Source organism: Bradyrhizobium sp. LB14.3, from assembly GCF_040547985.1.
Lineage (GTDB): Bacteria > Pseudomonadota > Alphaproteobacteria > Rhizobiales > Xanthobacteraceae > Bradyrhizobium.
Window position 1 is genome coordinate 1 of the sequence record NZ_JBEPQT010000027.1, and the last position, 55,057, is coordinate 55,057.

Annotated in this window: 58 protein-coding genes, 1 tRNA gene and 1 pseudogene (1 of these 60 cut by a window edge); 23 read left to right on the top strand and 37 right to left on the bottom strand. The window is 64.5% G+C overall.

Features of this window, described 5'->3' with window-relative positions:
- Positions 1-90: 90 nt before the first annotated feature.
- The 5 genes from ABIB00_RS31895 to ABIB00_RS31915 all read right to left on the bottom strand — a co-directional run bounded on the left by ABIB00_RS31895 (position 91) and on the right by ABIB00_RS31915 (position 3,204).
- Positions 91-531, bottom strand: coding sequence for a DUF1489 family protein (locus ABIB00_RS31895; RefSeq protein WP_247340702.1), 441 nt, complete (start codon positions 529-531; stop codon positions 91-93).
- Positions 532-573: 42 nt separating this feature from the next.
- A complete protein-coding gene (locus tag ABIB00_RS31900) occupies positions 574-1,545 on the bottom strand; it encodes a hypothetical protein (protein ID WP_354107089.1) in 972 nt (323 codons plus the stop codon).
- Positions 1,546-1,702: 157 nt separating this feature from the next.
- Positions 1,703-1,906, bottom strand: a complete 204-nt coding sequence (locus tag ABIB00_RS31905; protein WP_007603227.1) for a hypothetical protein — start codon at positions 1,904-1,906, stop codon at positions 1,703-1,705.
- Between the two features lie 178 nt (positions 1,907-2,084).
- Positions 2,085-2,453: a YidB family protein gene (locus ABIB00_RS31910; protein WP_247340704.1), complete on the bottom strand. Its 369-nt coding sequence runs from the start codon at positions 2,451-2,453 to the stop codon at positions 2,085-2,087.
- 88 nt (positions 2,454-2,541) lie between these two features.
- Complete coding sequence (locus ABIB00_RS31915; RefSeq protein WP_354107090.1) at positions 2,542-3,204, bottom strand: glutathione S-transferase family protein; 663 nt, start codon at positions 3,202-3,204, stop codon at positions 2,542-2,544.
- Positions 3,205-3,328: 124 nt separating this feature from the next.
- On the opposite strand from ABIB00_RS31915, the gene ABIB00_RS31920 reads away from it, so the two are divergent.
- Complete coding sequence (locus ABIB00_RS31920; protein WP_247340708.1) at positions 3,329-4,042, top strand: DUF599 domain-containing protein; 714 nt, start codon at positions 3,329-3,331, stop codon at positions 4,040-4,042.
- Positions 4,043-4,057: 15 nt separating this feature from the next.
- On the opposite strand, the gene tolA is transcribed toward ABIB00_RS31920, so the two are convergent.
- The 4 genes from tolA to mgtE form a co-directional block, all read right to left on the bottom strand.
- Positions 4,058-4,999: a cell envelope integrity protein TolA gene (tolA, locus tag ABIB00_RS31925; RefSeq protein WP_354107091.1), complete on the bottom strand. Its 942-nt coding sequence runs from the start codon at positions 4,997-4,999 to the stop codon at positions 4,058-4,060.
- A gap of 49 nt (positions 5,000-5,048) precedes the next feature.
- The gene (locus ABIB00_RS31930) at positions 5,049-5,867 is read right to left on the bottom strand and encodes an aldo/keto reductase (RefSeq protein WP_354107092.1); all 819 of its coding nucleotides are present in this window, start codon (positions 5,865-5,867) and stop codon (positions 5,049-5,051) included.
- A 157-nt stretch (positions 5,868-6,024) separates the two neighbouring features.
- Positions 6,025-6,357 (bottom strand): helix-turn-helix domain-containing protein, encoded by a 333-nt coding sequence (locus ABIB00_RS31935; protein WP_354107093.1) that lies wholly within the window; start codon positions 6,355-6,357, stop codon positions 6,025-6,027.
- A 248-nt stretch (positions 6,358-6,605) separates the two neighbouring features.
- Entirely contained in the window at positions 6,606-8,027 is a 1,422-nt protein-coding gene (mgtE, locus tag ABIB00_RS31940) for a magnesium transporter (protein ID WP_354107094.1), read from the bottom strand.
- 116 nt (positions 8,028-8,143) lie between these two features.
- Between mgtE and ABIB00_RS31945 the strand changes: the two genes are divergently transcribed.
- On the top strand, positions 8,144-8,917 hold the full coding sequence (locus ABIB00_RS31945) for a polysaccharide deacetylase family protein (protein WP_354107095.1): 774 nt from the start codon (positions 8,144-8,146) through the stop codon (positions 8,915-8,917).
- Positions 8,918-9,096: 179 nt separating this feature from the next.
- Positions 9,097-10,365: a polysaccharide deacetylase family protein gene (locus ABIB00_RS31950; protein ID WP_354107096.1), complete on the top strand. Its 1,269-nt coding sequence runs from the start codon at positions 9,097-9,099 to the stop codon at positions 10,363-10,365.
- Between the two features lie 5 nt (positions 10,366-10,370).
- Here the strand turns inward: ABIB00_RS31950 and ABIB00_RS31955 are convergent, their stop codons facing one another.
- Entirely contained in the window at positions 10,371-10,745 is a 375-nt protein-coding gene (locus tag ABIB00_RS31955; RefSeq protein WP_354107097.1) for a hypothetical protein, read from the bottom strand.
- 293 nt (positions 10,746-11,038) lie between these two features.
- Between ABIB00_RS31955 and ABIB00_RS31960 the strand changes: the two genes are divergently transcribed.
- Positions 11,039-11,296: a hypothetical protein gene (locus ABIB00_RS31960; protein WP_247340716.1), complete on the top strand. Its 258-nt coding sequence runs from the start codon at positions 11,039-11,041 to the stop codon at positions 11,294-11,296.
- A gap of 21 nt (positions 11,297-11,317) precedes the next feature.
- Here the strand turns inward: ABIB00_RS31960 and ABIB00_RS31965 are convergent, their stop codons facing one another.
- The 13 genes from ABIB00_RS31965 to ABIB00_RS32025 all read right to left on the bottom strand — a co-directional run bounded on the left by ABIB00_RS31965 (position 11,318) and on the right by ABIB00_RS32025 (position 21,900).
- Positions 11,318-11,506: a hypothetical protein gene (locus tag ABIB00_RS31965; protein WP_354107098.1), complete on the bottom strand. Its 189-nt coding sequence runs from the start codon at positions 11,504-11,506 to the stop codon at positions 11,318-11,320.
- A gap of 11 nt (positions 11,507-11,517) precedes the next feature.
- Positions 11,518-11,847 (bottom strand): four-helix bundle copper-binding protein, encoded by a 330-nt coding sequence (locus tag ABIB00_RS31970; protein ID WP_247340719.1) that lies wholly within the window; start codon positions 11,845-11,847, stop codon positions 11,518-11,520.
- 101 nt (positions 11,848-11,948) lie between these two features.
- Positions 11,949-12,893: a cation diffusion facilitator family transporter gene (locus ABIB00_RS31975; RefSeq protein ID WP_354107099.1), complete on the bottom strand. Its 945-nt coding sequence runs from the start codon at positions 12,891-12,893 to the stop codon at positions 11,949-11,951.
- 18 nt (positions 12,894-12,911) lie between these two features.
- Positions 12,912-13,817 carry an NAD(P)/FAD-dependent oxidoreductase gene (locus ABIB00_RS31980; protein WP_354107100.1) on the bottom strand — a complete coding sequence of 302 codons (906 nt, stop codon included), beginning with the start codon at positions 13,815-13,817 and terminating at the stop codon, positions 12,912-12,914.
- On the bottom strand, positions 13,814-14,890 hold the full coding sequence (locus tag ABIB00_RS31985) for a flavodoxin family protein (RefSeq protein WP_354107101.1): 1,077 nt from the start codon (positions 14,888-14,890) through the stop codon (positions 13,814-13,816). The genes ABIB00_RS31980 and ABIB00_RS31985 overlap by 4 nt, the downstream gene beginning before the upstream one ends.
- A gap of 66 nt (positions 14,891-14,956) precedes the next feature.
- Complete coding sequence (locus tag ABIB00_RS31990; RefSeq protein WP_354107102.1) at positions 14,957-15,163, bottom strand: hypothetical protein; 207 nt, start codon at positions 15,161-15,163, stop codon at positions 14,957-14,959.
- Entirely contained in the window at positions 15,160-15,366 is a 207-nt protein-coding gene (locus ABIB00_RS31995) for a hypothetical protein (protein ID WP_247340727.1), read from the bottom strand. The genes ABIB00_RS31990 and ABIB00_RS31995 overlap by 4 nt, the downstream gene beginning before the upstream one ends.
- 297 nt (positions 15,367-15,663) lie before the next feature.
- Entirely contained in the window at positions 15,664-15,864 is a 201-nt protein-coding gene (locus ABIB00_RS32000) for a hypothetical protein (protein WP_247340728.1), read from the bottom strand.
- A 134-nt stretch (positions 15,865-15,998) separates the two neighbouring features.
- Positions 15,999-16,181 (bottom strand): hypothetical protein, encoded by a 183-nt coding sequence (locus ABIB00_RS32005; protein WP_249803826.1) that lies wholly within the window; start codon positions 16,179-16,181, stop codon positions 15,999-16,001.
- 174 nt (positions 16,182-16,355) lie between these two features.
- The gene (locus ABIB00_RS32010; RefSeq protein ID WP_247445865.1) at positions 16,356-17,102 is read right to left on the bottom strand and encodes a Crp/Fnr family transcriptional regulator; all 747 of its coding nucleotides are present in this window, start codon (positions 17,100-17,102) and stop codon (positions 16,356-16,358) included.
- Positions 17,102-20,263, bottom strand: a complete 3,162-nt coding sequence (locus tag ABIB00_RS32015) for a CheR family methyltransferase (protein WP_354107103.1) — start codon at positions 20,261-20,263, stop codon at positions 17,102-17,104. The genes ABIB00_RS32010 and ABIB00_RS32015 overlap by 1 nt, the downstream gene beginning before the upstream one ends.
- Before the next feature lie 351 nt (positions 20,264-20,614).
- Positions 20,615-20,881: a hypothetical protein gene (locus ABIB00_RS32020; protein WP_354053080.1), complete on the bottom strand. Its 267-nt coding sequence runs from the start codon at positions 20,879-20,881 to the stop codon at positions 20,615-20,617.
- Positions 20,878-21,900: a chemotaxis protein CheB gene (locus ABIB00_RS32025; RefSeq protein WP_247340734.1), complete on the bottom strand. Its 1,023-nt coding sequence runs from the start codon at positions 21,898-21,900 to the stop codon at positions 20,878-20,880. The genes ABIB00_RS32020 and ABIB00_RS32025 overlap by 4 nt, the downstream gene beginning before the upstream one ends.
- Before the next feature lie 87 nt (positions 21,901-21,987).
- Here ABIB00_RS32025 and ABIB00_RS32030 point away from each other — a divergent pair, with 87 nt between their 5' ends.
- Complete coding sequence (locus ABIB00_RS32030; RefSeq protein WP_354053082.1) at positions 21,988-22,392, top strand: response regulator; 405 nt, start codon at positions 21,988-21,990, stop codon at positions 22,390-22,392.
- Between the two features lie 341 nt (positions 22,393-22,733).
- Here the strand turns inward: ABIB00_RS32030 and ABIB00_RS32035 are convergent, their stop codons facing one another.
- The gene (locus tag ABIB00_RS32035) at positions 22,734-23,516 is read right to left on the bottom strand and encodes an SDR family NAD(P)-dependent oxidoreductase (protein WP_354107104.1); all 783 of its coding nucleotides are present in this window, start codon (positions 23,514-23,516) and stop codon (positions 22,734-22,736) included.
- 173 nt (positions 23,517-23,689) lie between these two features.
- On the opposite strand from ABIB00_RS32035, the gene ABIB00_RS32040 reads away from it, so the two are divergent.
- From ABIB00_RS32040 to ABIB00_RS32060, 5 genes are all read left to right on the top strand, one after another.
- Positions 23,690-24,865 carry a zinc-dependent alcohol dehydrogenase gene (locus ABIB00_RS32040; RefSeq protein ID WP_354107105.1) on the top strand — a complete coding sequence of 392 codons (1,176 nt, stop codon included), beginning with the start codon at positions 23,690-23,692 and terminating at the stop codon, positions 24,863-24,865.
- A 12-nt stretch (positions 24,866-24,877) separates the two neighbouring features.
- Positions 24,878-25,417, top strand: a complete 540-nt coding sequence (locus ABIB00_RS32045) for a hypothetical protein (RefSeq protein WP_354107106.1) — start codon at positions 24,878-24,880, stop codon at positions 25,415-25,417.
- Positions 25,418-25,444: 27 nt separating this feature from the next.
- Complete coding sequence (locus ABIB00_RS32050; RefSeq protein WP_354107107.1) at positions 25,445-27,049, top strand: alpha-amylase family glycosyl hydrolase; 1,605 nt, start codon at positions 25,445-25,447, stop codon at positions 27,047-27,049.
- 156 nt (positions 27,050-27,205) lie between these two features.
- A complete protein-coding gene (locus tag ABIB00_RS32055; protein WP_354107108.1) occupies positions 27,206-27,385 on the top strand; it encodes a CsbD family protein in 180 nt (59 codons plus the stop codon).
- Between the two features lie 53 nt (positions 27,386-27,438).
- A complete protein-coding gene (locus tag ABIB00_RS32060) occupies positions 27,439-28,557 on the top strand; it encodes a DUF305 domain-containing protein (protein ID WP_354107109.1) in 1,119 nt (372 codons plus the stop codon).
- A 12-nt stretch (positions 28,558-28,569) separates the two neighbouring features.
- Here ABIB00_RS32060 and ABIB00_RS32065 read toward each other — a convergent pair whose 3' ends face one another.
- Positions 28,570-29,178 carry a cysteine hydrolase family protein gene (locus ABIB00_RS32065; protein WP_354107110.1) on the bottom strand — a complete coding sequence of 203 codons (609 nt, stop codon included), beginning with the start codon at positions 29,176-29,178 and terminating at the stop codon, positions 28,570-28,572.
- A gap of 285 nt (positions 29,179-29,463) precedes the next feature.
- Between ABIB00_RS32065 and ABIB00_RS32070 the strand changes: the two genes are divergently transcribed.
- A complete protein-coding gene (locus tag ABIB00_RS32070) occupies positions 29,464-29,838 on the top strand; it encodes a hypothetical protein (RefSeq protein WP_247445876.1) in 375 nt (124 codons plus the stop codon).
- A 1-nt stretch (position 29,839) separates the two neighbouring features.
- Positions 29,840-30,406 carry a type II toxin-antitoxin system VapC family toxin gene (locus ABIB00_RS32075; RefSeq protein WP_354107111.1) on the top strand — a complete coding sequence of 189 codons (567 nt, stop codon included), beginning with the start codon at positions 29,840-29,842 and terminating at the stop codon, positions 30,404-30,406.
- A 353-nt stretch (positions 30,407-30,759) separates the two neighbouring features.
- Here ABIB00_RS32075 and ABIB00_RS32080 read toward each other — a convergent pair.
- Together ABIB00_RS32080 and ABIB00_RS32085 are read right to left on the bottom strand one after the other, a co-directional pair.
- Positions 30,760-30,844: transfer RNA gene (locus tag ABIB00_RS32080), tRNA-Leu, on the bottom strand.
- 185 nt (positions 30,845-31,029) lie between these two features.
- The gene (locus ABIB00_RS32085; RefSeq protein ID WP_011088012.1) at positions 31,030-31,272 is read right to left on the bottom strand and encodes a FliM/FliN family flagellar motor switch protein; all 243 of its coding nucleotides are present in this window, start codon (positions 31,270-31,272) and stop codon (positions 31,030-31,032) included.
- An 80-nt stretch (positions 31,273-31,352) separates the two neighbouring features.
- Between ABIB00_RS32085 and lipB the strand changes: the two genes are divergently transcribed.
- A complete protein-coding gene (gene lipB / locus ABIB00_RS32090; RefSeq protein ID WP_354107112.1) occupies positions 31,353-32,099 on the top strand; it encodes a lipoyl(octanoyl) transferase LipB in 747 nt (248 codons plus the stop codon).
- 198 nt (positions 32,100-32,297) lie between these two features.
- A complete protein-coding gene (locus ABIB00_RS32095; RefSeq protein WP_354107113.1) occupies positions 32,298-33,011 on the top strand; it encodes a DNA helicase in 714 nt (237 codons plus the stop codon).
- A gap of 43 nt (positions 33,012-33,054) precedes the next feature.
- Here ABIB00_RS32095 and ABIB00_RS32100 read toward each other — a convergent pair.
- Positions 33,055-33,476: pseudogene (locus ABIB00_RS32100) on the bottom strand (tautomerase family protein).
- A gap of 112 nt (positions 33,477-33,588) precedes the next feature.
- Here ABIB00_RS32100 and ABIB00_RS32105 point away from each other — a divergent pair.
- Complete coding sequence (locus ABIB00_RS32105; RefSeq protein ID WP_354107114.1) at positions 33,589-34,443, top strand: LysR family transcriptional regulator; 855 nt, start codon at positions 33,589-33,591, stop codon at positions 34,441-34,443.
- 148 nt (positions 34,444-34,591) lie between these two features.
- Positions 34,592-36,112 (top strand): PAS domain-containing hybrid sensor histidine kinase/response regulator family protein, encoded by a 1,521-nt coding sequence (locus tag ABIB00_RS32110; protein WP_354107115.1) that lies wholly within the window; start codon positions 34,592-34,594, stop codon positions 36,110-36,112.
- Positions 36,113-36,157: 45 nt separating this feature from the next.
- Here ABIB00_RS32110 and ABIB00_RS32115 read toward each other — a convergent pair whose 3' ends face one another.
- The 4 genes from ABIB00_RS32115 to ABIB00_RS32130 form a co-directional block, all read right to left on the bottom strand.
- Positions 36,158-36,457 (bottom strand): acylphosphatase, encoded by a 300-nt coding sequence (locus tag ABIB00_RS32115; RefSeq protein WP_247340762.1) that lies wholly within the window; start codon positions 36,455-36,457, stop codon positions 36,158-36,160.
- Positions 36,454-37,320, bottom strand: coding sequence for an isocitrate lyase/PEP mutase family protein (locus ABIB00_RS32120; RefSeq protein ID WP_354107116.1), 867 nt, complete (start codon positions 37,318-37,320; stop codon positions 36,454-36,456). Before ABIB00_RS32120 ends, ABIB00_RS32115 begins: the two co-directional genes overlap by 4 nt.
- Positions 37,321-37,466: 146 nt before the next feature.
- Positions 37,467-39,482, bottom strand: a complete 2,016-nt coding sequence (locus ABIB00_RS32125) for an acetyl-CoA carboxylase biotin carboxylase subunit (protein WP_354107117.1) — start codon at positions 39,480-39,482, stop codon at positions 37,467-37,469.
- A 173-nt stretch (positions 39,483-39,655) separates the two neighbouring features.
- Positions 39,656-40,780: a zinc-binding metallopeptidase family protein gene (locus ABIB00_RS32130; RefSeq protein WP_354107118.1), complete on the bottom strand. Its 1,125-nt coding sequence runs from the start codon at positions 40,778-40,780 to the stop codon at positions 39,656-39,658.
- A 214-nt stretch (positions 40,781-40,994) separates the two neighbouring features.
- On the opposite strand from ABIB00_RS32130, the gene ABIB00_RS32135 reads away from it, so the two are divergent.
- Together ABIB00_RS32135 and ABIB00_RS32140 are read left to right on the top strand one after the other, a co-directional pair.
- Complete coding sequence (locus ABIB00_RS32135) at positions 40,995-43,472, top strand: PAS domain-containing hybrid sensor histidine kinase/response regulator (RefSeq protein WP_354107119.1); 2,478 nt, start codon at positions 40,995-40,997, stop codon at positions 43,470-43,472.
- Positions 43,473-43,577: 105 nt separating this feature from the next.
- Positions 43,578-44,828 carry an arsenic transporter gene (locus tag ABIB00_RS32140; RefSeq protein ID WP_354107149.1) on the top strand — a complete coding sequence of 417 codons (1,251 nt, stop codon included), beginning with the start codon at positions 43,578-43,580 and terminating at the stop codon, positions 44,826-44,828.
- 93 nt (positions 44,829-44,921) lie between these two features.
- Here ABIB00_RS32140 and ABIB00_RS32145 read toward each other — a convergent pair whose 3' ends face one another.
- Together ABIB00_RS32145 and ABIB00_RS32150 are read right to left on the bottom strand one after the other, a co-directional pair.
- Complete coding sequence (locus ABIB00_RS32145; protein WP_354107120.1) at positions 44,922-46,286, bottom strand: MFS transporter; 1,365 nt, start codon at positions 46,284-46,286, stop codon at positions 44,922-44,924.
- A 19-nt stretch (positions 46,287-46,305) separates the two neighbouring features.
- Positions 46,306-47,070, bottom strand: coding sequence for a GntR family transcriptional regulator (locus ABIB00_RS32150; RefSeq protein WP_354107121.1), 765 nt, complete (start codon positions 47,068-47,070; stop codon positions 46,306-46,308).
- Between the two features lie 181 nt (positions 47,071-47,251).
- Between ABIB00_RS32150 and ABIB00_RS32155 the strand changes: the two genes are divergently transcribed.
- Genes ABIB00_RS32155 through ABIB00_RS32165 form a run of 3 tightly spaced genes read left to right on the top strand, consistent with a single transcriptional unit; the run spans position 47,252 to position 50,287 of the window.
- Positions 47,252-48,451 (top strand): mandelate racemase/muconate lactonizing enzyme family protein, encoded by a 1,200-nt coding sequence (locus ABIB00_RS32155; RefSeq protein ID WP_354107122.1) that lies wholly within the window; start codon positions 47,252-47,254, stop codon positions 48,449-48,451.
- A gap of 11 nt (positions 48,452-48,462) precedes the next feature.
- Entirely contained in the window at positions 48,463-49,230 is a 768-nt protein-coding gene (locus ABIB00_RS32160) for an SDR family oxidoreductase (protein ID WP_354107123.1), read from the top strand.
- A gap of 25 nt (positions 49,231-49,255) precedes the next feature.
- Entirely contained in the window at positions 49,256-50,287 is a 1,032-nt protein-coding gene (locus tag ABIB00_RS32165; RefSeq protein WP_354107124.1) for an L-idonate 5-dehydrogenase, read from the top strand.
- 13 nt (positions 50,288-50,300) lie between these two features.
- Here ABIB00_RS32165 and ABIB00_RS32170 read toward each other — a convergent pair whose 3' ends face one another.
- Entirely contained in the window at positions 50,301-51,185 is an 885-nt protein-coding gene (locus tag ABIB00_RS32170) for a DUF3280 domain-containing protein (RefSeq protein WP_354107125.1), read from the bottom strand.
- A 192-nt stretch (positions 51,186-51,377) separates the two neighbouring features.
- Here ABIB00_RS32170 and ABIB00_RS32175 point away from each other — a divergent pair, with 192 nt between their 5' ends.
- Together ABIB00_RS32175 and ABIB00_RS32180 are read left to right on the top strand one after the other, a co-directional pair.
- Positions 51,378-52,763, top strand: coding sequence for a HAMP domain-containing sensor histidine kinase (locus tag ABIB00_RS32175; RefSeq protein WP_247340781.1), 1,386 nt, complete (start codon positions 51,378-51,380; stop codon positions 52,761-52,763).
- Positions 52,760-53,422: a response regulator gene (locus ABIB00_RS32180; RefSeq protein WP_354107126.1), complete on the top strand. Its 663-nt coding sequence runs from the start codon at positions 52,760-52,762 to the stop codon at positions 53,420-53,422. The genes ABIB00_RS32175 and ABIB00_RS32180 overlap by 4 nt, the downstream gene beginning before the upstream one ends.
- A 12-nt stretch (positions 53,423-53,434) precedes the next feature.
- Here the strand turns inward: ABIB00_RS32180 and ABIB00_RS32185 are convergent, their stop codons facing one another.
- Together ABIB00_RS32185 and ABIB00_RS32190 are read right to left on the bottom strand one after the other, a co-directional pair.
- A complete protein-coding gene (locus ABIB00_RS32185) occupies positions 53,435-54,397 on the bottom strand; it encodes an MBL fold metallo-hydrolase (RefSeq protein WP_354107127.1) in 963 nt (320 codons plus the stop codon).
- 44 nt (positions 54,398-54,441) lie between these two features.
- On the bottom strand, positions 54,442-55,057 hold the 3' portion of the coding sequence (locus ABIB00_RS32190) for a VOC family protein (RefSeq protein WP_354107128.1). The gene runs 368 nt beyond the window's last position; the window shows 616 of its 984 coding nt (coding positions 369-984); the start codon falls outside the window, past its right edge; the stop codon is at positions 54,442-54,444.

A 55,057-nucleotide genomic window follows, 5' to 3' on the forward strand; every position in this document is an offset into this window, starting at 1 on the left:
CAATGCGCGCCGACAAGACCGACCAGAGCTTCACTTCAATGATCTATCTGGCCGCGGCCGCGATAAACTCCAGATGAATCCCAACAGACCCTAGAGCAATCCGAGATTGCGCAGCTCGCGCCGCATCGGCTCCGGCATCGCGGCGATCGAGCCGGCTGCGGACTTGCCAAGATCAGGCGGCACGGAATCGTCGGCGAGATAGCGCCAGCCCTGGAACGGGCGCATCGGCCGCGGCGACACCGAGATCACCTTCGGCTGCATCACGATCCGGCAGCGGCCGATGCCGTCCTTGTCGCGGAACGGCTCGATGCCGATGATTTTTTCGCGCGCGGCGACTTCGCCCTTGATCACCCAATAGAGCGACCCGCCCGACAGGATCTCGGCGTCGCGCTTGGGCACCATGCGGGTGATGTGGATGTGATGTTGCGGCAGACCCTTCTTCTTGGCGGTCCGCATCCGTTCGGCGGTCCACTCCTTCAATTCCTTGACGGAGTCGCAACCGACCGCGAGCTTGATCAGATGTAGTGGCATGCCCCAGCATTAGCCGGGCAGCCACGCATTTGGAATGCCGATCTACTCGTTATCCGCAGCCGCGGGCGCCGCGGCCGGCGGCGCCAGCGGAACCGGCGGTGCCACCGGCGCACGCGCAGCCTTCGGCGCAGACGGTTTCTTTGCGGCGGGCGCGGCGGCCTGTGCCGAAGCCGCTGCCGGCGCGCGCGGAGCCGGCGAGGCCCCAGCGTTTGCGGCGGGCGCCGCCTGGCGCGTTGGCGGCTCCGGATTCATGATGCTGATCGGCGGCGTCGACGAGGCGCTCGGGAACTCCGCATTGGTCGGCTTGCCCGTCGGCATCGACGGCGGCAGTCCGGCAAGCGCGGCAGTGGCCGGCAACTGCGACGTTGCAGGCGCATTCCAGGTCGGCGCGTAGCGCGCGACCAGCGTGTCGTAGAGATGGGAATCCATGTTGGCGGCGACCTGCTGCTGATCGGTCAGCGAACGGAAGGCCGCGCAGTCGAACTGTGTGCAGCCGTCGCGCGCAACCAGCACCTGCGCGACCAGGCCGTAGCGATCACGCTCCAGCGATTTGCGCAGCACCCTCACGTCGAGCGTCAGGCTCTTCTCGGCGGTCGCGGCATCGCCGAGCGCCATCAGCCGGTCGATCCTGGCGGCGGTGTAGGAGATCGCCGCGGCGGCTGCGTCAGGCGCGCCGAACAGCGACTTCTCGCAGCCAATGGCCACGGCATCGCCGGCGAGATCGTCGAGACAGGACAGCGCCGGCAGGCTCGCGATGACCGCGGCCTGCGCACGCGCCTCGGTCGGCGTGACCTGCCCCGCCGGTCCAGAGACGTGCACATTGGCAGCCAATGCGACGGCAATGGCGAGCAGTGCGATGACGGTCAGCGCGCCGTTGGCAACCGATCTTTCGGCACGCAGCAGCGTGATCAGGAGGATCAGTCCGAAGAAGCCGGCAGCCGCCAGCGTCATCCACATCGGAAAGACCGGCGAGCGCCAGATTTGGTCGAGCGGCGAGGCCCATGCCCAGTTCATGCGCGACGTCCCCTCACGCGAGCAGAGAGCGAATGGTCAAAGCGAGCACCGAGAGTCGGCAACTGCCCCCGGCCCACCTTTTGAAGGTGAAGCGGGCCTTTTGACGGCGGCAGGATGGAATTCCCCGGTACGCGCCAACGCGCGGATAGCGTCGGCTTCAGGACAGCGCGAGCTGGCTTTCCTTGGCGACGCGTTCGAAGGCTTCGGTCGAGCTCTTGATCCGGTACTGGCAGTCGTCACCATCCGTCGGCAGCAGGCGGATGATCTCATACGATCCGCTGGCAGCGGGGCGTGCGACATTGCTGGCCGTGAACAACACGCGCGATCCAATAGGGAATTTGTGCTTCAACACCCTCTCCATCACTCAAACAACGCCTGCCACGCCCATGGTCCCACTGCGTCGGCCGGCCGGAAACCCGGCCGTCATATAGCATGCGGCCGGCCTTTTTGGCCAGCAGTATGCGACATGGCAAACCTGCCAATTTTGCAGTTATTTCAGAGTGATGCCCCCGGCCGCTGATACCGCTGGAACCGGTTCTTCAGGCGGTATGGGGCAAATGGCCGTCGGGGCTGGCGTGATCCACGGCCTTGGGCAGTTCCTGGGCCAGAATCTGGCCCAACTGGTCGACCGGGATGTTGTAGCGCGCAGCCAATTGGCGGACGGTGTCGCTGCCGAGCACGGCGCGGAGCTGGTCGGCCGAGATCGGCAGGTTCTGGCCGTTGCCGAGCCAGGATTTGACCTGGTCACCGAACCCCGCCTGCTGGAGTTTTGCGACGATCGCGCCGAGGCCGCCCTGATTGTTGCTACCGATCACCTCGTTCAGCACGGCCGGCAACACGGCTGCGCCGAGCTGGCCGAGCGCGCTACGGAGCGCCGGGTTGTTCTCCAGCGAGTCCAGGATTCCCATGACTGTGCCCTCTCCTAAGCCGTAGCTCCGCCGCGATTGAGCGCCGCCATGCGCCGTGCCGTCAAGCCGCGCTCAATCACATTCGCGACTACACGTTCTCGAACTTTTCGATGACGAGCGTTTCGGCGAGCCCGTCCCGGGTCCATTCCTGGAACGCCGGCAGCGCCAGCATCGTGTCCATGTAAGCCTTGGTCTCCGGCGTGATTGCGATCGCGTAGGTGCGAAAGCGGTGCACGACCGGGGCATACATCGCATCCGCCGCGCCGAAGCGCCCGAACAGGAACGGACCGTTGGCGCCATACCGGGCCCGGCACTCGCGCCAGATCTCCTGCACGCGCTCGATATTGGCCTGCGCGTCCGCCGACAACGTCACGGGCCGCACCGGGCGGTGCAGGTTCATGCCGCATTCGTTGCGCAGGGCCATGAAGCCGGAATGCATCTCGGCGCACACCGAACGGGCATGGGCGCGGGCGGCGGCGTCGTCGGGCCACAGCTTCACGTCCGGGAAGCGCTCTGCGAGGTATTCGATGATGCTGAGCGAATCCCACACCGTGATGTCGCCATCGACCAGCACCGGCACCTTGCCGGCGCGGCTGAACGAGATGATCTGCTCCTTGTCCGCGGGATTGTCGGTGTAGAGCGGGATGACGGTCTCGACGAACGGGATGTCATTGGCGCGAAGTGCGAGCCAGGGCCGCATCGACCATGACGAGTAGTTCTTGTTGCCGATAGCGAGTTTCAGCGCAGCCATGTCATCAGTCCTTCCCGAGACGTCTTGAAGCGAGCTGCTTTTAACGCCATCGCCTGCCGCCAATCAATCGTTGCTGCACCTCGCCATGCGTGGCAAGCGTTGCGATCCTCGCCAGGAGACAGACATGAGCAGGCACTGGGTCGACATCACCGCCGTCGGCTTCTTCATCATCGAATGGCTGGTCTACGCGCTGACGCTGGAGCATTCGGCCTATGGCCGCGACAGCCTGTCGGCACGCATGAACCGCTACCGCGAGGTCTGGGTGCGCCGGCTGCTCGACCGCGACGCGCGCATGGTCGACATGCAGATCATGGCCTCGCTGCAGAACGGCACCGCCTTCTTCGCCTCCACCAGCCTGATCGCGCTTGGGGGCGCGCTGGCGCTGCTGCACGCGACCAACGACGCCATTGCGATTCTCGGCAAGCTGCCGATCGACCTCAGCCCCTCGCCCGCGCTGTGGGAGCTGAAATGCGTCGGCCTCGTCCTGATCTGCGTCTACGCCTTCTTCAAATTCGCGTGGTCGTATCGCCTGTTCAACTATGTCGCGATCCTGTTCGGCGGCATGCCGCCGGTCTCGCAGCGCGGCACGCCGGAGGCGGAAGCCCATGTCATCCGCACCTCGCGCCTGTTTGAATCCGCCGGCCGCCATTTCAACCGCGGCCAACGCTCCTTCTTCTTCGCGCTCGGATATCTCGGCTGGTTCGTCAGCCCCTGGGTGCTGTTCGTGACCACGGCAGCCGTGGTGATCGTGACCTGGCGGCGGCAATTCGCCTCGAGTGCGTGGGAGGCGATGGCGCCGGAGGTTGTGGACGGCGATGAGATGAAGCGCGGTCGTTGATGGGCTACGCGAGAGCTACCCGCCGAAATCCCGCGGGCTGAACGGAAGGTCCATCACCTTCCATTCCCCGTATTTATCGGACGGCAGCATCTTGTAGGGCTGGCAGGCTTGGAGTGCGCTTATTGCGGACTTCACGAGGGCCACGCCCTTCGCGGACGGCGGGGCTTCGATCAGGATCGGCTCGCGCGCCAGCGTGCCGTCGGTGGCGAGCACCGTGCGCAGCTTGATGTTGACGTTGTCGGTCGGCGCGACCCCGGCCGGCAGTTTGGCGCAGCTTCGCAAGTGACGACGCAGCTCGGCGATGATTTCGGCCGGCAGCTTGGCTGCGATTGAATCCTTGGCGTCGCCGCCATCGTCCTTGGGGGCGTCTTTCGGCAGCTCCAGCGGCAATTCCGGCGGCAGGCCCAGCATGACGCCGTACTTGACGGTGACGTCAGGCTCCGGCGCCTGATAGGCCGGCGGCGGTGCGGCCTCTGGCTGCTGCATCGCTTGCGGCGGCGGCGGTTGCGGCTGTGCGTTGGCCTCGCTCGGCTTTGGCAAGGGCGGCTGCTGTGGCTGTTGTTGCTGCTGCGCAGGACGTTGCGGCTCGGGCGAGGCCTGCGGCGCCGGCGATGGCGATGGTGATGGCGCGGCCTGTTGCTTGGCCGCAGACTTCGTCGCCGCGGCGGGCTTGTCTTTGTCGTTGTCGGTGAAATCCAGCTTCGGCAGTTTGAAGTCGGGGATCGGCTCCGGCGGTTTCTGCTTGAGCTCGTCCTTGAGCTCGTCCTTGGCCTTCTCCTCGGCTTTGGCCTCCTCCTGCTTCATCTGCTCCGGCGTCACGATGCTGACGGAAACCGATTCGGGCGGGCTGCCGTGAAACGGATGGACTTCGCTGATCACGATGATCAGCGCGACCAGCGTCAGATGGGCGATCGCCGACGCTGCAATGTCCGTCCGTATGATCTTCCGCAGTTCCATTGCCTGACTTCGGGTTGCCAAGCTGGTCCTAGCATACGGCAGCCCCCTCTCAATCCCATTTTGGCGCGAAGCCGAAATCGGTCAGGCGACCCCTGGGACTGGCCAGCGCGGCGATCTGGGCCATCTCGTCGTCCGAAAGCTCGAAATCGAAGATATCGATGTTTTCCGACAGACGTTCGACGCGCGAAGTGCGCGGGATTGCAGCGACATTCTGTTGCACCAGCCAGCGCAGGCAGATCTGCGCCGGCGTCTTGCGATGCAGACGCCCGATCTCCGCGAGCGTCTGGTCGGTCTTGATCCGCCCCTTGGCGATCGGGCTGTAGGCGACCAGCGCTAGCGCGTGCTGGTCGCAGGCCGCCCTCACCTTCGCCTGGTCCAGATAAGGGTGGTATTCGACCTGGTTGCAGACCAGCGGCTCCGGCGACAGTGCGACCGCCTGCTCGATCAGCGCCACCGTGAAATTGGAGACGCCGATGTGGCGGGTCAGGCCCATGCGCTTGGCATGCGACAGCGCGCCCAGCGTCTCCTCGATAGGCACGTGCGAATTGGGCCAGTGCAACAGCAGGAGATCGACGGAGGGAAGCCGCATGCGCGCCAGGCTCTCCTTGACCGAGCGCTCGAGATCGTGGGGCGCGAAATGGTTGGTCCAGACTTTTGTCGTCAGGAAGATGTCGTCGCGGCGCACGCCGGAGGCGCGCAAGCCGTCGCCGACCTCGCGCTCATTGTCGTAGACCTGTGCGGTGTCGATGTGGCGATAGCCGAGCCGCAGCGCCTGCTCAATCACACGCGCGCACATGCGCCCGCTCAGCTCCCACGTTCCCAGCCCGATCGCCGGTATCCTTGCGCCATTGGCCTCGACGAACAGCATGAGGAATCCTCTCTGTCGCGGTCGCCCCAAATCATCATCCAGGCGTCATTATGAACCCGGCTGGTGACACTGCCAACGGACGACGCCGGCTGCCAGGCCGGATATTCGGCGCAATGCTAACGGGAGGTTCGCACCAGCTTTACGTCAGGTCTGGAGTTCAGGCTTTGGCGAGCGCCTGGAACACGGTATCGGGCGCATGCGCGATCACGGCAAGCAGCGCGCGGGCCGGTCCCCGCGGGGCGCGCTTGCCCTGCTCCCAATTGCGGATGGTTTCGACGGGAACGCCCAGTTTGGCCGCGAACTCCATCTGGGTCAGGCAGGCGCGGCGGCGCAAATCGCGCACCGCGAGCGAGCCGGCTTCGGCCGGCGCTGCGCTGGCCGCAGGCTGGATTGGAAAGGGCTGGATCGGTAGCGGCTGGACAGGAAACTCTTGCCCGTCCCGCAACTCGACGATCCGTCCGTCCGCCTTCAGCCGCACACGCATGCTCATTCCCCCAAGCAAGGGCGATGATGCGGCAGGCCGCTTAAGTTCGGATTAAAGATAGCGGCATCGTCTACGGTCTCGTGCCCCCGGACGCAGCGCAGCGCTTCTTCAGCGGCGCGCTGCAGAGCCGGGGCCCATGTCGCCGCAATATCGTGTCGCTTCCGGGTCCCGGTTCTGCGCAGCAGCGCCATAAGCGCGTTTACGCGCGTCTTCGACGCGCTACGGCGCCGCAGCGCGCCCGGGACACGAGAAACCTATCTCAGCCCGAACCACAACGTCGCGATACCTAGGAAGGAGAAGAACCCGACGACGTCGGTGACCGTAGTCACGAACGTGCCGGAGGCCACGGCCGGATCGGCCCTGACACGTTCGAGCGCCATCGGGATCAGGATGCCGCCGAGCGCCCCGGCGAAGAGGTTCACGATGATGGCGAGCCCGATGACGATGCCAAGGCCCGGGATATTGAACCAGGCCACCGCCGCGATTCCCGTGATCACGGCGAAGGCGAGGCCGTTGACGAGGCCGACCAAGCCTTCGCGCATCACCACGCGCCAGGCATTGGAGGAGCCGAGCTCGCGCGTCGCCAGCGCGCGCACCGCGACCGTCATGGTCTGGGTCGCGGCATTGCCGCCCTGGCTCGCGACGATCGGCGCCAGCACGGCGAGCGCCACCATCTTTTCGAGCTGGCCCTCGAACAGGCCGAGCACAGAGGACGCGAGGAAGGCGGTGGCGAGATTGACCAGCAGCCAGTTGAACCGCGCGCGCGCAATGGTGAACACGGTGTCGGAGAGCTCTTCGTCGCTGTTGACGCCGCCGAGCGCCTTGAGGTCCTCGTCCGCCTCTTCCTCGATCACGTCGACCACGTCGTCGACGGTGATGACGCCGACGAGGCGATCCTGGGTGTCGAGCACCGGCGCTGCGACGAGATTGTATTTGCCGAACATGCGCGCCACCTCCTCCTGGTCCTCCAGGACGGAGACGCGGCGGCGATCCTCGTCGGTCAGTTCAACGAGCGCCACCGGGCGGCGGGCGCGCAGCAGCACGTCGAGCGAGACCGCGCCCTGCCAGTGCTGCTCCTTGTCGACGACGTAAATCTCGTAGAAGCGCTCGGGCAGATCCGGCGTCTCGCGCATGTAGTCGATCGCCTGGCCCACGGTGAAATCCTGGGGCACTGCGATGAACTCGGTCTGCATCCGGCGGCCGGCGGAATTTTCCGGATAAAGCAGGCTGCGCTCGAGCACGACGCGTTCCTTGAGCGGCAGCTTCTCGAGGATCTCCTCCTGATCGGCCTGGTCGAGGGTTTCCAGCAGCTCGACGGCGTCGTCGGATTCAAGCTCGCGGACACCTTCCGCGACGGTCTCCGGCGGCAGTTCCTCGAGGATCTCCTCGCGCACGCCCTCGTCGAGCTCGTTCAGCGCGGAGAAGTCGAAATCGCGCCCCGTCAGCTCGACCAGGCGGACGCGGTCGTGGGGCTCGAGAGCCCCGATCAGATCGCCGAGATCGGCCTCGTGCAACTCGGCAACGCAGGCGCGCAGCGCGGCGCTGTTGCCGGCCTCGATCGCATGGGCAATTTCCTCGACGAATTCGTGACGAATTTCGCCGTCTTCATTGCGCATCGGCACGTGGTCGAGTACCGACTCCGCGGCAGATGCGGCACCGTCCATATGTTCATCCATGGCGCGCCTCGCCGTTTGACAGGTTGGAACGAGTGGTCTGAGCTGATGGTTCAGGCAATACCCACAAGGCAACTCTGAGCGCAATGACAAAGATGCTTCGACTGAGGTGGGGCTCGATGGCGGCAGGCGCAGCGCTGACCGCCCTCGCCGGTATCGCCTCGACTGAAGCCGCCGAGTGCCCGCGCAAGGACGCGCTCGGCACCTCCCGCGTTCTGAGCGTCGAGGCCAGGACCACGCCGCGCGTGGGCCTGAAGAGCTTTCCGCAGACGTTAGCCCTCGCCGATCACGAGGTCGTGCTGACCTTCGACGACGGACCGCATCCGCCGACGACCTCGAAGGTGCTGGCGGCGCTGGCGCAGGAATGCGTGCGCGCGACCTTCTTCCTGATCGGCCTGCACGCCTCCGAACACCCTGACATGGTCAAGCGCATCGCCCACGAGGGCCACACCATCGGCCACCACACCTTCTCGCATCCGTTCATGGCGCGGATCCCGATCGAGAAGGCGAAGAGCGAGATCGACCGCGGCATTGCCGCCGACGAGATGGCGCTACACGGGACGTCAACGACGACACCCTCGACGCCGTTCTTCCGGTTTCCCTATTTCGAAGCCACGCAAGCCGAGCTCGACCTGCTTCAGTCCCGCGGCATCGTCGTGTTCGGGGCTGACCTCTGGGCCAGCGACTGGAACGAGATGACGCCGGAGCAGGAATTGAAGCTTGTCACCGAGCGCCTCGCCGCCGCCGGCAAGGGCATCATCCTGTTCCACGATCCCAAGGCACGCACGGCCGCGATCATGCCGGCCTTCCTGCGGTATCTGAGGGAGAACGGCTATCGGGTGGTTCACGTCGTACCGGCGGGCACATCACAGAAGAATGCCGACGCCCGTTGATGCCGGAATGTCACGCCGGCGCAAGATGGGGTGATTTGGACCCTATTAACAGTCTGTTCATGCTACGCCATGCAAGTATTAGGGGATGCTTGTAACGGGAAAGGTTCTTGCGCCTGAACCATTTTCTGATGTCTCCGACCTACTATGGCGGCAGTCGCATAAGAGGGCAGACGGGATTCATGATCGGAAGTAGCGTTGTTGTTCGGACGCGATCGTGGATCGTCCTCTGTATCGGCCTGCTGGCCGCCACTTCGACGGCGGCCGTCGCGGCCGACTGCCCCGGCCATCCGGACGCGCTTGGGACGTCGCGCACCCTCGTGGTCGATCCGCACGAGCATCCGCGCATCGGCACCATGCAGTACCGCGAGACGCTGCCGCTGAAGGACCATGAAGTCGTCCTGACCTTCGACGACGGTCCGCTGCCGAAATATTCGAACCAGATCCTCCAGATGCTCGCCGACGAGTGCATCAAGGCGACGTTCTTCATCATCGGCGAACAGGCCAAGGCGAATCCGGAAGGCGTGCGCAAGCTGGTGGCGGCGGGCCACACCGTCGGCACCCACAGCATGAACCATCCGCTGACGTTCGACCGGATGCCGCTCGATAAGGCCGAGGCGCAGATCAACGGCGGCATCGAATGGACCTCGGCTGCGATGACCGATCCGTCCAAGCTGGCGCCGTTCTTCCGCATTCCAGGCCTGATGCGCGCCGAAGGCGTCGAGAACCTTCTGATCTCGCGCGGCATCCAGGTCTGGAGCGCCGATTTCCCGGCCGACGACTGGCGCCATGTGTCGTCCGATCGCGTCTATCAACTCGCGATCCAGCGGCTGGAGGCCAAGGGCAAGGGCATCCTGTTGCTGCACGACATCCAGGCCCGCACGGTGGCGGCGCTGCCGAAGATCATCCGCGACCTCAAGGCGCGTGGCTATCGCATCGTGCATGTGGTGCCCGCGACCGCCGAGCGGCCGGCGACGCCCACGACGCCGGTGGAATGGCTGCTGCATCCGCCGACCGAGACCACGCCGATCGCGCGCTGGCCCACCGTACCGAACTTCGTGTTCGCGCAGACCAAGATGCTGTCGGCGCCCTCGCTGGCCGACCTCAACGCGCAGACCGATCATCAACCGCTGCTGCAGCGCAGGACCATGGCAATGGCCAATGTCGCGGCCACCCTGCCCGTGCCCGGCCGCGATCTCTTTGCTATCCCTGAAGGCTCGGTAGAGGTGCTGCTGTCGACGACCTTGTCACGGCGCGCCGCAACGCGGCTGGCGATGGCAGCCGAGACGCCTCGGGCGGCCAGGGGCAAGGCCGGCAAGTTGCGCGGACATCGCACTGCACATGCCGCGCCGGCGGGAGCGAAGCATGCCGCGGCCCCCAAGAGCGCTGCTCAGAAGGGCGCTGCGACGCATCCGACGCGCGTCGCGAGCCTGAAGAAGCGCGCGCAGTAGAAGCCCTACTGCCGCATGATGTTGGCGACGCAGAGCAGCACGATCAGCGCCAGGAAGAACAGGTCCATATAGGATTTGAGCTCGCCGTCGCGCCGCAGCCGCGCAACGTCGGCCACGACCTGCTTGCGCACGTTCGTTCCGCCCGCGCCGGCATTGAGCGGAGCCTGAAGGCGCTTGGTCTCGGCCTCAAGTTGCTCGATCTTCTGGTAGAAGAAGAAAGCCCGCAACGTCGAGGCCGCGCGCATACCGGTATAGACCAGCACCAGGATCGCGATGATCGCCCGGTTCTGGTACTTCTCCATGAAGTTCAGGCTGAAATAGACCATCGCCATGAATGCGAAGTTGGTCACGAACCGATAGACGAAGCTTAGAAAGACCATGCGGGCTCAAGCCTTGAAGGGGTGGCGCAACCGGATCGTGTTGCGAATACGGGATCAGGGGGCCCAGAGCGGAACAGCCGGCCTGGATGCCGTGCAGGCCCCGTCTACGCCAATTTTGTTTCAACAAAGATACTATTGCCCCTGCAATTGCCGCCTTTTAGCCACGCGCGCGCCGCCATAATGCAAGCTGAAGCACGGCTGTCGGCTCGTTCCGCGCGCCTGCTGCTGCAACGGCTCAATGGAGATTTGGCGAAAGCCGCGATAGACTACCGCCACCACATGTGGGGCTGCCGATGCCGAAGAAGGGAATCACAGGCCACGACGACTGGGTTCTGACCGAGGCGCTGGCGACCGCGCTGGTCGCGCTGGAGCAGCTCGAAACCAAGCACCAGCCGAACGCGCATATGGACGATATACGCAAGATGCTCTCGAACGGCAAGGAGCCGGCGGCGGTGAGCCTGCACCTCGCCCAAGCCAAATGCCGGCTGTTTCCCGACCTCGATCCGCTGGAGATCTACCGGGAATACGGCATCGGCGACGAATACGGCTGAGGGCGCCGTTGACCGGCGCAACTAGGGGCCGCCGGAGACCGATCCCGCGATCACCATGACCAGCGCGGCAAGGTCGATCTTGCCGTTGACGATCAGCTCCTCCGAGCTTCTCAGAGCGTCCGTGTCCTGGACCTTGAGCGATTGCGGCCGGTTCGCCGCCTGCCGCTGCAGTTCGCCGATGATGGCTTCCTTGAGCTTCTCCTCCAGCATGGAATTTGTCCTCAGGCTGCCATCGCACGGCAGGATTGTGCGCAGGAGCGGCACATGGCGACGCACTCGTCCATGCCGCCGAGCCGCTCGCAATCCTCGGCGCATTCCGTGCAGATTTCGGCGCATTCGCCGCACGTATGCCGGTGATGCGGCGTGTTGATCAGCATGAAATGCGCCGCCGTCCGGCACATTTCGGCGCACGCCATCATCAGGCGGAAATGCTTGGGCTCGACGTGCCTGCCGCCGGTCTCGAGGCAATGGTTCATCGCCGTGCCGAGGCAGGTCTGGTAGCAGCTCATGCAGAGCGCGATGCAGCGCGTCATGTCTTCGGATTGAGCCATCCGTTTTCTCCAATGCTGGCCCCCTGCACCGGTCAACCAGTGGGATGTTGTGATCGTTCCTGCCGTCGTGCCGATTGCGACATCGGGGGAACCTCGCAAAGCTAGCCGTAACGCGTCGCGCGCACCGCCCGGTAGCGAGCATCGGTCTGCGGCTTGATGAACAGCGCCGCCACGCTCGGATGGCGTTTGCGTATCTCGGTCTCGATCGAAACGACGCATCGCTCGATGTCGTCGGCGCGCTTGTCATCCGCAAATTCGATGCTGAGGGCCGCAACGACCTCGACCGGCGACAGCTGCACCGTCAGAAGGCCGTTGGCCCTGAGCACGCCGGGCGAACGCCTTGCGATGTCGAGGACCGATCGCGCAAGCTCCGGATCGGCGGGCTCGCCGATCAGCAGGCTCTTGCTCTCGCGCGCGAGACCGATCGACACGATCGCCAGCAATATCCCGATCAGGATCGACCCGATCCCATCCCAGACCGGCTGGCTCAGCAATACGGCGGCCGCAGTGGCCGCCGCAGCAATGGCGATGCCGACCAGCGCCGCACTGTCCTCGAGCAGCACCATGAATGCCGGAGGATCCTTGCTGCGAACGAAAGCCTGATAATATCCCAACCGCCGGCCGTCCGAGCTGAAGCGCCGCAGGGCAATCAGCCAGGAGCCCCCTTCAAACAGGAACGACAGCCCGAGCACCACGAAGCTGACGATCGGACTTTCGATCGGCTCGGGTGCGGCGACATGCAGAATGCCCTGATACAGCGAGACACCGGCGCCCAGCGCGAAGATGAGCAGCGCAACGATGAAGCTCCAGAAATACAGCTCGCGCCCATAGCCGAGCGGATGGGATTCATCGGGCGAACGGCTCGCGCGCCGGTAGCCGTAAAGCAACAGGATCTCGTTGGTCGTGTCGACGAGCGAATGCACCGCTTCGCTCGTCATGGCCGAACTTCCCGTCCACGCCGCGGCGCCGATCTTCGTGACCGCGACGAGGACATTGCCGAGCAGCGCCGCATAGACCGCGGTCCTCGAGGATGATTCTGTTGCCAATGTCCGATACCCCGTTCCTCATGCCAGCCGTCGCGGCAGGCTGCGGTGGATCGTGCAGGCGGCGACCGCGGCGTGGCCGAACGCGACCGAGATCTGGTGCAAGTCGGTGACGACGTCGCCGATCCCGTAGAGCCCGTCGACGGAGCTGCGCTGATGGTCGTCGACCTTCAGGTAACCCTCTCCGGTATGTTCGGCCACGAGCGTCATCGCGAGATGCGAGCGCACCTCCGCACCCATCACCGGGTAGACCATCTCGAATTGCGCCGTCCGGCCGCCTTCGAAGACGGCTTCGACGCCGTCGTCTCTCCGCCTCAGGCGCACGCCGGGCGCAACCACGACCTCGACACCTGCTTCAGTCAGCTCCGACACTGCGGCCTTCCCGTCATCCTCGCCCGTTGCGAGCAACGTCACGTCGCGGGAGTAGCCGCGCAGGAACAGCGCCTTGCCGGCGGCACGGTGAAGCGGGCCGACGATTCCGATACGGTGGCCGATCGCCTCGAAGGCGTCGCAGACCGGACAATAACGCAACAGCCCGTCCGCGACCGCGGCGCGCCATTCGTCGAACGGCGGATGGGTGTCGACGATACCGCAGGCAAGGATGACGGTGGCGGCCGCATGCACGTGGCCATTCCAGATCGCCTGAAAACCGAGGTCGTGCCGCCGCAAGGCGGTGACCTCGGCGGCCACCCGCGTGACCGCGAGTTCGTCCAGCTGCGCCGACATGCGTGCCATCAAGTCGGTGCCGGACAGGCCGTGGACGAAGCCCGGCACGTTGTGACTGCGCGGGATCAGCGCCGCACGGCTTGCGCCTGCGTCCACGACACAGACACGGCGCCGAAATCGCGCGAGGTAGATCGCGGCCATCAGCCCGGCCGGGCCGCCGCCGACGATCAGGCAATCATGCGATTGATTTTCCCCGCTCATTTGGGATTCGGATCGGACAGGCCCTCACCGGGCTCGCGAAGCTGTCCGCTCCGCGCCAGCCGGACCGCGTTGCCGAGCGCGCGCGCTGCATTCCGCACCTCCTCCTGGAATTCGCCATCGTCATCGAGCGCGCGGTGCGAGGTGGCGTATTGCTCCATGTAGCCAACGTAGCCGTCCAGCTCGGCGAAGCGGCCCGCCGAGATCAGCTGCATGTCGGTCAGCCAGTCCGACAAGGCGCGGCGCACGCCCTCGGCACCCACCGCATCGCCGTGAACGACGAGGCCGAAATGACGGCCGGCGAGATGGCGGGGATAAGACCACCCCTTCAGCTCCAGCGCCTTCGCCTCGGCGGCCTTTTTGCCGTGGGTCGAGGTCGGATCGGGATTGCCGCCGTCGGCGCAGACCATGCGGTCCATCATCGCCTTGAGCCCGGCGGGCACGTGATACCAGTTCACCGGCGTCACGATCAGGATGCCGTGGGCCGCGACCCACAGCGGATAGATATCGTTCATCCAGTCGCCGGTCTGCCCTAGCGAATAGTTCGGATAGCAGCTGCAGGGCCAGTGGCAGAGCGGCATCGCGGTTCCGACGCAAGACTTGCAGGGATGGATATGCTTGCCGAACTCCGAAGCCAGGCGCGACAGATCGAGGATGTCGACGGCAAACCCAAGCTCGGCAAAAACCGGTTCAGCAAGCTCGACCAGACGCCACGTCTTGGACATCTCGCCGGGACAGGTGTGCTCGCTGCGGGCCGAGCCGTTGATGATGAGGATACGCGGCGTCTCGTCCGCATCGTCATGAATTCGCTGCGCCGCCAGGATTTTCGCGCGCGCGTCGAGCCAGTCGATGGCGATGTCGTAGTCGGGATCGGAGAATCCGGCGCCCGCCTTTCGCGTCAGCGGGACCTTGCGTGAATGGCTGTAGGCATCCCAGGCAGCGCCGACGATGGCATCGAGCTCGCGCTGGAGCGGTGCAAAGGCGGGATCGACGAACTGGTTTTTGTAACGCCGTTCGAACGCCTCGCGCGACAGCTTGACGGGCGGCATCCCCTTGCGAACGTCGGCTTCCGTCATGCTGGCTCCTGGCGAAGTCGGACCAGCCCGACCAACCCGGGACGCAGCGCGCGGTTCCTCGTTACTCTAGCAGTGAGCGACGTCCGGCGGCAGGTCGAATTGCGCGATCCGCTGGTCCAGCCGCCACAGCTCGATGCTGTGGCCCAGCACGAGCGATGCCGCTTCGCGCTTGGCCTGCTCGTCATCATCGCAGACGAGATTGATGCATCCGAACACATGCCCGTCCGGATCGATCTGGAATGCGCGGTAGTGCCTGATTCTCCGCACCGTCATCCTCCACGTCTCGGGTAGACGGGCGTGCTCAACCATTCCGTCAGGTGCGAGGTCGCGTCGTTTTGCTTGGCGCGCCGAAGCAGCATGTCGCGCTCCTTGCCAGGCGGCAGGCTGCGCGCGCGTTCGCGAGCGGTTTCGGCGAATGTCGCCAACCGTTCCTGGAGCGATTGGGTCTGTTTCCTGCGATTGCGTTTGGCGGTCATTGTACTTTCACAAAGCGCTTTGGTTGGAAGGAAATTGGCCCCGGCGGGAGGTCCGGCGCCAGGGCCCAGGTTTCCGTGCCGGTTGGGGGCGGCCCAGCCCGGCAACGTTGGCAGCTTCGGCCGCAACCGCCGGTTCCGGCATTTCAATAAGTTAACGGTGCATGATTTTGCTGGTGCGAAGCACCGCGACCGGGCAGCGGATGCGCATCACTTCGCGCGCCGGCGCGACTTCGACTGCGCCGCGAAGCGGCGTTGAATGGGGCACCATTCCGGCGCTGCGCATTCGCTTCGCCGGCCCTATTCCGGCGGCTGCAGCCCCGGCGACCGCAGCCACTCGCTCATCTGAGAACCGGTTTCCGCCTGACGCGCCCTGCGCAACATCTCGTCGCGTGCAGCGCCGGGCGGGAGCGACTTGGCCTGTTCGCGAAGCCGCTCGGCTTCCGCGGCCAGGCGCACTTCCAGTGCATCCGTTTGCTTGACACGATGCCGCGTCAACATGAAGAGTTCTCCCTGTTCGTGGACAGAGCGCGCCGTTGCGTCCTTCTCTGACGGCTTCCATAGCCAGACCGGAGCGGAGGCTCAACGTTCCGGACCGCGAACGGTTTCTCCATGCCAGGCAACTATCGAAGGGCCTACTCTTCCCGGTGGTCGCGAAGGGCCTTGATCTCCGAGCGCAACATCGCGCTTTCCATCACCACTCGGCGCACCTCGCGCGTGGCATCATCAAGCTGATCCGCGAGCGCTCTGTGCTGCGCCCGGAGGGCGCGGCTCGCTTCGATCGCGCGCTCAGCGCGGGCAAACAGGACGTCGTTCATGGAGCGACGATAGAAGCTTCGGGACCACAGCGCCTTTACGTAAGTTACGTAAGTTACTCAAAACCAGCCATCCGCTCAAATCATCCGCGAACGTTAACCTGGATCAAGTATCTCGGAACCTGTCGACCGCCCGCGGCCGAGGACCCACGTACCGTCCCAAGCAAAAAAGAGTGCTTAGCCCCGCCGATAGAGTTGCAGATAGCTCGGCGAGAACAGCGCCGCATCCTTGAGCGCATCGAGATCGGTGATGGTCAGCGTGCGATCGCGCAGCACGATCAGGCCGGAGGCCCGCAGTTCCTGAACCGTGCGGTTGAGATGGACCACCGACAGCCCGGTGGCGTCCGCAAGATCCATTTGCGTCACCGGCATCACGCAGGAATTGCCGTCGACCATGCCGACGGGACGCAGCCGCTCGATAATCTCGCAGAACAAGTGGGCCACGCGTTCAAACGCCACCCGGCGGCCGAGATTGATGGCCCATTCGCGCTGGATGGCGTTGTTGACGAGGGTCTCACACCAGAACGCTTCCGCCAGCGCGCGGTCGCCCGCCACCAGACCCTCGAACCGCGCACGCTTGATTTCGGTGTAGACAACCGGCGTCATCGCCGCGATGGAATGATCCATCACCGACAGCAGGAACGCGTGCGCGTCGCAACTCTCGCCGGGAAACAGAAAGTTGACGATCTGGCGCCGACCGTCCTCGAGCGTCTTGTAGCGGCAGAGCCAGCCCGACAGCACGAGGCGGACACTGTCGACCGGATCGCCCTCCGAGATCAGATCCTCGCCCGATCCTGCGCGCTGGATTCCCTCGAGCATTGCGTATTCAAGCGAGGTGCGGGCCTCCGTCGACAAGGGCCTCAGCACGTTCAGCCGGCGAATGACCGGGTCCACCATGCTGCGATCTAGCGTCGACAAGGGCATCAGTTGGCCACCGCCGGTGTATGAAACGCCCGCTTGCTAAGAGGAATTGTGATCGTGCATTCCAATCCCCTGGGATTGAATGCCATCGTGGTCTGCCCCTTGAACTCGAACGCGAGTGTGCGCTCCAGAAGCTCGGTCCCAAATCCTTTGTGCGGCGGCAGCGCAACCGGCGGCCCGCCGCGCTCCCGCCACTCGAACACCAGCTCCGCCGGCTCGGTGCCCTGCTCAATGCGCCAGGAAATCTCGATGCGACCTATCGGTCGGCTCAGGGCGCCGTATTTCAGCGCGTTGGTCGCGAGCTCGTGAATGGCAAGCGCGAAGGTTTCCGCTGCCTTCGAGTGAAAACGCACCGTGGGACCGCTGACACGCACCTGCTCGCCTTCCCTGGCATTATAGGCCAGCAGCTCCTCGACGGCGAGGTATTCGAGATCTACGCCGCCTTCAGGATCGCGGGTCACGAGTGCCTGGGTACGGGCGAATGCGTTGAGCCGGCCATCGAGATGGGAAGCAAACTCCTCGACTGTCGAACTGCTATCGGCCGTGCGACGGGCGATCGAGCGCACCACGCCGAGCGTGTTGCGGACCCGATGCTGGAGCTCGGCCAGCAGCAGGCGCTGCCGCTCCTCGGCGCGGGTAATGGCGGTGATGTCAACGAAGGTGATGACGACTCCGGCGATGAAATTGTCGATGCTGCGATAGGGCAGGATGCGCACGATGTAGCGCGTGCCGCTGTCCGGCTCCCTCAACTCGCGCTCGGCGCTGGCAAGCGTCCGCAGCACCCCGCGAATGTCGCCATAGAGCTCCTCGATCGGGATGCGCGCCTTGATGTGCGCGATGGGGCGGCCCGTGTCGGTCTCGACGAGATGCAGAACCTGCGTGATCGCCGGCGTGAAGTTCATCACGCGCAAATCGTTGTCGAGGAACACGGTCGCGATCTGCGTGCTCTCCAGGAAATTCTCGAGATCGCTGGTGGCGCGCGTCAATTCCTGGACCCGATGAGCCAGCTCGCCGTTGACGGTGGTCAGTTCCTCGTTGACCGACTGCAATTCCTCGCGTGAAGTTTCGAGCTCTTCGTTCGCGGACTGAAGCTCTTCGTTGAGCGACTGGTATTCCTCGTTCGAGGACTTCAGCTCCTCGTTGGTGCTTTCGAGCTCTTCGATGGTCGCCTGAAGGCGCTCCCGCGTCGCCCGCAGCTCGCCTTCGATACGCTCGACGTGCTCCGTCTGCACCAGCGCATTGGGATAGCCCTCGTCGGCATCCATGGTGCGCACCGGGCCATCCTTGAACAGGACGACGAAATTGCGGTGGTCGCCATCCTGGATCGGCTCCGCCGTGATGTCGACGAGAATGCGATGGCCATTGACGCCGAGCTGCACCTGCTCGGTATGGGCGGGCTCATTGTTCTCCGCCGCGCGGCTGAGCACCGTTCGCAGCTCCAGGCGGAGATCGCGATGGACGAGTTGGAGCAGGTCGAGCGTGGCGGCGCCTGCCGTCGGCTCGATGTAGCGGCCGGTGCGCCCGGAGAAGTGTAGGACCTGAAAGTTGCCGTCGGTGATGACATAGGCGGGCGCGTAGCGCTCCGCGACCCGTTGCGCGCGGCGCTCCAGACCGACGTCGGGACGGAACGAGCGCAGCGGCGGCACCTCGGCGGGAGCCCTGCCCGCAGCGGTCGTGATCGGAAATTCCGGCGGCAGCCGCGTTCCGGTCTCGAGCTTCTTGAAGATGCGGGCGCGGCGGTCGATCGGCACGAACAGCTTTGGATGCCGCGTCACGTTCTCGGAATTGCCGAGGAACAGGAAGCGATCCGGCAGAAGCGCGAAGTGGAATAGCGGAATCACCCGGTTCTGCAATTCGGCATTGAGGTAGATCAGCAGGTTGCGGCAGGAGACGAGATCAAGCTTGGAGAACGGTGCGTCCTTGATCACGTTATGCTGCGAGAAGATGCACATTTCGCGCAGGTCCTTGACCACGCAATAGGTATCGCCCTCGCGCACGAACCAGCGCGCCAGGCGCTCCCTGGTCATGTCCGCCTCGATCTTGGTGCGGTAACGACCGACGCGCGCGGTCGCCAGTGCCCGTCCGTCGATGTCGGTAGCGAAGATCTGAACCTGCGGGGCGGAGTCCATTTTGGCCATGTGCTCGCGCAGGAGGATACCGATCGAATAGGCCTCCTCTCCCGTGGCGCAGCCGAGCACCCAGACGCGAACCTGCTGGCCCGCGCTCTTGCCTTCGAAGATCTTCGGGACGATCTGGCTCTCCAGCACTTCGAACTCGCGCTTGTCGCGGAAGAATTCGGTGACGCCGATCAAGAGATCGTTGAAGAGGTGCAGCGCCTCGTCCTGGTCGTTGCGCAGGAAATCGACATAGGCGGAAATCTCGGCGATCTGAACCACCTGCATCCGCCGCTGCACGCGGCGCAGAAAGGTGTTCTGCTTGTAGCCGTGGAAATCATTGCCGGTCTTGCTGCGCAGGACGTCGGCGATGCGCGACAGCGAGCTCGCCGCAGCGGCCAGTCCCTCATCGAACCCCTGCTTCTCGTCCAGCCGCCGCAGATGACGGGCATAGACCTGGATGTGCTCGGCGATTTCTTCCGCGGTCAGCACGTAGTCGGCGATCGCCGCCGGCGTATTGGCGTCCTTCAGATGATCAGCCTCGTCACTCGCGCCCTTTTCGGCGATGGCGAGACCACCGTGATCCTTCAGCGTCGCGGTACCCAGCGTGCCATCGCCGCCGATGCCGGACAGGATCACGCCGATCGATTGCTCGGCGCGTTCTTCCGCCAGCGACACCAGGAAGCTGTCGATCGTGGCCCGCTCGCCGGGCGCCTGCTCGGCCTCGCGGACCGCGAAGCGACCGCCATGGATCGTCGTGATCATCGCCGGCGGGCACAGATAGACCGTGCCGCCCTCGATGGTCTGGCCGTCGCTGATGTCGGCGATCTTGCCGCCGCTGGAATTTCGCACGATCCGGCGCAGCCGCGGCTCATCGAACGCCTCATGATGTTGAAGCGCCAGCACGACGGCCTGGTCGGCGCCTAGGGTCAGTTTGGCAAAGAAGCGCTCGATGCTATCCAGAGCTGCCGGCGGGGCGCCCACCCCGATGATCAGCGGGGACCTGGTCTGGTGCTCTCTTTCGACCGGCTGGTCGCCGATTTCATGCATGATCTCGGTAGCTCTCATTCAGTGACGTGAACCAGCGGGTCGCCCGCTCGCCGCAAATAGCAGACTTGATGTTATCCCAACAGGTGAAAGGCGGATATGTCACGCTGCGTTCCATACCGCGAGCATCGTTGTCAATTCCCGGCCAAAGGCCCATAGTTGCGTGCGGCAGGAGCCCCGTGATGCAGACGTCCGACGAACTCGCGGCCCTGATCAGGCTGGCCGAGGACGCCACCGCGACCGCCCGTCGGCTGCTCCGCGAGAACGATCGTTTGCGCCGCAGCGCCAAGCGGCAACTCGATTTTATGTACGAGCTCGGCGTAGAGTTCGGACGGCCTGCCAGCGCGCCCTGGATCACTCCGGGCCGACTTGCTGCCGAAGATAGGCAATCCGCTGCTGGATCAGGACGCGATGGCGCAGCCATTCCGTCAGAGTCTGCTTCAGCGCCTCCACCAACCGTTCCGCCTGGCCCGCGTCGCAGCCGCCGGCACTGAGTTGACGGACCCGATCCTCCTGGTCGCGGATGCGTTGCGAACCCTCCTCGATATCACGATCGGCCTTGATCAGATGGCGGCGCTCGGTATCGAGCTGCTCGGTCCATTCGGCGAGGGAGATGGTCATGGCGACACCCTCAAGCCTTCCGCTTGCGAAACCGGAGGATCGAGCGATTTTAGCACAACGCGCCGGATCATGTCGGCATATTCGCGATATTCGGCAGCCCGCGTCCCGTACATCTCGGCGACCGCAGGCCGGCCGCTGCGCCGGCCGTCGGTCGCCATGCGCTGCACCAACTCAGCCCGCTCCTCGATGATGCGCAGCGCGACCCGCAGGGCTTCATCCACCCGCCCCTCCTGCTCTTTTGCGAGGATGTCGCCGGTGAAGGCGTGACCGACCTGGCAACGGAAGCGCATCGGACGCGCTTCCTTGATCTCGGACAGCACGCCCCCGCAGGCCGGACAGGTCAGCGCAACCGGATCAGCCACGGAGAGGAGATTGTCACTGCCGATCCGTTCGCCGGCCGCGATCTCGACCTCGAGTCGGATCTCCGGCGGGATCGGCAGCGCGGCGCCGGCAGTCTCCCTGGCGAGATCGGACAGGACATCACCCATTCCGGCGCCGGGGACGCAAAGATCGATGATGGTCGCCTCCAGGGCGCTCCTTGGCATTTCATCGGCGATGGCGTCCGAGGGGTCCTGAACCACCGAGATCCCTCCGCAGCGCTTGATGGCGTTGAGACCGGCCGCACCGTCGGACAGCAGGCCGCTCAGGAGCACGCCGATCACGCGCGGGCCGTAATTGATGGCGGCCGAGCGAAACAAGGCGTCGATGGCCGGCCGGACCATGTTCTCGCGCGGACCGCGCCCGAGGAACACGCGATCCTCGGACAGCAGCAGATGATGGTCCGGTGCGGCCAGATAAACCTGGCTGGGCTCTATCTTCATGCCGTTTTCGGCCTGCCGGACCGGAAGCGGGCCCGCGCTGCTGGCCACTGTCGAGAGAATGCCGATGCCCTGCGCGGGAATGTGCAGGACGATGAACACCGCCGCGGGCAGATCGGGCGGCAGGCGGCCCAGTATCTGCTTCAGCGGTGCGGTCGCGCCGGCCGAGCCACCTATGACGATGATGTCGCGGTTGCTCATGGAACCCACTTTCTTCTGTAGCGTTTGTACCAAGGCGGGTCACCGCCCTATGTTCCTAGGACGGGAAAGGAAAGCATGGGAGGCACCATGACGATCTCGCCCACGTGGTCACATCCGCTGTCGCCGCTCAGCGGGCGGCGGATTTTCGTTGTCGAGGACGAATATTTTCTCGCCGATGACATTGGCAGGGCATGTCGCGCGCTCGGCGCAGATGTCGCGGGCCCGGTGGGTGATCTCGACGACGCACTCAGGATCCTGCACGACGGCAGCATCCTCGATGCCGCCGTGCTCGACGTGAACATCCGCAGTGAGATGATCTTTCCGGTGGCCCGTGAACTGAAGGCAAGGAACGTACCCTTCGTCTTCACGACCGGATACGACAAGGTCGCCATTAGTCCGGAATTCCACGACGTGCCGATCCTGGAAAAACCGATTGATCTGCCGGCGATGGCACAGAGGCTGGCCGCGCTCATCGCCGATCCGCACGGTTGAGCCGAACGGCGATCAGAACAGATGCGCTAAAGCGAGCCAGCCGCTCACCGCCAGGCACAGAAGGACCGCAGCATAAGGCAGCATGACGCGCAAGACATGACCCCTTCCCGCCGTCAGCCCATCATCATCCAGACGATTGCGCCCAACATCACGAGGAAACCCGTGATTGCCGTCGCGACAAAAGCCTGTTCGACGCGATCCATCGCCACAGCCCCTCTTTCCAGCCGAACCAGTCTGACGGCTCGAGGAGCTTTGCGCATTAGGCTATGTGAATCGGCGTTCTCCTTTGTCGGTCCGCGGGATTGGCCGCGCCACTCAGCGCAGATTGCGACCGTATCGTTCTAAGACTTCGCCGTGCCCGGCTCGGCTATCTTGCGATGCTGCTTGGCCAACATCTCATTCGGTGTGACGTTGGCGACCGTGGTCTGGATCTTGTTCTTCAGTCCGGTCACGATGTCGGACTCGCCGGCCAACATGGCGTCGAAGCCGGCCTTCGCGACCTCAGCCGCGTCGTCCTTCTTCTCGGTGCCGACCTTGGTGTCCATCATGTCGGCGCGGTCGAAGAACTCCGTTTCCGTGGCGCCCGGCATCAGGCAGGTGACGGTGACGCCGCTGTCGCGAAGCTCCTCGCGCAGCGCGAAGGAGAACGAGTCGAGGAAAGCCTTGCTGGCGTTGTAGACCGCCTGAAAACTGCCCGGCGTGAAGCCGGCGATCGAGCCCGTGATCAGGATGCGGCCCGAATTGCGACGGCGCATCTCGTTGCCGGCCCGATGGATCAGATAAAGCGTGCCGGTGATGTTGGTGTCGACGAGGTGTTTGACCCTGGCAAAATCCTGATCGAGGAACGCCTTGCCAAGGCCGACACCGGCATTGGCCAGCAGCGCGCCGATCGGCCGGTCGCCGACCGCGGCGCAGAGCTTGTCGACACCTTCAGTGGTGGCGAGATCGGCCTCGACCGCCTCGACGCTGGCGCCGAGCTTGCGGAGATCGACGGCCACTCTCTCGATCTCGGGCTCGTCCGCCGCGATGACAAGGTTGAAACCGGCTTGGGCACAGCATCTGGCGAGTTCCAGGCCAATACCGGTGGAGGCGCCGGTGACGACGGCGAACTGCTTGGCGGACATGAGCGTATCCTTGCGATGGCGTTGATGACGCTCCAATGGCTGCGACCCCCTCTCGTTCCTATCCAAGCCAAACCTCAAGTCAAAGCATGTGCGGCGCGATGATTTTCCACGTGCAATAGCAACCATCGTTCGTTGTTCGACTTGGATGCCTCGTAGCTCGCGGGAGGACAGAGATGAAGGCGCTGGTTTGGCACGGCAAGGAAGACATCCGCTGCGACACCGTCACCGATCCCGAGATTCAGGACCCGCGCGATGCCATCATTAAAGTCACGAGCTGCGCCATCTGCGGCTCAGACCTGCACCTCTTTCACAACTACATTCCCGGCATGCTGCCCGGGGACATCATGGGCCACGAGACCATGGGCGAAGTGGTGGAAGTCGGCTCGGGCGTCGACGGCAAGCTGAAGAAGGGCGACCGCATCGTCGTCCCCTTCACGATCATTTGCGGCGAATGCGACCAGTGCAAGCGCGGCAATTTCTCGGTCTGCGAGACCACCAACCGCAAGCGTCACCTCGCCGAAAAAGCGTTCGGTCATTCCTGCGCCGGCCTGTTCGGCTATACGCATCTGACCGGCGGCTATCCCGGCGGCCAGGCCGAATATCTGCGCGTGCCGTTTGCCGACGCCACCCACATCAAGGTGCCCGCCGGCCTTCCCGACGAACAATTGCTGTTTCTCAGCGACATCTTCCCGACCGGCTGGCAGGCCGCGGTGCAATGCGACATCGAGCCGACCGATACGGTCGCGATCTGGGGCTGCGGTCCCGTGGGGCAGATGGCGATCCGCAGCGCCATCCTGCTCGGCGCCAATCAGGTAATCGCGATCGACTGCCTGCCCGAGCGGCTCAGCATGGCCGAAGCCGGCGGCGCCACCACCATCAACTTCGAAAACGAAAGCGTTCTGGAGCGGCTCAAGGAGCTCACCGACGGCAGAGGCCCCGAAAAATGCATCGATTGCGTCGGGATGGAGTCGCACGTGATGGCCTCGCTGCCCGACACGCTGCTCGACCGCGCCAAGCAGATGGTGATGGTGGAGAGCGACCGGCCGCATGTGCTGCGCGAGATGATCTATGTCTGCCGCCCCGGCGGCATCATCTCGGTGCCGGGCGTGTACAGTGGATTCTCCGACATGCTTCCGATGGGCGCCTTCATGAACAAGGGCCTGACGATGCGCACCGGCCAGACCCACGTCAACCGCTGGACCGACGACCTGCTCCATCGCATTGAAGAAGGTCAGATCGATCCGTCCTTCGTCATCACCCACACCGTCCCGCTCAGCCAAGGCCCCGAGATGTATCAGGTGTTTCGCGACAAGCGCGACTCCTGCGTCAAGGTCGTGCTGAGGCCCTGAGGAGCTAGATCAATGTTTCATTTCTCCAACATCGTGCGTACCAAGGGTGACCCTAAGATCGTCGCGAGCGGACCAAGCCTGAGGCGGCCCGAAGACCAGCTTGCCCGTGCGCTGGGCTGGTTCAGCATCGGGCTCGGCGTCGTGGAATTCTTCGCGCCGAGGCGCGTCACGGAAACGCTGGGCATGGAAGGCCATGAGACGCTGGTCCGCGCCTTCGGCGTGCGGGAGATCATGGCCGGGATCGTGTCGCTCTCGGTCGACAAGAACGCCGGCCTGTGGGTCCGCGTCGGCGGCGACGGCCTCGATGCCGCCGCGCTGCTCTCGGGGCTGACGGCGGACAATCCCAAAAATGGCAATATCGCGCTGGCGCTGCTGATGGTCGGCGGCATCGCGATGCTCGACTATCGCGCCGCTCAGGACACCAGGCCGCGGCGGCCGACGCGCGATGCACGGCGCAAGCTGTATCCGAACCGCAGCGGCTTCCCCAAGGGCATCGAGAGCGCCAGAGCCGCGGCAAAGCAGATCGCAGCGCACGCCGCGGGACGGACCTGAGGAAGCACGCCGAGGTGATACAAGGCAATGAGCGACGAGTCCCGTGACGAAGGCCTGTGGTGGGAATCCGCCGTCATCTATGAAATCGCACCGATCTCGTTCCAGGACTCGGACGGCGACGGCAAAGGCGATCTCGCTGGACTGATATCGCGCATCGATTATCTGAAATGGCTCGGCGTCGACGCGGTTTGGCTGACGCCGATCTACAAGAGCCCCTTCCGCGACCTCGGCTACGACATCTCCGACTACTGCTCCATCGATCCTGCCTTCGGCGGCTTCGACGCGTTCGATCGCCTGCTCAAGGCCCTGCACGCGGCTGATATCCGCCTGATCCTCGATCTCGTGCCCAATCATACTGCGAACGATCACGCATGGTTTGTCGAGAGCAGCAGCTCACGGAACAGCGCGAAGGCCGATTGGTACATCTGGGCCGACGCGGCCGAGAATGGCGGTCCGCCCAACAACTGGCTGAGCCGTTTCGGTGGCAGCGGCTGGGAATGGTGCGAGGCGCGGCGGCAATATTATTATCATTCCTTCCTGGTCGAGCAGCCCGATCTGAACTGGCGCGACCCGCAGCTGCGCGCCGCGATCGCCGATGTCATGCGCTTCTGGCTCGATCGCGGCGTGGACGGCTTTCGCGTCGACGCCAGCGCGGTCCTGATCAAGGACGAGCTCCTGCGCGACAATCCGCAGAACCCGCAAGCGAAGGGCAAGCCGCCGCCGCAGCGCCAGACGCCCGTGTTCACGGACGACCGGCCGGAGACGATGGGTTGCATCGAATTCATCCGCGAGGTGATCGACTGCTATCCGGGGCGAATGTTGTGCGGCGAAGTCCAGGGCAAGACCGACCGCATCGGTCACTTCTACAGCAACGATCGGCCGCGCCTGCATCTGCCGCTCAATTTCGCGCTGCTCGACGCACCCTGGGATGCGTTGTCGCTGCAAGCGGCGATCGACGCGTATTTCAACGCCATCCCGGATCATGCATGGCCGGTCTGGGTGATCGGTGGTCACGACAAGCAACGGATCGCGAGCAAAATCGGCGACGCGCAGATGCGGGTTCTGGCGATGCTGCTGATGACGCTGCGGGGAACGCCGTTCTTCTTCATGGGCGACGAGATCGGCCGCAAGCGCGTTCCCGTTCCGCCCGACCGCGTCCGCGATCCCTTCGAGAAGCTCGTGCCGGGGTATGGCCTTTGCCGCGATCCCGAACGCGCTCCGATGCGTTGGGACGACAGCACCAACGGCGGCTTTACAACCGGCGATCCATGGCTGCCGCTGGAGCCGCCCGACGGCGCGGCCAACGTGGCCACGCAGCAGCGCGACCCGCGTTCGATCCTGGCACTGTTTCGCGCACTGATGACGCTACGGCGCGAGCATGCCTGCCTGCGCCACGGCGATTACGAGCCGCTACGCTCACAGAACGACGTTCTTGCCTACCGCCGGACGGTTGGCGGCAGCGACATTCTGGTCGCGCTCAACATCGCCGCCGAGCCGCGGAAATGGCACTGGCAAGGTTGCGGCCGTCTGCTGATGTCGACGCATCTGGACCGGCCGTCCGAGCCGTTGCCGGACGCCTCCATCCTGCTCCGCGGCAATGAAGGCGTGATCGTCGCACGCGAGGCAAGATGACGGCCGAGGAACCATCCGCGCCTCAGAGAGTCTCTTCAACGCTTCCGGCGTCCCTGCCGGAGACTGATTAGACAAAACCGCGGCCCCGGCGCTCACCCCTTTTCAAGCGCCGGGGTAGCGGCGTGAGCTTGGAGGCAGATCTATTGGAGGCAGCTCATGGGCAAGACGACGGGTCTTGAACAACGCATCGGCGGCAAGACAAGGCAGGCAATCGGCGAGATCATCGGGGACCAGGACCTCCACGATGACGGCAAGGCGCAGGCGCAGCGCGGCCGCGACGAACAGGACAAGCCGGGCGAGCCCGATCCACTGAAAAAGCTCAAGCAGCTGACGTGAACGCGGAGCCGCGACCGGCGCTTTCAAATGCAGGGTGGCGCACTGACGGAAGCGTGCCTCGAGCCGCCAAGAGACGGCGCCGTTCGCGCTGGATCGCCGCTGCCGAGCTTGGCCTGATCAGCAGCACCTTCTCGACCATCGTCAGCCAGCTCTTCGCCGCGCGCATCGGGCGCGATGCCGCCGTCGACTGGATGACGGTCGCCTCCATTCCCGCGCGCGATTGGGCGGTCAGCGCAGAGCCGTCGTGGAGCGTGATCCTTGCCGGGATCGCCTTTCACCAATGGGCGGACTTTTCGTGGGCGCTGGTCTTCTTCGGCGTGCTCGGGCGCTGGACCGCCGACCTGCGGCCGCTCACGATCCTGCTGCTCGCGCTGCCCTGGGCCGTGTTCTCTTCAAGCATGGAATGGTTCGTGCTGGTGCCGCTGTTTCCGTTCTGGCAGCCGCTGTTCACGCTGCAGCAGCCCTACTGGATCGGCCTGCTCGTCCATAGCTCCTCGGCCGTGATGTACCCCCTGTTCGCCCGGCTGCGCTGGACGCGGGGCGCAGCACCCGAGCGCGATGTTCGCTTCACCAGTGCCTGGACCACGGGCGCGCTGGCCGTGATGATGCTGCTCGGGGCGGTCGCGTTGTTCGGCAGCCATGGTTACGAGCCGCCGTGGATGGGCCGCGACAGGGACGCGGACCAGACCTACATCCGTCATATGACCGCGCATCACGCCCAGGGCATCGAGCTGGCGCGCATCGGCGCGGAGCGCGCGCAGGACCCGCATCTGCGCAAGCTGGCGATGCTGATGGTCGCGAGCCAGTCCGGCGAGAACCGGATTTTCGAGACCTGGTGGCTGAGCTGGTTCGACACCGAGATGCCCGACTGCAACACGGAAGAACGTGCCGCGATGCCGGGCTTCCTGACACAGGCCGCGATGCGACAGGTCAAGACCGCGCCGGCGGACCAATTCGACACGGTGTTCGTCGAGACGATGAGCAAGCATCACGTCGGCGCGGTCAGGATGGCCGACCAGATGTGGCATAGCGGCGGCGATCTGCGCCTGCGCGTCATGGCCCACGCCATCCGCCACGAACAGCAGGGCGAGATCGCACTGATGCACGGCGCCAGCGGCATCGCCGCCGTCGCCACGGCCTTCCGCAACATGCTCGGCGACAACGTCAATTGAGCGGACCGTCCCCTACTCCCGCCAGAACTCGGCCAATTCCTCGGCGGTCATCAGATCGACCTGGCCGTGAAAGCGGGTGCGGTACATCGTCATGAGCGCATCGTGGCCGACATCGGAGGAGCTGCACAGCGCATCCTCGATGATGACGACCCTGAAGCCGAGATCGACGGCGCTCAGGACCGTCGAGAGCACGCAGACGTCGGTTTCTGCGCCCGTGATCACGACCGTGCCGACGTTCTTCTCGATGAGCAGGCTGGCGAGGCCGGGATTGCTGAACGCGGAATAGGCCGGCTTGTCGATGACAGCAGCGGGCGGAACGAAGCGGCTCAGAGCCGGCACGAGTTCGAGACCGGATGGCGGCAAATGCTTGCGGGTCGCCTCGCGCCAATGACGAAAATAGCTCTGCCACTGTCCGGGACGATCTTCCGGATCTTCCGGCGTGATGAATCGCGTGAAGATCGTTCTGGCCTGATGACGCGAAACGATCGAGGCGATCGTCGGCAAAACTCTCGCCATCCAGGGCGTCGCCCAGAGGCCGCCCGGAGCGAAAATGTTCTGCATGTCGATGCAGAGATGAACGGCATCGCTGATGTCGGCAACCTCCGACGCGCTATCTCTCATCGTCCTCCACCGTCGAACCATAGCCACGCGCCGGCAGCCAGCATTTGCCCGGCGACCTCACCGACTGCAATGCGATCCCAACGGTCATCGTTCCCCATTAGCCCACACTGTGACGATCCAGCTGTCAAGAAGAAGTGGCCTGCCAAGAAAGGCGGCACAAAAACCGAAGCAGAACGCCGAGCCCTCCCTGATGGGGGCTCGCTTCTATTAGACGCCTTGAAGGTGGGGCAGCAAAGCGCTATGTTAGACAAAACTCATTTTTGTCTAACATACGGGCGAAATTCCATGGCAAAGGCATCAGCGAACAAGCCCACACTGCTCCGGGCGAAACGGAGGAGAGCTGCATCCAAGGGCAGCTCGGTACTGATAAAGACCTTTAAGCGTGAGCTTGCGACTAGCGGGCTTGTCGTGAGCAAGGCACGATTTGAAGCGGTCATGCTGGCGGCGGAACAATCTGGCCTTCTGAGCGAAAAAGGCAGCCGTATCGGTGGCCGGGTGAGTCCGGCCTTGGTCAGGCAGGCCAAGCGCCAGACGGGCATCGAGACGGATACGGACTTGATCGAGTTTGCGTTGGCGACGGTTGCACTTGAGGACAATTTCGCAGGCGCGTTCAAGGAGTCTCGATGCACGGTCGATCCAACGTTGAAGCTCGGTTTCTAAGGTGGCGGAATTCGACTTTGACGCGGCGCGACGTTGGGCGCGGTTCGATCCAGAAAACACGCTGGCACGGCGCAGCGACGATGAACTTCCATTCGTCAGCGCCAGCCTGATCGCCGGACAGGGACTACTGCTCGATACCTGCGTCTATATCGATCAAATGCAAGATCGTTCGCCTCAGGTCCTGGACGACCTGATCGCGCAGCGACAAGTCAACCATTCGACTGTCGCGATCCAGGAGTTGATGCACACGGTCGGCGTGCTAAATCCGTCCGACGTGCGAACCGCATCTGTCGTCGATGTGATCGGGAAGCAGATCAAAGCGATGCCGCCACACCGGATCTTTGCGCCGGACATAGAGGTGCTGGGACGAGCCGCGCTGCTATCTGGGATCCTCTGCCGCCTCCAGGGATATGAAAAGGACAGCAAGTTGCGCGCGCTTCAGGACTGCGTGCTCTTCCTGCAGGCACAAAAGCTCGGCGTCGTTGTCCTGACTGCAAATGTCGGCGACTATGATATTCTATGCCAGCTCATACCAACCGGACGCGTGCTATTCTATCGTTCGAAATGAACCCCCATTGATGCTTAAAAAAATTTGACGACACTTCTCTTGCCGACCTCCAAGCCCTGGTTGAGGCCAGAATCCCAAAGGCCGTCGCTTAGAGTTGTTCAAGTCAGGCTTTGGTGAATGAAAGTACGAACCCGCCTATCTCTACGATGGGCTACGCTACTGTCCTTTCGTAAGCAGATGGTGGTTTTCCTTCGCAAGATTTTGGCTCAAACAGAGCTGACCCCACAAAAGCGAACGCCGGAAGCACGTCGGAGAGACGCTGATGGAAAAGTTCAAAGAATAGATTCATTGCGAGTAACAACGCGGGAGTAGAAATCGCGAAAATAGTTTTTATATCAATGACTTATGATTTTTGGTGCGCTCGGAGGGACTCGAACCCCCACGATTTTACTCACTGCCACCTCAAGGCAGCGCGTCTACCAATTCCGCCACGAGCGCTTTTGGGGATGCCGGCTTGAGGCTTGAAGGCCAACCGGATCAACGGCGCCGATCTAACAAATCCATCAGAGGGGTACAAGCCTCCAAAGGCCCTGAATTCCACAAGCTTTGCAGGAAAGTTCCGGTGGCTTGACCCGGGAGAGCCCTTTACCGCGTGCCCGGCCCGCGACAGTGTGCCCCGGCCGCTACCGCGTGCCCGGCGTACGCGGCAGCATCTGCTTGACCTCGACCGCGATCCGGTTGCGATCGACCAGCACGACGCCGGAGGCGACCGGCAAATTATTGGCCAAAACCTTGACCTCGTCGGCCTCGGTTGCGTCCAGCTCGATGATGGCACCGCGGGAAAGACGTAATACTTGATGGATCGGCATGGTGGTCGTCCCGAGGACGACCATGAGATCCACGGTGACTTTGTCGAGAGTAGGCACTTCAGCACCACCGCAACTTGGGACTTGGACTAGGGACTTGGCATTTGCGCCTGGGATCATCACCCGGTTATGGTTAGCCAATGGTTAATTCACCCAAAAACCCCCGCCAAGATCAACGTCAAGACCTCGATTTGGCGTCGTTTTCTGCCGTAGACGGCGAACCCGTGGAGTGGCGGATTTCGGACGCGCCCGTGCCCTATCCGGAGGCCGTGGCCGAAATGGAGGCGCGCGTCGCGGCGATCGCGGCCGGTGACGCCCCGGAGCTGGTCTGGCTACTCGAACATCCCCCGCTCTACACCTCCGGCACCTCGGGCAAGGCCACCGACCTGCTCGATGCGCGATTCCCGACCTTTGCCACCGGGCGCGGCGGGCAGCTCACCTATCACGGGCCCGGCCAGCGGGTGGCGTATGTCATGCTCGACCTCAAGCGCCGGCGGCCGGACGTGCGGGCCTATGTCGCGAGCCTGGAGGAGCTGATTCTGCGGACGCTCGGCGCCTTCAACATCCGCGGCGAACGGCGGGAGGACCGGGTCGGCGTCTGGGTGAAGCGGCCCGACAAGGGACCCGAGCACGAGGACAAGATCGCCGCGATCGGCGTCCGGCTGAAGCGCTGGGTCTCGTTCCACGGCATCGCCATCAATGTCGAGCCGGAGCTGGAGCATTTCGCCGGCATCGTGCCCTGCGGCGTCGGCGATCCCCGCTACGGCGTTACCTCGCTGGTCGATCTCGGCCAGCTCGTGACGATGGCCGATATCGACGTCGCACTCCGGCAGGCCTTTGAGGAGCTGTTCGGGCCGACCCGGGCGCTGCTGCCGGAAGTCGTCTGACGTTTTCTGGAGAGCGCCCCGCCTGTCTCGTTCTCCGCCGACACGGAATCGGCTACGCTTGACCCCGGTGTCGCCCACGCCTCCCCCCTCCGCCGGGAAAGTAGAGACCATGCCGGGCGAATTGATCGTCGGACCGACTGTTCGAGCGCCAGGCATAAGGAGGGGTTGCGATCATGCTCGTAATGGGAGGTTCTCACGATGGAGCTGTCTGCACCGATCTATCATCTGAAGCGGCGAGCGAAGCGCATGTCGCGCGAGGAAGGCATTCCGTTGCACGATGCGCTTGACCGCATCGCCGCGACGGAAGGATTTTCCGCCTGGAGCATGCTCGCGGCGAAAGCTGCCGCAGCGACGCCGGCCAACAGGCTTTTCCCGCAATTTCAACCGGGCGATCTGGTGCTGGTCGGGGCGCGCCCCGGCCAGGGCAAGACCCTGATGAGCCTCGAACTTGCCGTGGAAGCGATGCGCTCGGGCCACCGCGCCGCGTTCTTCTCGCTCGAATACACCGAGAAAGACGTTCAGGATCGCTTTCGGATGATCGGCGTGGACCCGGCGGAATTCGAAAAACTCTTCGAGGTCGATTGCTCCGATGCCATCAGTGCCGATTACATCGTCAAGCAGATGGCCGCAGCACCGCGCGGCACAGTCGTGGTGATCGACTATCTGCAACTGCTCGACCAGCGGCGGGAAAACCCCGACCTCACCGTTCAAGTGCGCGCGCTGAAATCGTTCGCACGCGACAAGGGATTGATCGTCGTCTTCATCTCGCAGATCGATCGTTCCTATGATCCCTCGGTCAAGTCCTGCCCTGACCTTAGCGATGTCAGGCTGCCGAACCCGCTGGACCTCAAGCTGTTCGACAAGACCTGTTTCCTGAACAATTCCGAAGTCCAGTTTCGAATAGCGAGCTGACGATCAGGCCGCGGGTGAGATTGCTCACCCGCGACTTGCCGCCTCACGCCGCCTTCGGCGAAACATCGAGCTTGCCGGCGATGTAGCGCCGCTCCTGGGTCAGGCCGCCAAAGCCGTAGGCGTCGGCCTTGACCTCGTCGACGTGCAGGTACGTCTCGGGATGCAGCGGTCCCAAAATCCCGGCCATGCGCGTGAACATCGCGGCGAGATAGGCGGCCTTTTCGTCCTTGGTATTGGTGCCTTCGCTGACGTGGATGTCGATCCAGTAGCTCGCAAGCTTCTGCTCCGCGAGCGACTTGCCGCCCGCAAACCAGTCGCTCGCATCGACCGATTTCACGATGATGGCGGTGACCTCAGGATCCTTGTGCAGGATTGTTGCGGTGAGTTCGGACACGGCGCTTGCGATGTCGGCCTTCAGCGAGGGCGACTGGCGGGGGTGGTGTAGGACACGGTGATCAGCGGCATAATCGTTCTCCTCAAGATGTCGCGCGGTCCGCGCGGCGTTGATGAAAGAAATAGACCTCCCTCAGTCATTTTGGTATCTTATTTCTGCGGATAGCAGTGATAACCAATCATAATGACAGCAACACTCGACATCGCCACGGTCCGGGCCTTCCTGCTGGTCGCCGACCTCCAGAGCTTTACCCGCACCGCCGAGGCGCTCGGCACGACACAGGCGGCGGTCAGCCTGAAGCTGCAACGGCTGGAAACATTGCTCGGAAAGCGCCTCGTCGAGCGCTCGCCGCGCGCGGTCCGGCTCACGGCAGACGGCGCGACGTTCCTCGATCGCGCCCGCGCGCTGATCGCGGCGCATGACAGCGCGCTGTCGGGCGAGGCCCCAGTGGCGCAGTCGCTCTCGCTCGGCATCTCCGATCATGCTGCAGGCCCGGAGCTGGTGCCGCTGCTCGAACGGCTGCATGCGATGTCCTCAAACCTTACGCTCGCCGTCACCATTGGCTTCTCGCGCGAGATGCAGGACGCCTATGACGCGGGCGAGCTCGATGCGGTGATCGTCCGCCAGGAAGGCAGCCGCCGCGGCGGCGAGAAGCTGGCCGAGGACGAATTCGGCTGGTTCGCGTCAAGGCGCTTCACCTTGCCCAAGGGCGAAGCGCTGCCGCTCGCAACGCTCGCCCCGCCCTGCGGCGTCCGCGCCATCGCGGTGCGCGCGCTCGACAAGGCCGGCCTCGCCTGGCGTGAGCGTTTTGTCGGCGGCGGCGTCACGGCGGTGGTTGCAGCCGCCCTTGCCGGGCTTGCAATCGCACCACTGGCGCGGCGGATCGCGCCTCCCGGATTGGTCGATGTCGGATCCGCCTACAAGCTGCCGAAACTCGGCAGTTCGAAGGTGATGCTGCATTCGAAGGTCAGCGATCCAGCGAAACTGGCGGCGCTGCGTGCGGTGGCAGCGACGTTCCGGAGTGCGGTAGCGGCCTGACGCCGCACGGCTTTACGCCTCGAGTGCGCCGCGAGCGCCTGCCAGCTTGCGTCCTGCATACCGGCCCGCGATATTGCTTAAAAATGTTCCAAGCTCGGGGAACCATCCGCCATCTGTGGCGTTTGCTCCCGTCGAGTCGGGGTCCGGAATGATCGAAAAGTTAAATCAGCAGAGAGACTTGTTCGAGAGCGAACGCAGTTTCCGCCTGTTGGTTGAGGGAGTTGCGGACTACGCCCTCTACATGCTGGATCCCACCGGGATCATCACCAGCTGGAACATCGGCGGCGAGCGCATCAAGGGCTATTCTCCTGGGGAAATCCTCGGCCAGCACTTCTCCCGTTTCTATACCGAGAGCGACCGCGCCAACGGCAAGCCCGCCCGTGCCCTCGGCACTGCACGGGAAAAGGGCCGCTACGAGGAGGAAGGCTGGCGCGTCCGCAAAGACGGCACCTTCTTCTGGGCGAGCATCGTGATCGATCCGATCTACGAGGACGGCGACCTGGTCGGATTCGCCAAGATCACGCGCGACATCACCGAGCGGCGCAATACCCAGATCAAGCTCGAGGCCATGCAGAAGCAACTCGCCGAGTCCCAGAAGTTCGATGCGCTCGGCCAGCTCACCGGCGGGGTCGCTCACGACTTCAACAACCTCCTGATGATCATCAGCGGCAGCCTCCACATGCTGAAGCGAGGGGCCGACGACGAGGCCAAGATTCAGCGCGCGATCTCGGCCATCGAGACTGCCACCAAGCGCGGCGCGGCGCTGACCAACCAGCTCCTCACCTTCGCACGGCGGCAGAGCGTCAATCCGCAGGCGATCGACTTCGTCGACCGCATCACGGCGATCCGCGAGGTGCTCGATGCCGGCGTCGGCAGCTCCGTGCGCCTGGCCTTCGACGTCAGCGGCGATGTCTGGCCGATCAGGACCGACGTCTCCGAGCTCGAGACCGCGCTGCTCAACCTCGTCATCAATGCCCGCGACGCGATGCCCGACGGGGGCACGGTGACGATCGCTGCGCGCAATGCGGTGCTCGACGAGGCGCCCCTCGCCGGCGAATTCGTCGCGATCGACGTCACCGATACCGGGCTCGGCATTCCCTCCGACGTTCTCGACAAGATCTTCGAGCCGTTCTTCACGACCAAGCCGATCGGCAAGGGCACCGGTCTCGGCCTCTCCCAGGTGCACGGCTTTGCCCATCAGGCCGGCGGCACGGTGCGCGTCGCGAGCACGCTCTGCAAGGGCACGACCTTCACCATCCTCTTGCCGCGCGGAGAAGAAGCGCCATCGCGCGAGGCGGCGGGAGAACCTGCGTTCCACGGCAGCGGCACGGTGCTGCTGGTCGAGGACAATCCGGACGTCGCCACCGTCAGCATCGGACTTCTGGAGCAGCTCGGCTATCAGGTGCGCCGGGTTGCGGACGCCGAATCCGCGCTTCGCGAGATCGAGAAGAACGGCGTCGATTTCGTATTCTCGGACATCGTCATGCCCGGCAAGATGGACGGGCTCAGCCTCGCCCATCACCTTCGCCAGATCCGTCCCGGCCTGCCGATCCTGCTTGCCACCGGCTACAGCGACGTCGCCGCCGGGGTGCGCGGCGATTTCCCGATCCTGCGCAAGCCTTACGAGATCCACGAATTGAGCGAAGCGATCGCCAAGCTGCCGCGGTGAGGTTGCTTCTTCGTCTTCCCGCGTGCGGGAAGACGAAGTACCGGCCTACACCGTCGGCAACACCGAAAACGCCTCGCCTGCCCGGCGCAGGTTCAGCTCATCGACATCGGCCGTCTCGCTGGTGACGCTGTCCACGCGCGAGGACGGCGGGCCGTGGCGGCACAGCGCGACCATGTCGGCGACGTGCTTAGGCGATCCCACGAACAGCGCTTCGACGCTGCCGTCGCGGCGGTTGCGGACCCAGCCTTCGAGACCGCACGCCGTCGCCTGGTACTCGACCCAGGCCCGATAACCGACGCCCTGCACGCGGCCGCGGATCATGACCTGGAGGATTGCCCGGCTCACTTTTTCGGTCCGAGAAAGTCTGCGCTGCGCGCTTTCGCATCGGCTTCGCGCATGACGCGGCTGGTCAAGTCCGACGCTGGCAGGCCTTTGAGATTCTTCGGCGCGGTGCCGTCGCGCAGCGCCTTCTGCGTCTCGTACACCGCCTGGGTCGCCGCTGCGATCGGCGCGTGGCCCTGAAGCGCGATGCGCACGCGCTGGCTCTTGAGATAATCGATCGCGTTCAGTTCGTCCGGCGCACCGCCGAGGACGATCGGCAAGTGCGTGGCGGACGCGACCGCCTCGAGCTCGGCGCGCGACTTGATGCCGGTGAAAAACAGCGCATCGACGCCGGCGGCTTCATAGGCCCTGGCGCGGCGGATCGCATCCTCGATCGAGCTGACCGAGGCAGCCCCCGTGCGACCCATGATGACGAGTGAAGGATCGCTGCGGGCGTCAAGCGCGGCCTTCATCTTACCGACGCCCTCCTCCAGCGAGATCAGCTGGGTCTTTGCCTCGCGGAAGCCGGCCGGCAGCAGCGTGTCCTCGATGGTGAGGCCGGCGGCGCCCGCCGTCTCCAGCTCCTGCACCGTCCGGCGCACGTTGAGCGCATTGCCATAGCCGTGATCGGCATCGACCAGTACCGGAAGAGTTGCCGCGCGCGACATCCGCCGCATCTGTTCGGCAAGCTCGGTGAGCGTGATCAGCGTAATGTCGGGGTCGCCGAGCACAGCGAGCGAAGCCACCGAGCCGCCGAACATGCCGAGCGGGAAACCGAGATCCTCGGCGATGCGGATCGAGATGGCGTCGTAGACCGAGCCGGGATGGACGCAAGTCCCGCCCGACAGGATCGATCGCAGTTTTTCGCGGCGGGAACGAAAGGCCATGGTTGCCTCACTCTCAATTCCTCATCCTGAGGAGCGCGCTCTTACGCGCGTCTCGAAGGATGAAGGCCCGGCTGGTGGCCTCGCCCTTCGAGACGCCGCGTAGCGCGGCTCCTCAGGGTGAGGGTCTAATGTTGTGCTCTGGAGCCCTACGCAAATTCCAAAATCAGCGCGTCCACGGCGAGCGTCGCGCCGGCGCTGGCGTGGATCTTCTTCACGGTGCCGTCCTGCTCGGCGCGGAGCACGTTCTGCATCTTCATGGCTTCGACCACCGCGAGCGTCTCGCCGGCCTTGACCTCCTGCCCTTCGGTCACCGCGATCGAGACCACGAGGCCAGGCATCGGACAGAGCAGCTTCTTGCCGGTGTCGGCAGCCGTGGTCACCGGCATCAGCCGCGCCGAGGCTGCTTCCGCTTCGGTCCAGACATAGACCGGCACCTCGACGCCCTGATGCGCGAGGCGGATACCGTTCGCGACCGGGCGCACCTGCACCGCGACGAAGTGGCCGTCGATGGTGCCCTGCCAGACCGGATCGCCCGGCTTCCACGGCGACTGCAACAGATGTGAATTGCCGGCCTTGCCGTCGGCATCGACGAAGCGCACCGCGACCGCCTCGCCTTCGCGCGCGACCTCCAGCATTATCTCCTGGCGGTCGAGCCAGACCGCACGGCGACGCTCGCGCTGCACGATGCGGCCGCCCATCTGGCCCGAGATCTGCCGCTTGCGCTCGCCGAGCACGTGATCGATGGCGGCGCCGACCGCGGCAATGCGACGCGCGACCTCGCCTTCCGGCATGCGCACAGCAAAGCCCTTGGGGAACTCCTCGGCGATGAAGCCGGTCGAGAGCCGGCCCTCGCGCCAGCGCGGATGATGCATCAGCGCCGACAGGAACGGGATGTTGTGACGGATACCGTCGACATAGAACGAATCCAGCGCGGTAGCCTGCGCCTCGATCGCGGCCGCGCGCGACGGCGCGTGGGTGACGAGCTTGGCGATCATCGGATCGTAGTGAATCGAGATCTCGCCGCCCTCCTGCACGCCGGTGTCGTTGCGCACGGTGATGCCGTCCTGGCTCACTTCTGCCGGCGGACGGTATTTCACCAGGCGCCCTATCGAGGGCAGGAAGTTGCGGAACGGGTCTTCGGCGTAAAGACGTGACTCCACGGCCCAGCCGGTGAGCGTGACCTCCTTCTGCGTGATGGCGAGCTTCTCGCCGGCGGCGACGCGGAGCATCTGCTCGACGAGATCGACGCCGGTGACGAGCTCGGTGACGGGATGCTCGACCTGGAGGCGTGTGTTCATCTCAAGGAAGTAGAAGCTCTTGTCCTGGCCCGCGACGAATTCGACGGTGCCGGCAGAGTCGTAGTTCACGGCCTTGGCAAGTGCGACCGCCTGCTCGCCCATCTTGCGGCGGGTGGCTTCGTCGAGCAGCGGCGACGGCGCTTCCTCGATGACCTTCTGGTTGCGGCGCTGGATCGAGCATTCGCGCTCGCCGAGATAAATCACGTTGCCGTGCTTGTCGCCCAGCAGCTGGATCTCGATGTGGCGGGGATCGACGATGAACTTCTCGATGAAGACGCGGTCGTCGCCGAACGAGGCCTTCGCCTCGGCCTTGGCGAGGTTGTAACCCTCTGCGACCTCGGAGATCGAATGCGCGATGCGCATGCCCTTGCCGCCGCCGCCGGCGGAGGCCTTGATCATCACGGGATAACCGATCTCGTCGGCGATCTTGACCGCGTGCTTGTCGTCCTCGATGACGCCGAGATAGCCGGGCACGGTCGAGACATTTGCCTTCGCGGCCGCCTTCTTGGATTCGATCTTGTCGCCCATCGCCGCGATCGCGCCCGGGTTGGGGCCGATGAAGACGATGCCGGCCGCCTCCAGCGCGCGCGGAAACGCCTCGCGCTCGGACAGAAAGCCGTAACCGGGATGCACGGCCTCGGCGCCCGTCTTGCGGCAGGCCTCCACGATCTTCTCGATCACCAGATAGCTCTCGGCCGCAGCCGGCGGGCCGATCAGCACGGCCTCGTCGGCCATCTCGACATGGAGGGCGTCGCGGTCGGCCTCGGAATAGACCGCGACCGTCTGAATTCCCATGCGGCGAGCGGTCTTGATGATCCGGCAGGCGATTTCGCCGCGATTGGCGATCAGAATGCGTTTGAACATGCTTTTCTTGAATCTCGACCTTGGGCGGGACCCTTCCCTGGCCGTTGGAGCCTATCGGGATGGGCCGTGTGGCTCCCGTGGTACATCAAAATCGGCCGGAGGCAACGGTCTAAATCCGGCCTCTCTGGCGTACCAGCGCAAGACCGAAACAGGCCTGGCAAGCCCCGGACGGCCTACGGCTTTCCGGCCTTGGCTTTGTCCTTGGCCACGTTCCGGACCAGGCTGTGGATGAAGCCGAGTTTGGCGACCACCGCAGGCGAGAGGATGAAGGGATAGAGGTCGCGCACGCCCATGGCGCGGTTGACGCTGTTCATGGCGAAGGTGAAGGGCAGCCATGCGTTGACGATCGCCTCGACGTCCCTCGCCTCATAGGGGTTGAAACGGATGCGCGTCGTCAACTCCCCGTCGCGATCGACCTTGGGACGCACCTCCATACCGAACTCGCCAGCCATCTCCAGGCTGTCGACGATGTGCAGATAGTGCGCCCAGGTCTCGGCGAAATCCTCCCAGGGATGCGTGGTCGCATAGGCCGAGACGTAGGTCTGCTGCCAGTCCGATGGGGCGCCCTCTGCATAGTGGCGCTGCAAGGCCTGGCCGTAATCGACGGAATCTTCGCCGAACACGGCGCGGCATTCGTCGAGCTTGCCGCCGTCGCGCACCAGCACGTCCCAGAAATAGTGCCCGACCTCGTGGCGGAAATGCCCAAGCAGCGTCCGGTAGGGCTCGCCCATCTCGAGCCTGCGCCGCTCGCGCTCGATGTCGTCAGTCTCGGTCAGCGCGATCGTGATCAGGCCGTTGTCATGGCCGGTCAGGATCTTCTCCCCGCTGTTTGGATCGTCGGCGAGGAAGTTGAAGATTAGGCCGTGCTCGGGATTGTCCTGCCGGGTCTGGAGCGGCAGCTTCCAGCGGATCAGGGAATAGAACAGTCGGTGTTTCGCCACCTCCAGCTCGCGCCAGCCTGCGAGTTGCACCTGATCCGACAGGTCCGGCACGATGCCGTTGTGGCGGCAGGCGCGGCAATAGCCGGTGGTATCACCTGCATCCGTCAGCCAGTTACAGGAATCGTACTCGGCATTGCTGCACAGCATGCGGCTTTCGCCCTTGTTGGCCAGCGTACTCCAAGTCCCACCTTGAGAAGTCCCACCTTGAGAAGTCCCACCTTGAGCCTCCCCGTCGGGTTCGATCGCCGACATCGTCTCCTTCTCCGGCAGGAACGCGACGCGATGGCCGCAGCGTTCACAGGCGCGGTTCTCGAAATAGAGGACGTTGTCGCAGGCCTGGCAGACAAAGAGCTTCAAGCTTTAGCCTCTTCGGAAAGGGAGTTTTGGGAATGACAGTTGTGGCGCCTCGCAGATACGCGCCCGCAGGCTCATCGTTCCAATGTTCGGAACAAATAGCCAGACGTGGCGTTCATTCATACCCGCTGCACTGCATTCGGTGGCGCCTTTCCTTTCATATTCCCTTTTGAGCAATGGCCATCACGCTTGGTCTGTGTGAATATCGGTCCGGCACGTGCGCTCACGCATCACAACGGCCAACGCCTTGAACGATCCTTTGCCCGAGACCATTGCCGCCGAAAGGCTGCGCCAGCACCTGGAAGATGTCGCGCGCGAGCGCGACAATGCCTATCGCGCGCTCCAGGAGCGCGAGGCGGAGCTCGCGCGCATCCAGCGCATCGGCAAGGTCGGCGGTCTCGAGGTCGACTTCCGCGAAGGCTTCAAGAACCGCCGTTCGCCGGAATATCTGCTGCTCCACGGCCTGCCGGCGGAAGCCGCCGACGAGTCACACGAGGAATGGGTCAATCGCATTCATCCCGACGACCGGGACGCCGCGGTGAAGCACTTCCTCGATACGCTGGCCGGCACCAGCGAGGACTACACCGCCGAATACCGCATCATCCGTCCCAGCGACCGCGCGACCCGTTGGATCCGCGTCGTCGCCAAGTTCGAGCGCGACCGGGACGGTCGCGCGATCCGCCTCGTAGGCGCCCATATCGACGTCACCGCCCAGGCGCTCGCGCGTGAGACGCTGCGCGAGAGCGAGGAGCGCTTCCGGCTGATCGCCGACAGCGCGCCGGTGCCGATCTGGGTCACAAAACTCGACCGCACACGGTCGTTCGCCAACCAGGCCTATGTCGATTTCGTCGGCCTGCCCTACGACCAGGCGATTGCCTTCGACTGGCGCAAGGTGCTGCATCCCGACGACCTGCCGCACGTGCTGCAGCAATCGGTCCAGGGCGAAACCTCGCTAAAACCATTCGTGCTGGAAGCGCGCTACAAGGATTCATCGGGTGAATGGCGCTGGCTGCGCTCGGAGTCGCAACCGCGCTGGGACCCGACCGGCAAGCATATCGGCTTCATCGGCGTCGCCCACGACATCACCGCCGCCAAGCGAGCCGAGATCGAGCTGCGGCAGCTCAACGAGACGCTCGAAGAGCGCATCGCCGAGCGGACCGCCGAGCTCGAATCCAACGAGGCGCGACTGCGCGCGATCCTGGAGACCAGCAACCAGTATCAGGGGCTGGTCAATCTCAAGGGCGAATTGCTCTATGCCAACAACACCGTCCTCGATGGCATCAAGGCGCGCTCCGCGGACGTGATCGGCAAGCCGTTGTGGGAGACGCCCTGGTTTACCGGCACCCACGGCATGAGCGCGATTGTGCGCGAGGCCTTCGATACCGTGCTCAAAGGCGAAGCTGTGCGGCTGGAGATGCGCCTGCGCCTTCCCATCGGCGAGCGCGATTTCGAGTTCGGCATGCGCCCGGTGCTCGACCGCCACGGCAACATCACCGGCGCGGTGCCCGAGGCTGTCGACATCACAGAGCGCCGCCGCGGCGAGGAAGCGCTGCGGCAGTCGCAGAAGATGGAGGCGATCGGCCAGCTCACCGGCGGCGTCGCGCACGACTTCAACAATCTGCTCACCATCATCCGCTCGGCCACCGATTTCCTGCGCCGCCGCGAACTGCCGGAGGAGCGCCGCCGCCGCTATGTCGACGCCATCTCCGACACCGTCGAGCGTGCCTCCAAGCTGACCGCACAGCTGCTGGCGTTTGCGCGCCGGCAACCGCTCAAACCGCAGATCTTCAACGTCGGAAGCCAGGTCGAGGGCGTCGCGCAACTGGTCCGGCCTCTGGTCGGTGGCCGCATCGAGATCGTGGTGGAGGTTCATGATGCCGACTGCTTCACAGTCGCCGACATCGCGCAATTCGAGACCGTGCTGATCAACCTCGCCATCAACGCCCGCGACGCCATGGACGGCGAGGGCCGCCTCACCATTGCCGTGCGCAAGGTTCTGGGCATCCCTCAGCTGCGCGCCCAATCAGCGCGCGGCGGCGACTATGTCGCGATCTCGGTCGCAGACACCGGCAGCGGCATCGCGCCGGAAAATATCGAGGCCATCTTCGAGCCGTTCTTCACCACCAAGGAAGTCGGCAAGGGCACCGGCCTCGGCCTGAGCCAGGCCTTCGGCTTCGCAAAGCAGTCCGAGGGCGACATCGCCGTCGCGAGCACGCATGGCAAGGGCACGACCTTCACCATCTATCTGCCGCAGGCGCAAAGCCCCGCGACAGACAAGGAAGCCGCGGCGCTGACCAATGAGACCGCGGCCACCGGGCGCGGTTATCGCGTGCTTGTGGTGGAAGACGATGACGAGGTCGGCCGCTTCTCCACCGAGCTACTGGAAGACCTCGGCTATGTCGTCCGCCGCGCCGCCAACGCCAATGCGGCGCTCGCCATCCTCGGCGAGAACGAGTTCGCCGTCGACCTCGTCTTCTCCGACGTCATCATGCCCGGCATGAACGGCGTCGAGCTCGCCGGCATGATCCGCGAGCGTTATCCGGGCCTGCCCGTCGTGCTCACCTCTGGCTACAGCAACGTGCTCGCCGAGAACGCCCATCGCGGTTTCGAGCTGATCCGGAAACCGTATTCGGTGGAATCGCTATCGCGCATTCTGCGCAAGGCGATCTCGGAGAAGCTGTCGGTGACGCGGTGAATAGCTTTGCACCGGCAGCGATGCTGGCGGCGAAGTTTTGAGGCTGGCGGATCTGTCCGAGGCGCGGTAGTCAGGGGACGGATTTTGGAGATCGACTTGCCAACCGTGCCGACTGACGCCATCTGGGCTTGGAGCATCATCGCAGCCGCGACCGCAGGCGTCATCATCCGGCCCTTTCGCCTGCCCGAGGCGATCTGGGCAGCGATCGGTGCTGGCACCCTGGTGCTGCTCGGCCTCCTGCCGTGGCGGGATGCGCTCACAGGAATCGAGAAAGGCATCGACGTCTACCTCTTCCTGCTCGGCATGATGCTGATCGCCGAGCTCGCCCGGCTCGAAGGACTGTTCGACTATCTGGCCGCTTTCGCGGTTGAACATGCACGCGGCTCGCCGCAGCGGCTGTTCTTGCTGATCTATCTCGTCGGCACATTCGTGACGGTGCTCCTGTCGAACGACGCCACCGCGATCGTCCTGACACCCGCCGTTTACGCCGCGACGCGCGCGGCGGGCGCCAAGCCGCTACCCTATCTCTTCGTCTGCGCCTTCATTGCCAATGCCGCGAGCTTCGTGCTGCCAATCTCCAATCCGGCCAACCTCGTGGTCTTCGGCAAGCACATGCCGCATCTCGGGACTTGGCTGCGCCAGTTTGCCCTGCCGTCGCTTGCTTCGATCGGTCTCACCTATGTCGCACTGCGCCTTGCGCTGCATCGCGAGCTCAAGAATGAATCGATCGAAATGCGGGTCCCTCACCCCAAGCTCGGCCGCGGCGGCCGATTGACCGCCTACGGCATCGGCGCCATCGGCATCGTGCTGATCTGGGCCTCTGCACTCGATCTGCAACTGGGTCTGCCAACATTCCTCTGCGGGAGCACGACGACGGCCGCCGTGCTGCTCATCAACCGCCAGTCGCCTCTCCCCGTGCTGAAGGGCGTTTCCTGGAGCGTGCTGCCGCTGGTCGGCGGCCTCTTCGTGATGGTCGAGGCGCTGGTGAAGACGGGCGTGATCGGGCAGCTCAGCGCGCTGCTGCACGAAGCGGTGGCGCAATCCGTGCCACAAGCCGCCTGGAGTGTCGGCGTCGCAACCGCAATCGCCACCAACATCGCCAACAATTTGCCGGTCGGCCTCGTTGCCGGCTCGGTCGCGGCAAGCGATCATCTGCCCGCACCGGTCGTCAGCGCCATCCTGATCGGCGTCGATCTCGGGCCCAATCTGTCGGTGACCGGCTCGCTCGCCACGATCCTTTGGCTGGTCGCACTCCGGCGCGAGAAGATCGAGGTCGGCGCCTGGCCGTTCCTCAAGCTCGGCATGCTGGTGACGCCGCCGGCCCTGATCGCGGCCTTGGCCGCCGCGATCATGTAACGAGCATGATCCGGAAAAGTGTGCAGCGGTTTTCCGACAAGATCATGCTTAAAGCAAAAGGCTGAAGCGCGATGAAATCATCGCGCTTTGCCGTCAGTAGTTCTCGTAGCCGTAGACTTCCGGCAGGATGAAGATTGCGGCGAGCAATCCGATCAGCGGGAAGATGGCGACGAACAGCGTGGCGCCGGCCTGCCCAATCGCCGCGAACAACGACGGGAACAGGAAGATCGCGAGGAACGACGGCAGCTTCACGAACATGTAGGCGAAGCCGCTGGCGGTGCCTCGATATTTCGGTTTCGCGACCATGGTCGGGATCGTCATGCAGTTCGACGCGTCCCAATAATGGCCCCACAACATGGCGGCGGCCGCGAACGGCAGCAGGATCGTGTTGTCGGTGTAGAGCGCGAAAGCGGCGACCAGCAGCGAAGCCAGTACGATCGAGAAGCCCGCGATCGCGATGCCGCGATGGCCGATCCTCGGCGTCAGTAGCGGCCCGACCCAGCCCGACACCGCGGCAAAGCAGAACAGCCCCATCGTCACGAGGTTGTTGCCGAGCACGCTCGACACGCCCACCATCACGAACAGCACCGGCAAATAGAAGGCGAAGGTCGAGAACTCGCTACCCTGGGCGAAACAGGCGATCCAGCCGTAGATCGTCGCGCGCCAGCGGATCGGATCCTTCTTGAGGTCCGCGATGAAGGCGCTGGTGCTGACCTTCGGCATCACCACGTCCTGGTCCGGCAGCATGGCAAGATCGTCATTGAACATCTCGCGCGCCACCTTCTTGGCCTCGCGGAAGCGCCCCTTCTGCACCAGCCACACCGCGGTCTCCGGCACGTCATGGCGCATGATCAGGATGATCAGCGCCGGCACCGCTCCGAGGCCCAGCGTCACGCGCCACAGCATCTCGTGCTGGATGTCGAGCAGCAGGAAGATCACGATGACGCCGATGGTGAGGACTTCACCGACGGCGAACATGAACTGCCAGCGATTGCCCATCACCTCGCGCTCACCCTTGGCCATGGATTCCATGATGTAGGTGTAGCCGGTCGAGATGTCGGAGCCGAGCGGAACGCCGAGCAGGAAGCGGATCACCACGAGCCAGCCGACGCTGGGCACGACGGCCTGTGCCAGCGCCAGCACGATGAACATCACCATCGTGATCAGGAACATCACGCGGCGTCCGATCTTGTCGGACAGCCAACCGCCGACCAGTGCGCCGAGCAGGGCGCCGCCCTGCGTGCCGGACGCAGCCAAGCCCAGCATCAGCGGATCGGGATTGTACTGCTCCTTGATGAAGATCAGCACGAAGGCGATCGAATAGAGATCCCACGCCTCGACCAGGATCGAGGCCATCATCAGCCAGCCGACCTTGTTGCCCTTGGGACTGTAGTTCGTGATGAGGTAACGGACCGCGGCTTCGCTCGCCGTCGGTTGTGGCATCGCCATCGTTGACATGTTTGGTCCTCCTGAACTTTTACGTGCCGAGCAGCGGCTCGATGCTGCAATCGAGCAGCCGCGGGTCGATCCCGGCTTCCATACCCGTGAACATCTCACCCATGTAGTCGATCAGCGCATCGCTCGCCTTCACGGCGTCCTCGACACGACGATTGGCAACCGCATTGAGAATAGCCAGATGATGATCGATTGTTCCTGACAGCTCCGCCTGCCCCGGCATGAAGCGGTGGTGGATGTAGCCGATGCGCCGATACAGCGTGTGCAACGGCCGCAGCGTATGCACCAGAAACGGCTCGCCGGCCGCGTCCAGGACCAGCGCGTCGATGCGGCGGTCGATGCTGTTGAACTCGTCAAGGGTCAGGCTGGCGCGGCGCTCGCGCAGCAGCCTATCGATGTGCAGCGCCTGATTGCGATGCGAGAGGCTGGCGCGATCGGCCGCAAGCCGGATCACGAAGCGCTCCATGTCGCGGCGCAAGGCCAGCAGCATGCGCTCGCGCGCCAGATCGATCGGCGCAATGTGCAGACCGTGGCGCGGGCGGATGATGATCAACGTATCGGCGGAGAGACGATTGACGGCGTGATGAACCGGCGTGCGGCCGAAGCCGGTGATGTGCTGCAATTCCAGCATCGTCATGAACTGGCCGGGCTTGAGCTCGCAATGGACGAGGAGCTCTTCGATCTTCTGATAGGCCATTTCGAAGAAGTTGAGGCGGTTGCGCCGGGAGGGCTTGCCCTCGCCGTCGTCGTTCCTCACCACCTTGAGCGTGCGCTTGCGCGTTGCCATGTCGTCCCTCCCCTCGGCCCGCGCAGTCGTTGAAGAGCGGTGCCTTGCTTGTGATATCCTTAAAACATGTTGTGATATATTACAACTGGGCGTAAGATTCCGTCCGTGCCCGCACCCTGCTCCGGTGCAGAATGACAACAAAACGGCGCTGCGCGCGCCCCGCGATGGGAGGAGTATTGCCGTGCAGATCACGTCGATCGAGACGCTGCGCACCGAGGAATTCTCCAACGTCATCTGGGTGCGCGTCCACACCGACACGGGCATGATCGGTCTCGGCGAAACCTTCTACGGCGCCGGCGCGGTCGAAGCGCAGATTCACGACACCTTTGCCGGCCGCCTGCTCGGCCGCAATCCGCTGCACATCGAGGCGATCCATCGCGACATGCTGAACCTGCCGATGGCACAGTCCTCGACCGGCGTCGAATATCGCGCGGCCTCGGCGATCGACATCGCGCTGTGGGATCTGTTCGGCAAGGTCTGCAATCAGCCGGTGCACCAGATGCTCGGCGGCCTCTGCCGCGACAAGCAGCGCATCTACAACACCTGCGCCGGCACCCAATATGTCCGCTCGACCAATATCAGCCCGGTCGCCAACTGGAATCTCGGTGCTTCCAAGAGTCCTTACGAGGATCTCGACGGCTTCATGCACCGCGCCGATGCGCTCGCGGAAAACCTGCTGGAGAGCGGCATCTCCGCCATGAAGATCTGGCCGTTCGATCCGGCGGCGCAAGAGAACAAGGGTCTCTACATCACCGCCGCACAGATGAAGCAGGCGATCGAGCCGTTCGAGAAGATCCGAAAAGCGGTCGGCGACAAGATGGAGATCATGGTCGAGCTCCATTCGCTCTGGAACCTGCCCACCGCCAAACAGATCGCGCGCGCTCTCGAGCCCTACAAGCCGACCTGGTACGAAGACCCGATCCGGATGAACTCGCCTCAGGCGCTGGCCGAATATGCCCGCTGCACCGACGTCTGGGTCTGCGCCAGCGAAACGCTGGGCTCGCGCTTCCCTTACAAGGACATGCTCGACCGCGACGCCATGCATGTGGTGATGGCGGATCTGTGCTGGACCGGCGGCCTCACCGAGGGCCGCAAGATCGCGGCGATGGCCGAGACTTATCACCGGCCCTTCGCACCGCACGACTGCATCGGCCCGATCGGCTTCATCGCCGCCATCCACATGTCGTTCAGCCAGCCCAACACGCTGATCCAGGAATCGGTGCGCGCCTTCTACAAGGGCTGGTACAATGAGCTCGTCACCACCATGCCCACGATCAAGGACGGTTTTGTCTATCCGATGGAAGGGCCCGGCCTCGGCGTCGACCTCCTGCCCGCCGTATTCGACCGCTCCGATCTGACCGTACGCCGTTCCAACGCCTAGGGATATTTGAGATGAGCACCGCCCTCTTCGACCTTTCCGGCCGCACCGCGCTCGTGACCGGTTCATCCCGCGGCCTCGGCCGCGCCATCGCCGAGGGCATGGCCAAGGCCGGCGCCAGGATCATCGTCAACGGCGTCGATCCCAGGCGGGTGGAGCGGGCCGTCGCCGAATTTCGCGCCGCCGGCCACCAGGCCGAAGGCGCCGCTTTCAATGTCACCGACGAGCCCGCAATCGTCGCAGCCTTCGACGGCTTCGACAGACAAGGCATTGCGATCGACATTGTCGTCAACAATGCCGGAATCCAGCACCGCAAGCCGCTGGTGGAGTTCACCACCGACGAGTGGCGCAAGGTGATCGAGACCAACCTCACCAGCGCCTTCGTGATCGGCCGCGAGGCGGCCAAGCGCATGATCCCGCGCAAGCACGGCAAGATCATCAATATCGGCTCGCTCGGCAGCGAGCTCGCGCGTCCGACGATCGCGCCCTACACCGCCGCCAAGGGCGGCATCAAGAATCTGACCCGATCGATGGCGGTGGAATGGGCCCAGCACGGCATCCAGGCCAATGCGATCGGCCCCGGCTACATGCTCACCGACATGAACGAGGCGCTGGTCAACAACACCGACTTCAATAGCTGGCTGATGGGCCGCGTCCCCTCGAAGCGCTGGGGCAGACCGGACGAGCTGGTGGGCGCCGCGATCTTCCTGGCGTCCGACGCCTCCACCTATGTCAACGGCCAGATCATCTATGTCGATGGCGGCATGATCGCCGCGATGTGATCGCGAAGAACCAAGGAACGAACCCATGCGCGCCGTCGTCATTCACGCACCGAAAGATTTGCGGATCGACCTCTATCCAGATGCAGCGCCTGGTCCGGGTGAAGTCCGCGTCAAGATCGCGAACGGCGGCATCTGCGGGTCCGATCTGCACTACTATCATCACGGCGGCTTTGGCGTCGTGCGCATCCAGCAACCGATGGCACTGGGGCACGAGATCGCCGGCGTGGTCGCCGATGTCGGTGACGGCGTCACCGGCGTAAAGGCCGGCACGCGCGTCGCGGTCAATCCGAGCAAGCCGTGCGGCCGGTGCCTGCATTGCCAGGAAGGCATGCGCAACCAGTGCCTCGACATGCGCTTCCTCGGCAGCGCGATGCGCTTTCCCCATGTGCAAGGCGGCTTTCGCGAGTTCGTCACGGTCGATGCGGCGCAGGCCGTGCCCATCGCGGACAAGCTGTCGCTGGCGGAAGCCGCGGTCGCCGAACCGCTCGCGGTGTGCCTGCATGCCGGCAAGCAGGCCGGCGCCCTGCTCGGCAAGCGCGTGCTGATCACCGGCTGCGGCCCGATCGGCGCGCTGATGATCCTGGTCTCGCGCTTCGGTGGCGCGGCCGAGATCGTGGTCACCGATGTCGCGGAGGCGCCGCTTGCGGTCGCCAGAAAGCTCGGTGCCACTCACGCCATCAATGTCGTGGCCGATGCCACGGCGCTTGATCCCTGGCGCACCGGCAAGGGTGTGTTCGACACGCTGTTCGAAGCCTCGGGCAACCAGGCCGCGCTGCGCACCGCGCTCGACGTGCTCAGGCCCGGCGCCACATTGGTGCAGCTCGGCCTCGGCGGCGAGATGACGCTGCCGATCAACTCCATCGTCGCCAAGGAATTGCAGTTGCGCGGCACCTTCCGCTTCGATCCCGAGTTCGAGCTTGCGGTGCGGCTGATGGGCGAAGGCCTGATCGACGTGAAACCGCTGATTACGGCGATGATGCCGTTCGAGAACGCGGTCGCGGCATTCGAGCTCGCCAGCGACCGCTCGCAGTCGATGAAGGTGCAGCTGACCTTCTGAAGCCGCCTGAAGCCTATTGCCGCGGCTGGCTCTCGATCAGCCGGTCACTGACCAGCCGCACGGCGCCCCTTTTCCACGAATAGTCCGCGCCCAGGCGCAGGCCGCTGTCGCCGCGTGCGAGCACGGCGCCGGTCTTTGCATCGCGCACCTGGAATCCGAGCGTGTATTCGGTGCGGCTAACCCGCCGCACCACCCCGATCAGCGACTGATCCGCGCCGAGCCTTTGCGCAATCGCCGCCTCGCAGCCACCGCAGTCGCGTAGCGCGCGCGCCTTCACCGCCTCCTCGTTTGCACTGCCGACATCGACGAGGCGGTAGCGGCCGGATTGGCCGAGGGCGTCGCGGACGCTGCCGGTCACTTCGGCCAGATAGGATGCATCTGCGGCCGCGAGGCCGGCGGCCGGTGCCGCGGTGTTGTCGTCGAGCTCGAATTCGAATACCCCCAGTGCGATCGGCGCGGGCGTGCCGAGCGCGGCCATGACCTCGCGGGACACGAAGGTCTCGGCGCGCTCCCACGATTCATCATTGTCGCCGCGGAAGGTGTAGAGCTTGTCCATCACGACCTTCCTGGCGCCAACGTCGATGACGGCGACCTTGGCCCATTGCACCAACGTGCTCGTCTTCTGGATGCCGCCGATGACCTTGAACGCCGCGCCGTCCTGCGCCGACGGCACGAGCCGGTAGCGCCGGTCTTCGCCGATGTCGCGCCGCAGCGCGGCCATGAAGGCCGACAGCCGTCGCTCGTGGGCGGCGGTCTGGTTGGCCGGCTCAGCCGACGTATCGGTATAGCTGAAGTCGTCCATGGCGACGCCGAGGACGGTCTCGGCGCCGGCCAGCGCATAAGACGCCGGGAGGACGACAAGGAAACAAGCAGAGAGGATCAACCGGCGCAGGTGCATGAAAGGGCCTCGTGGGACGGAGCGGCGCGCCAATCTGGACGGCGGAATCAGGCCATGCAGCAGCGCCGGTCCCGGCGATCGCCGGGAAAATTTCACGACGGTGCACCGTAGTCACGCCTGGCGGCTTTCCGCCGGTTGCGTTCTGCCGTTTAATGCGGGCGCGACAAACCCGTTCGCACCAGGTGCCCGCCGATGTGGAACCGCCCGAGGTTCGATCTCAAAGTCCGTCTGACGTTGCGCGTGGCCGCGATATCGGCCGCCTGCTTCGCCGCGATCTCCGCCTATTTCCTGATTACGGCCGACCGCGCGGCGCATGCGCGCCTCGACGATATCGCCGCCATTGTGGCGAAGACGCTGGAGCTGCAACAGGGCAAGATCCAGTGGGTCGCCAGTCCGCGCTCGGACTTTCCCAACCTCGACCCCGTTTCGGCCTATGTGATGACGCCCGGCCTGTGCCTGGCGTTCCGCGGCACGAGCGGCGACATCCTCCAGCGCTTCTGTAGCGGCGCGCCGGTCCCGGCGAGCCCGCCGCCGCAAGTTTTCGCGGCCTTCTATCGCGGCCTGTTCGACCCCGGCCGCGAAGCGGCACGGCCTGTGATCGTGCGCGGAGCGAAGCTCGGCGAGGCCGTGGTCTCGGTCGAGCCGGCCGTGCAGACGGCGGAGGCCTGGCACGAGGCCGGCCGCTTGATGCTGGCGCTGGCGATCGCGCTGCCGCTGCTCTGCGCGCTGGTCTACGCCGCGCTGGCACGCGCGCTGCGCCCCACCCGCATGATCCGCACCGGCCTCGAGCGGATTGCCGCCAACGACCTCACCACACGGCTGCCGCCGTTCGACCTTGCCGAGCTCTCCGCGATCGGCGACGGATTCAACCATCTCGCCGAAAGCCTCGACAATGCGCTTGCCGAACGCAGCGAGCTGACGCGGAAGCTGATCGCGCTCCAGGACGAGGAGCGCCGCCATCTCGCGCGCGAGCTGCATGACGAGTTCGGCCAGTCGCTCGCCGCAATCCGCGCGCTCGCCTCCTCCGCCCGCCAGACCGCCGCGCAGGACTGCCCTTCCCTGCTTGGCGAATGCGACGGCATCGCGCGGACCGCAACCGGCATGATGGAGACGCTGCGTGGCACGCTGTTCCGGCTGCGGCCACCCGATGTCGAGGAGCTCGGGCTGGTCGCCAGCCTCGAAGGCCTGGTCGCGGGCTGGAACGGGCGCAGCCGCGGCGAGACACGTTTCTCGATCCGGTTCGACGGGGCGTTCGAGACGCTGCCGGCCACGATCAGCGCCAGCCTTTACCGCATCGTGCAGGAGGCGCTCACCAACGCCGCCAAGCATGCCGTCGCCACGCGGGTCAGCCTGGAATTGACGATGGGGGCCAGCGAGATCGCGCTTGCGATCGACGATGACGGACGCGCGACCGATCCCGTCGCGAAATCCGGTATGGGCCTGCTCGGCATGCGTGAGCGCGTCGCTGCCTTGCGCGGCCAATTGAGCTTCGAGGCCGCGCCGAACGGCGGCTCCGCACTGCGCGTGGTCATTCCGCTCGCAGCCGCCGATCGGCAGCCGCTGGAGCGCGCCGCATGAGCGCGGCCGACGCGACCATTTTGCTGGTCGACGACCATTCCGTCGTCCGCGAGGGCTATCGCTCCGTGCTCCAGAAGCAGCCGGGATTGCGCGTCATCGCCGAAGCCGCCGACGGCGCGGAGGCCTATCGTCTGTTCAAATCCGAGGCGCCCGATCTCGTCATCATGGATCTGAGCATGCCCGGCATCGGCGGTATCGAGGCGGTCAGGCGCATCAGGCAGTGGGACAAGAGCGCGAGGATTCTCGTCTTCACTATGCATGGGAATGCCGGCTTTGCCGTGCAAGCGATCCGCGCCGGCGCCAGGGGGTACGTCACCAAGACCAGTCCGCCGGAGACGCTGGTGCGGGCGGTGATGGACGTGCTGGCCGGCAAGATCGCCATCAGCCCCGACATCGACCATGAACTCGCACTGAGCCGGCTCGCCGGGGAAAGCTCGGCCGCCGACGTCCTCACACCGCGCGAGTTCGAGGTGCTGCGGCTGCTGCTCGCCGAGAACACGACGGACGAGATCGCCGAGACGCTCCATGTCAGCCCGAAGACGGTGGCGAACCTGCATTCCCTGATCAAGGACAAGCTCGGCGTCGGCTCCGACATCGAGCTGGTCCGGCTGGCGCTACGCCAGGGAATATTGACGGAAGTCGATCTCGGCGAGGCCTGATCGCTCCCTGCGCTATGGCGCCAGCTTCGCTCCGTCAGGTGCAAACGCCTCGACCGTGTCGCCGATCCTGAACGACATCATGTCTCGCCCGACGAGGAGCGGTCCCTTGTATTCCGTCCGCGTGCGCAGGATCAGCGGCTCCTCCGGAATGTCGGGCGCCGGCTTTACCGTGCCGAACACGATGTGGGAGTACACGGCGAGTTTGGGCCTGGCGGAAGCAAAAATGCGGCCGGCTTCCTCGGGCGAGGTGTGGTGTGCCTGAATGTCCTTGTAGACGGGATTCCTGACCAGCAGCTCCGGCTCGATCACCGCGACCTCGTGTATCAGCAAATCGGCGCCTTCAGCCGCCGTCGCGATGCGCTCATCGTACCTGGTGTCGCCCGAGAGCACGACCTTGTGACCGCCATACGCGACGACGTAGCCGAAAGACGGCTTGATCTTGTCGCCGTGATCGACCTCGATGGCGGTGACCTTGACGCCGTTGTTCTCATAGACCAGCCCAGGCCCGATGTCCTTTGCCGTGAAAGTGGCCGCAACCGGATCGAGATGCTCGTCGTCGATACGAATGCGGATGTCATCCGTGAACGCCTTGGTCAGGTTCTCCGTCATGGCGACGGTGCCCTTAGGGCCATAAAGCTTCATCGGCCCCTTGCGCGATGCCCAGGGCGTGGCGAGCCAGCCGGTCAGCCACATATCGGGAAGGCCGACGATATGGTCTGAATGCAGATGCGTGATGAAGTTGGCGGTGATCGCGCCAAGAGGAATCTTCAGCTTGTAGAGCTGCATCGTCGAACCGCGGCCGAGATCGAACAGCAGTTTTTCGCTGCCCGCCTCCACCAGCGTCGAGGCACTGAAGCTGGTCGGCCGCGGCGTCGGCACGCCGGTGCCCAGCAGTGTGACCTTGATCGGGTCGGCCGAGGCAGCTGAGGCGAATGCGAGCAGCACGAAGCATGCCCTCGAGAGGGTCCCAAACATATTGTCCTTTCTTGGATGTCACATCATTGCCGCGAGGCTGCGGATCATTCGCGCGCGACCACTGAATCCAGCCACGCGCAGTTCAGCGGCGGCACGCGGGGGTCGGCCACACGAACGCCACGCGACGCTGCATCCAGTCTCATGTCGCGCAGGCGCTTGCGCTGCTCCTCGGGCATGTAGAGCCGCTCGTGGCCCCACAGCGACGGACCGTCAAAGGTCTCGTGCGGCTGCCAGGTCGCAGGCTCGATCACGCGCCCGCCCCAGCCATATTCGATGAAGAAGCCGGACGGCGTGTTCACGTAGAATGACGTCATGTGGTCGTTGGTGTGCCGTCCGAGCGTGTAGGCGACGCGGCCGTCGTCCAGCTGCGCGAGGTCGTAGCCCTGCCCGACATCATCGAGGCTGCCGAGTTCGACCATGAAATGGTGCAGCGCCTTCCGCCCCGAGCCAACCATTGCAAAGGAGTGGTGGCGGCCGTTGACGTGGAAGAAATAAAGTCCGTAGGGCTTGAGGCCGAAATCGGAGACGTGGAAGCCGAGCACGTCACGATAGAACGGCACCAGCGGCTCGACGTCCTCGACATTGAGCACGACGTGCCCCATGCCGAGCGCACCGGTGCGGAAACCCGAGATCGGCCGTCCCGGCTTGAACGGCTCGGTC

Excerpts from the sequence above, each read along its gene's own strand:
- ABIB00_RS31895 (WP_247340702.1), bottom strand. The coding sequence starts at position 531 with ATGCCACTACATCTGATCAAGCTCGCGGTCGGTTGCGACTCCGTCAAG.
- ABIB00_RS31900 (WP_354107089.1), bottom strand. The coding sequence starts at position 1,545 with ATGAACTGGGCATGGGCCTCGCCGCTCGACCAAATCTGGCGCTCGCCG.
- ABIB00_RS31905 (WP_007603227.1), bottom strand. The coding sequence starts at position 1,906 with ATGGAGAGGGTGTTGAAGCACAAATTCCCTATTGGATCGCGCGTGTTG.
- ABIB00_RS31910 (WP_247340704.1), bottom strand. The coding sequence starts at position 2,453 with ATGGGAATCCTGGACTCGCTGGAGAACAACCCGGCGCTCCGTAGCGCG.
- ABIB00_RS31915 (WP_354107090.1), bottom strand. The coding sequence starts at position 3,204 with ATGGCTGCGCTGAAACTCGCTATCGGCAACAAGAACTACTCGTCATGG.
- ABIB00_RS31920 (WP_247340708.1), top strand. The coding sequence starts at position 3,329 with ATGAGCAGGCACTGGGTCGACATCACCGCCGTCGGCTTCTTCATCATC.
- tolA (WP_354107091.1), bottom strand. The coding sequence starts at position 4,999 with ATGGAACTGCGGAAGATCATACGGACGGACATTGCAGCGTCGGCGATC.
- ABIB00_RS31930 (WP_354107092.1), bottom strand. The coding sequence starts at position 5,867 with ATGCTGTTCGTCGAGGCCAATGGCGCAAGGATACCGGCGATCGGGCTG.
- ABIB00_RS31935 (WP_354107093.1), bottom strand. The coding sequence starts at position 6,357 with ATGAGCATGCGTGTGCGGCTGAAGGCGGACGGACGGATCGTCGAGTTG.
- mgtE (WP_354107094.1), bottom strand. The coding sequence starts at position 8,027 with ATGGATGAACATATGGACGGTGCCGCATCTGCCGCGGAGTCGGTACTC.
- ABIB00_RS31945 (WP_354107095.1), top strand. The coding sequence starts at position 8,144 with ATGGCGGCAGGCGCAGCGCTGACCGCCCTCGCCGGTATCGCCTCGACT.
- ABIB00_RS31950 (WP_354107096.1), top strand. The coding sequence starts at position 9,097 with ATGATCGGAAGTAGCGTTGTTGTTCGGACGCGATCGTGGATCGTCCTC.
- ABIB00_RS31955 (WP_354107097.1), bottom strand. The coding sequence starts at position 10,745 with ATGGTCTTTCTAAGCTTCGTCTATCGGTTCGTGACCAACTTCGCATTC.
- ABIB00_RS31960 (WP_247340716.1), top strand. The coding sequence starts at position 11,039 with ATGCCGAAGAAGGGAATCACAGGCCACGACGACTGGGTTCTGACCGAG.
- ABIB00_RS31965 (WP_354107098.1), bottom strand. The coding sequence starts at position 11,506 with ATGCTGGAGGAGAAGCTCAAGGAAGCCATCATCGGCGAACTGCAGCGG.
- ABIB00_RS31970 (WP_247340719.1), bottom strand. The coding sequence starts at position 11,847 with ATGGCTCAATCCGAAGACATGACGCGCTGCATCGCGCTCTGCATGAGC.
- ABIB00_RS31980 (WP_354107100.1), bottom strand. The coding sequence starts at position 13,817 with ATGAGCGGGGAAAATCAATCGCATGATTGCCTGATCGTCGGCGGCGGC.
- ABIB00_RS31985 (WP_354107101.1), bottom strand. The coding sequence starts at position 14,890 with ATGACGGAAGCCGACGTTCGCAAGGGGATGCCGCCCGTCAAGCTGTCG.
- ABIB00_RS31990 (WP_354107102.1), bottom strand. The coding sequence starts at position 15,163 with ATGACGGTGCGGAGAATCAGGCACTACCGCGCATTCCAGATCGATCCG.
- ABIB00_RS31995 (WP_247340727.1), bottom strand. The coding sequence starts at position 15,366 with ATGACCGCCAAACGCAATCGCAGGAAACAGACCCAATCGCTCCAGGAA.
- ABIB00_RS32000 (WP_247340728.1), bottom strand. The coding sequence starts at position 15,864 with ATGTTGACGCGGCATCGTGTCAAGCAAACGGATGCACTGGAAGTGCGC.
- ABIB00_RS32005 (WP_249803826.1), bottom strand. The coding sequence starts at position 16,181 with ATGAACGACGTCCTGTTTGCCCGCGCTGAGCGCGCGATCGAAGCGAGC.
- ABIB00_RS32010 (WP_247445865.1), bottom strand. The coding sequence starts at position 17,102 with ATGCCCTTGTCGACGCTAGATCGCAGCATGGTGGACCCGGTCATTCGC.
- ABIB00_RS32015 (WP_354107103.1), bottom strand. The coding sequence starts at position 20,263 with ATGCATGAAATCGGCGACCAGCCGGTCGAAAGAGAGCACCAGACCAGG.
- ABIB00_RS32020 (WP_354053080.1), bottom strand. The coding sequence starts at position 20,881 with ATGACCATCTCCCTCGCCGAATGGACCGAGCAGCTCGATACCGAGCGC.
- ABIB00_RS32025 (WP_247340734.1), bottom strand. The coding sequence starts at position 21,900 with ATGAGCAACCGCGACATCATCGTCATAGGTGGCTCGGCCGGCGCGACC.
- ABIB00_RS32030 (WP_354053082.1), top strand. The coding sequence starts at position 21,988 with ATGACGATCTCGCCCACGTGGTCACATCCGCTGTCGCCGCTCAGCGGG.
- ABIB00_RS32035 (WP_354107104.1), bottom strand. The coding sequence starts at position 23,516 with ATGTCCGCCAAGCAGTTCGCCGTCGTCACCGGCGCCTCCACCGGTATT.
- ABIB00_RS32040 (WP_354107105.1), top strand. The coding sequence starts at position 23,690 with ATGAAGGCGCTGGTTTGGCACGGCAAGGAAGACATCCGCTGCGACACC.
- ABIB00_RS32045 (WP_354107106.1), top strand. The coding sequence starts at position 24,878 with ATGTTTCATTTCTCCAACATCGTGCGTACCAAGGGTGACCCTAAGATC.
- ABIB00_RS32050 (WP_354107107.1), top strand. The coding sequence starts at position 25,445 with ATGAGCGACGAGTCCCGTGACGAAGGCCTGTGGTGGGAATCCGCCGTC.
- ABIB00_RS32055 (WP_354107108.1), top strand. The coding sequence starts at position 27,206 with ATGGGCAAGACGACGGGTCTTGAACAACGCATCGGCGGCAAGACAAGG.
- ABIB00_RS32065 (WP_354107110.1), bottom strand. The coding sequence starts at position 29,178 with ATGAGAGATAGCGCGTCGGAGGTTGCCGACATCAGCGATGCCGTTCAT.
- ABIB00_RS32070 (WP_247445876.1), top strand. The coding sequence starts at position 29,464 with ATGGCAAAGGCATCAGCGAACAAGCCCACACTGCTCCGGGCGAAACGG.
- lipB (WP_354107112.1), top strand. The coding sequence starts at position 31,353 with ATGGTTAATTCACCCAAAAACCCCCGCCAAGATCAACGTCAAGACCTC.
- ABIB00_RS32095 (WP_354107113.1), top strand. The coding sequence starts at position 32,298 with ATGGAGCTGTCTGCACCGATCTATCATCTGAAGCGGCGAGCGAAGCGC.
- ABIB00_RS32105 (WP_354107114.1), top strand. The coding sequence starts at position 33,589 with ATGACAGCAACACTCGACATCGCCACGGTCCGGGCCTTCCTGCTGGTC.
- ABIB00_RS32110 (WP_354107115.1), top strand. The coding sequence starts at position 34,592 with ATGATCGAAAAGTTAAATCAGCAGAGAGACTTGTTCGAGAGCGAACGC.
- ABIB00_RS32120 (WP_354107116.1), bottom strand. The coding sequence starts at position 37,320 with ATGGCCTTTCGTTCCCGCCGCGAAAAACTGCGATCGATCCTGTCGGGC.
- ABIB00_RS32125 (WP_354107117.1), bottom strand. The coding sequence starts at position 39,482 with ATGTTCAAACGCATTCTGATCGCCAATCGCGGCGAAATCGCCTGCCGG.
- ABIB00_RS32145 (WP_354107120.1), bottom strand. The coding sequence starts at position 46,286 with ATGTCAACGATGGCGATGCCACAACCGACGGCGAGCGAAGCCGCGGTC.
- ABIB00_RS32150 (WP_354107121.1), bottom strand. The coding sequence starts at position 47,070 with ATGGCAACGCGCAAGCGCACGCTCAAGGTGGTGAGGAACGACGACGGC.
- ABIB00_RS32160 (WP_354107123.1), top strand. The coding sequence starts at position 48,463 with ATGAGCACCGCCCTCTTCGACCTTTCCGGCCGCACCGCGCTCGTGACC.
- ABIB00_RS32165 (WP_354107124.1), top strand. The coding sequence starts at position 49,256 with ATGCGCGCCGTCGTCATTCACGCACCGAAAGATTTGCGGATCGACCTC.
- ABIB00_RS32170 (WP_354107125.1), bottom strand. The coding sequence starts at position 51,185 with ATGCACCTGCGCCGGTTGATCCTCTCTGCTTGTTTCCTTGTCGTCCTC.
- ABIB00_RS32175 (WP_247340781.1), top strand. The coding sequence starts at position 51,378 with ATGTGGAACCGCCCGAGGTTCGATCTCAAAGTCCGTCTGACGTTGCGC.
- ABIB00_RS32180 (WP_354107126.1), top strand. The coding sequence starts at position 52,760 with ATGAGCGCGGCCGACGCGACCATTTTGCTGGTCGACGACCATTCCGTC.
- ABIB00_RS32185 (WP_354107127.1), bottom strand. The coding sequence starts at position 54,397 with ATGTTTGGGACCCTCTCGAGGGCATGCTTCGTGCTGCTCGCATTCGCC.